The 56267-nt window shown below is 66.7% G+C and carries 51 protein-coding genes, 1 pseudogene and 1 other annotated feature (1 of these 53 running past the window's edge); of the genes and pseudogenes, 31 read left to right on the forward strand and 21 right to left on the reverse strand.

The window, feature by feature from the left end; translation table 11 throughout:
* The first annotated feature begins 247 nt into the window (after positions 1–247).
* Both HMJ39_RS02945 and HMJ39_RS02950 read left to right on the forward strand, forming a co-directional pair.
* Positions 248–1000, forward strand: coding sequence for a Slam-dependent surface lipoprotein (locus HMJ39_RS02945; protein WP_161383332.1), 753 nt, complete (start codon positions 248–250; stop codon positions 998–1000).
* A 199-nt stretch (positions 1001–1199) separates the two neighbouring features.
* Positions 1200–2585: a surface lipoprotein assembly modifier gene (locus HMJ39_RS02950; protein ID WP_194296223.1), complete on the forward strand. Its 1386-nt coding sequence runs from the start codon at positions 1200–1202 to the stop codon at positions 2583–2585.
* Positions 2586–2600: 15 nt separating this feature from the next.
* Here HMJ39_RS02950 and HMJ39_RS02955 read toward each other — a convergent pair whose 3' ends face one another.
* From HMJ39_RS02955 to gatC, 6 genes are all read right to left on the reverse strand, one after another.
* Positions 2601–4109: an acetyl-CoA hydrolase/transferase family protein gene (locus HMJ39_RS02955; RefSeq protein WP_194296224.1), complete on the reverse strand. Its 1509-nt coding sequence runs from the start codon at positions 4107–4109 to the stop codon at positions 2601–2603.
* A 78-nt stretch (positions 4110–4187) separates the two neighbouring features.
* Positions 4188–5561, reverse strand: coding sequence for a Fic family protein (locus HMJ39_RS02960; protein WP_194296225.1), 1374 nt, complete (start codon positions 5559–5561; stop codon positions 4188–4190).
* Between the two features lie 178 nt (positions 5562–5739).
* A complete protein-coding gene (locus HMJ39_RS02965; protein ID WP_194296226.1) occupies positions 5740–6546 on the reverse strand; it encodes a crotonase/enoyl-CoA hydratase family protein in 807 nt (268 codons plus the stop codon).
* Positions 6543–8018, reverse strand: a complete 1476-nt coding sequence (gene gatB, locus HMJ39_RS02970; RefSeq protein ID WP_194296227.1) for an Asp-tRNA(Asn)/Glu-tRNA(Gln) amidotransferase subunit GatB — start codon at positions 8016–8018, stop codon at positions 6543–6545. The genes HMJ39_RS02965 and gatB overlap by 4 nt, the downstream gene beginning before the upstream one ends.
* Positions 8015–9469, reverse strand: coding sequence for an Asp-tRNA(Asn)/Glu-tRNA(Gln) amidotransferase subunit GatA (gatA, locus tag HMJ39_RS02975; RefSeq protein WP_194296228.1), 1455 nt, complete (start codon positions 9467–9469; stop codon positions 8015–8017). Before gatA ends, gatB begins: the two co-directional genes overlap by 4 nt.
* A 4-nt stretch (positions 9470–9473) precedes the next feature.
* On the reverse strand, positions 9474–9761 hold the full coding sequence (gene gatC / locus HMJ39_RS02980; protein ID WP_161383339.1) for an Asp-tRNA(Asn)/Glu-tRNA(Gln) amidotransferase subunit GatC: 288 nt from the start codon (positions 9759–9761) through the stop codon (positions 9474–9476).
* Positions 9762–9982: 221 nt separating this feature from the next.
* Between gatC and HMJ39_RS02985 the strand changes: the two genes are divergently transcribed.
* From HMJ39_RS02985 to HMJ39_RS03030, 10 genes are all read left to right on the forward strand, one after another.
* Positions 9983–11020, forward strand: a complete 1038-nt coding sequence (locus tag HMJ39_RS02985; RefSeq protein ID WP_138774288.1) for a rod shape-determining protein — start codon at positions 9983–9985, stop codon at positions 11018–11020.
* Between the two features lie 6 nt (positions 11021–11026).
* Positions 11027–11911: a rod shape-determining protein MreC gene (gene mreC / locus HMJ39_RS02990; RefSeq protein ID WP_194296229.1), complete on the forward strand. Its 885-nt coding sequence runs from the start codon at positions 11027–11029 to the stop codon at positions 11909–11911.
* Complete coding sequence (gene mreD / locus HMJ39_RS02995; RefSeq protein ID WP_161383342.1) at positions 11898–12395, forward strand: rod shape-determining protein MreD; 498 nt, start codon at positions 11898–11900, stop codon at positions 12393–12395. Before mreC ends, mreD begins: the two co-directional genes overlap by 14 nt.
* Positions 12395–12994 (forward strand): Maf family protein, encoded by a 600-nt coding sequence (locus HMJ39_RS03000; protein ID WP_194296230.1) that lies wholly within the window; start codon positions 12395–12397, stop codon positions 12992–12994. The genes mreD and HMJ39_RS03000 overlap by 1 nt, the downstream gene beginning before the upstream one ends.
* The gene (locus HMJ39_RS03005) at positions 12991–16842 is read left to right on the forward strand and encodes a YhdP family protein (RefSeq protein WP_256245311.1); all 3852 of its coding nucleotides are present in this window, start codon (positions 12991–12993) and stop codon (positions 16840–16842) included. The genes HMJ39_RS03000 and HMJ39_RS03005 overlap by 4 nt, the downstream gene beginning before the upstream one ends.
* Complete coding sequence (locus HMJ39_RS03010; RefSeq protein WP_194296232.1) at positions 16835–17680, forward strand: carbon-nitrogen hydrolase family protein; 846 nt, start codon at positions 16835–16837, stop codon at positions 17678–17680. Before HMJ39_RS03005 ends, HMJ39_RS03010 begins: the two co-directional genes overlap by 8 nt.
* Positions 17670–19136 carry a metalloprotease TldD gene (gene tldD / locus HMJ39_RS03015; protein WP_194296233.1) on the forward strand — a complete coding sequence of 489 codons (1467 nt, stop codon included), beginning with the start codon at positions 17670–17672 and terminating at the stop codon, positions 19134–19136. Before HMJ39_RS03010 ends, tldD begins: the two co-directional genes overlap by 11 nt.
* Complete coding sequence (locus HMJ39_RS03020) at positions 19136–19603, forward strand: cyclic nucleotide-binding domain-containing protein (protein WP_161383349.1); 468 nt, start codon at positions 19136–19138, stop codon at positions 19601–19603. The genes tldD and HMJ39_RS03020 overlap by 1 nt, the downstream gene beginning before the upstream one ends.
* A gap of 26 nt (positions 19604–19629) precedes the next feature.
* Positions 19630–21114, forward strand: coding sequence for a C13 family peptidase (locus HMJ39_RS03025; protein WP_194296234.1), 1485 nt, complete (start codon positions 19630–19632; stop codon positions 21112–21114).
* A gap of 79 nt (positions 21115–21193) precedes the next feature.
* Positions 21194–22408: an MFS transporter gene (locus HMJ39_RS03030; protein ID WP_194296235.1), complete on the forward strand. Its 1215-nt coding sequence runs from the start codon at positions 21194–21196 to the stop codon at positions 22406–22408.
* Here the strand turns inward: HMJ39_RS03030 and yjgA are convergent.
* Complete coding sequence (yjgA, locus tag HMJ39_RS03035) at positions 22405–22944, reverse strand: ribosome biogenesis factor YjgA (protein ID WP_194296236.1); 540 nt, start codon at positions 22942–22944, stop codon at positions 22405–22407. The genes HMJ39_RS03030 and yjgA overlap by 4 nt on opposite strands.
* Before the next feature lie 31 nt (positions 22945–22975).
* Here yjgA and pmbA point away from each other — a divergent pair, with 31 nt between their 5' ends.
* From pmbA to HMJ39_RS03050, 3 genes are read left to right on the forward strand one after another with little or no spacing between them, the layout of a single operon-like run.
* On the forward strand, positions 22976–24331 hold the full coding sequence (pmbA, locus tag HMJ39_RS03040) for a metalloprotease PmbA (protein WP_194296237.1): 1356 nt from the start codon (positions 22976–22978) through the stop codon (positions 24329–24331).
* 42 nt (positions 24332–24373) lie between these two features.
* On the forward strand, positions 24374–25174 hold the full coding sequence (locus HMJ39_RS03045; protein WP_161383358.1) for a BPSS1780 family membrane protein: 801 nt from the start codon (positions 24374–24376) through the stop codon (positions 25172–25174).
* 13 nt (positions 25175–25187) lie between these two features.
* Positions 25188–26135 carry a BPSS1780 family membrane protein gene (locus HMJ39_RS03050; RefSeq protein WP_194296238.1) on the forward strand — a complete coding sequence of 316 codons (948 nt, stop codon included), beginning with the start codon at positions 25188–25190 and terminating at the stop codon, positions 26133–26135.
* A gap of 6 nt (positions 26136–26141) precedes the next feature.
* Here HMJ39_RS03050 and mgtE read toward each other — a convergent pair whose 3' ends face one another.
* From mgtE to HMJ39_RS03105, 11 genes are all read right to left on the reverse strand, one after another.
* Entirely contained in the window at positions 26142–27503 is a 1362-nt protein-coding gene (gene mgtE / locus HMJ39_RS03055) for a magnesium transporter (protein ID WP_161383360.1), read from the reverse strand.
* A gap of 88 nt (positions 27504–27591) precedes the next feature.
* Positions 27592–27861, reverse strand: coding sequence for an HPr family phosphocarrier protein (locus tag HMJ39_RS03060; protein WP_194296239.1), 270 nt, complete (start codon positions 27859–27861; stop codon positions 27592–27594).
* The gene (gene rapZ, locus HMJ39_RS03065) at positions 27858–28712 is read right to left on the reverse strand and encodes an RNase adapter RapZ (RefSeq protein ID WP_161383362.1); all 855 of its coding nucleotides are present in this window, start codon (positions 28710–28712) and stop codon (positions 27858–27860) included. The genes HMJ39_RS03060 and rapZ overlap by 4 nt, the downstream gene beginning before the upstream one ends.
* 18 nt (positions 28713–28730) lie before the next feature.
* Positions 28731–29204 carry a PTS IIA-like nitrogen regulatory protein PtsN gene (gene ptsN / locus HMJ39_RS03070; RefSeq protein WP_161383363.1) on the reverse strand — a complete coding sequence of 158 codons (474 nt, stop codon included), beginning with the start codon at positions 29202–29204 and terminating at the stop codon, positions 28731–28733.
* A gap of 22 nt (positions 29205–29226) precedes the next feature.
* Positions 29227–29526: a ribosome hibernation-promoting factor, HPF/YfiA family gene (gene hpf / locus HMJ39_RS03075; RefSeq protein WP_161383364.1), complete on the reverse strand. Its 300-nt coding sequence runs from the start codon at positions 29524–29526 to the stop codon at positions 29227–29229.
* A gap of 45 nt (positions 29527–29571) precedes the next feature.
* A complete protein-coding gene (locus HMJ39_RS03080; protein ID WP_194296240.1) occupies positions 29572–31026 on the reverse strand; it encodes an RNA polymerase factor sigma-54 in 1455 nt (484 codons plus the stop codon).
* 123 nt (positions 31027–31149) lie between these two features.
* Positions 31150–31875 (reverse strand): LPS export ABC transporter ATP-binding protein, encoded by a 726-nt coding sequence (gene lptB / locus HMJ39_RS03085; protein WP_161383367.1) that lies wholly within the window; start codon positions 31873–31875, stop codon positions 31150–31152.
* The gene (gene lptA / locus HMJ39_RS03090; protein ID WP_323370819.1) at positions 31876–32466 is read right to left on the reverse strand and encodes a lipopolysaccharide transport periplasmic protein LptA; all 591 of its coding nucleotides are present in this window, start codon (positions 32464–32466) and stop codon (positions 31876–31878) included.
* Entirely contained in the window at positions 32447–32998 is a 552-nt protein-coding gene (gene lptC / locus HMJ39_RS03095; RefSeq protein ID WP_161383368.1) for an LPS export ABC transporter periplasmic protein LptC, read from the reverse strand. Before lptC ends, lptA begins: the two co-directional genes overlap by 20 nt.
* A complete protein-coding gene (locus tag HMJ39_RS03100; RefSeq protein ID WP_194296241.1) occupies positions 32995–33498 on the reverse strand; it encodes a KdsC family phosphatase in 504 nt (167 codons plus the stop codon). The genes lptC and HMJ39_RS03100 overlap by 4 nt, the downstream gene beginning before the upstream one ends.
* The gene (locus HMJ39_RS03105) at positions 33498–34466 is read right to left on the reverse strand and encodes a KpsF/GutQ family sugar-phosphate isomerase (RefSeq protein WP_194296242.1); all 969 of its coding nucleotides are present in this window, start codon (positions 34464–34466) and stop codon (positions 33498–33500) included. Before HMJ39_RS03105 ends, HMJ39_RS03100 begins: the two co-directional genes overlap by 1 nt.
* Before the next feature lie 209 nt (positions 34467–34675).
* Here HMJ39_RS03105 and HMJ39_RS03110 point away from each other — a divergent pair, with 209 nt between their 5' ends.
* From HMJ39_RS03110 to HMJ39_RS03140, 7 genes are all read left to right on the forward strand, one after another.
* On the forward strand, positions 34676–35332 hold the full coding sequence (locus HMJ39_RS03110; protein WP_161383372.1) for an MlaC/ttg2D family ABC transporter substrate-binding protein: 657 nt from the start codon (positions 34676–34678) through the stop codon (positions 35330–35332).
* 94 nt (positions 35333–35426) lie between these two features.
* Complete coding sequence (locus HMJ39_RS03115; protein ID WP_161383373.1) at positions 35427–35681, forward strand: BolA family protein; 255 nt, start codon at positions 35427–35429, stop codon at positions 35679–35681.
* Positions 35682–35706: 25 nt separating this feature from the next.
* The gene (murA, locus tag HMJ39_RS03120; RefSeq protein WP_161383374.1) at positions 35707–36972 is read left to right on the forward strand and encodes a UDP-N-acetylglucosamine 1-carboxyvinyltransferase; all 1266 of its coding nucleotides are present in this window, start codon (positions 35707–35709) and stop codon (positions 36970–36972) included.
* Positions 36973–36990: 18 nt separating this feature from the next.
* Positions 36991–37644: an ATP phosphoribosyltransferase gene (hisG, locus tag HMJ39_RS03125; protein ID WP_161383375.1), complete on the forward strand. Its 654-nt coding sequence runs from the start codon at positions 36991–36993 to the stop codon at positions 37642–37644.
* Positions 37641–38939 carry a histidinol dehydrogenase gene (gene hisD / locus HMJ39_RS03130; protein ID WP_194296243.1) on the forward strand — a complete coding sequence of 433 codons (1299 nt, stop codon included), beginning with the start codon at positions 37641–37643 and terminating at the stop codon, positions 38937–38939. The genes hisG and hisD overlap by 4 nt, the downstream gene beginning before the upstream one ends.
* 32 nt (positions 38940–38971) lie before the next feature.
* The gene (hisC, locus tag HMJ39_RS03135) at positions 38972–40030 is read left to right on the forward strand and encodes a histidinol-phosphate transaminase (protein ID WP_194296244.1); all 1059 of its coding nucleotides are present in this window, start codon (positions 38972–38974) and stop codon (positions 40028–40030) included.
* A gap of 103 nt (positions 40031–40133) precedes the next feature.
* Complete coding sequence (locus tag HMJ39_RS03140) at positions 40134–41738, forward strand: mucoidy inhibitor MuiA family protein (RefSeq protein ID WP_194296245.1); 1605 nt, start codon at positions 40134–40136, stop codon at positions 41736–41738.
* 7 nt (positions 41739–41745) lie between these two features.
* On the opposite strand, the gene HMJ39_RS03145 is transcribed toward HMJ39_RS03140, so the two are convergent.
* A complete protein-coding gene (locus HMJ39_RS03145; protein ID WP_194296246.1) occupies positions 41746–42861 on the reverse strand; it encodes a trypsin-like peptidase domain-containing protein in 1116 nt (371 codons plus the stop codon).
* A 66-nt stretch (positions 42862–42927) separates the two neighbouring features.
* Here HMJ39_RS03145 and HMJ39_RS03150 point away from each other — a divergent pair, with 66 nt between their 5' ends.
* The 3 genes from HMJ39_RS03150 (at position 42928) to sat (ending at position 45925) form a co-directional block, all read left to right on the forward strand.
* The gene (locus HMJ39_RS03150; RefSeq protein WP_161383379.1) at positions 42928–43686 is read left to right on the forward strand and encodes a Nif3-like dinuclear metal center hexameric protein; all 759 of its coding nucleotides are present in this window, start codon (positions 42928–42930) and stop codon (positions 43684–43686) included.
* Positions 43687–43735: 49 nt separating this feature from the next.
* Entirely contained in the window at positions 43736–44599 is an 864-nt protein-coding gene (locus tag HMJ39_RS03155) for a diacylglycerol/lipid kinase family protein (RefSeq protein ID WP_194296247.1), read from the forward strand.
* Between the two features lie 111 nt (positions 44600–44710).
* Positions 44711–45925, forward strand: coding sequence for a sulfate adenylyltransferase (gene sat / locus HMJ39_RS03160; protein ID WP_194296248.1), 1215 nt, complete (start codon positions 44711–44713; stop codon positions 45923–45925).
* A 61-nt stretch (positions 45926–45986) separates the two neighbouring features.
* Here the strand turns inward: sat and HMJ39_RS03165 are convergent, their stop codons facing one another.
* Entirely contained in the window at positions 45987–46502 is a 516-nt protein-coding gene (locus HMJ39_RS03165; RefSeq protein WP_161383382.1) for a YhcB family protein, read from the reverse strand.
* 85 nt (positions 46503–46587) lie between these two features.
* Between HMJ39_RS03165 and HMJ39_RS03170 the strand changes: the two genes are divergently transcribed.
* The 6 genes and pseudogenes from HMJ39_RS03170 (at position 46588) to HMJ39_RS03195 (ending at position 55035) form a co-directional block, all read left to right on the forward strand.
* Positions 46588–47217, forward strand: a complete 630-nt coding sequence (locus HMJ39_RS03170) for an alpha/beta hydrolase (protein ID WP_161383383.1) — start codon at positions 46588–46590, stop codon at positions 47215–47217.
* A 72-nt stretch (positions 47218–47289) separates the two neighbouring features.
* Entirely contained in the window at positions 47290–48378 is a 1089-nt protein-coding gene (zapE, locus tag HMJ39_RS03175; RefSeq protein WP_194296249.1) for a cell division protein ZapE, read from the forward strand.
* A 75-nt stretch (positions 48379–48453) separates the two neighbouring features.
* Positions 48454–49599: an acyl-CoA dehydrogenase family protein gene (locus HMJ39_RS03180; RefSeq protein WP_161383384.1), complete on the forward strand. Its 1146-nt coding sequence runs from the start codon at positions 48454–48456 to the stop codon at positions 49597–49599.
* Positions 49600–49807: 208 nt separating this feature from the next.
* Entirely contained in the window at positions 49808–51043 is a 1236-nt protein-coding gene (locus HMJ39_RS03185) for an OmpP1/FadL family transporter (protein ID WP_228462130.1), read from the forward strand.
* Between the two features lie 580 nt (positions 51044–51623).
* A pseudogene (locus HMJ39_RS03190) lies at positions 51624–52785 on the forward strand (IS3 family transposase).
* Positions 51901–52017: a sequence feature (AL1L pseudoknot), on the forward strand. It overlaps the preceding pseudogene by 117 nt.
* 369 nt (positions 52786–53154) lie before the next feature.
* Positions 53155–55035, forward strand: a complete 1881-nt coding sequence (locus HMJ39_RS03195; RefSeq protein ID WP_194296250.1) for a monovalent cation:proton antiporter-2 (CPA2) family protein — start codon at positions 53155–53157, stop codon at positions 55033–55035.
* 27 nt (positions 55036–55062) lie between these two features.
* Here the strand turns inward: HMJ39_RS03195 and HMJ39_RS03200 are convergent, their stop codons facing one another.
* On the reverse strand, positions 55063–56267 hold the 3' portion of the coding sequence (locus HMJ39_RS03200; protein WP_194296251.1) for a hypothetical protein. Its footprint extends 10 nt past the window's final position; only the last 1205 of its 1215 coding nucleotides appear in the window; its start codon lies off the right edge, out of view — the gene reads right to left on this strand; its stop codon occupies positions 55063–55065.

Below are 56267 nucleotides of genomic sequence, written 5' to 3' on the forward strand. Positions count from 1 at the left end.
GAACCCTGGCGGAGATCCTCAATCCGGACCCGGGGCGAAGTAAAAAGGGCGAACCTCAAATGAGGTTCGCCCTGTGAGGCCGCCAACTGTGGGACAGCAGTGCCCCTGGGGCCGGTTTTTTTGTGATGGTTTTCCAAAAATTACCGCGCGTAATGAAAAAAGTCGTCTTCGCTCTCGTTACTTTTATGAGAATGCGAATCCTTCGCATCTCTGATTTTTCATCAACAATGCATCAAGGAGTAGAGCAATGAAAGAGATGACCTTTAAAGCGGCACTGGCCGTGGCGGCGCTGTCCGCCGCTTCACTGACCCAGGCGGACGTGATTGGCGGGGAGAGCGATAACACCTATGTCGAGGCCGGTACGTCCTCGGTGGATGCCGGGCCGCACACTTCCGGTCTGGCGGGCATCGGTGTGGAAACCAACTCCATGGACATCGATGAGAAGGTGGACTTCCAGTTCCTCTCCGTTTTCGCATCGGCGGATCAGGATGGTGTCCATACGCTGAGTTCCCCTATTGACGTGGACGATCCCGATCACAGTGGCATGGGCGTTTTCAGCTTCGCCCAGGCGGGCAGCGAGGACGTCTGGTTCGGCGAGTGGTCCGAAGCCGGTGGTCCGAATTTCGAGCACCGCGCCGTCTACTACGTGGGTGAGAAGGGCAATGTGGACGCAACCATGCCGACGTCCGGTGAAGTTAACTATGCGGTAACGGGCATCAATCGTCATTCCGCCGGGAACGCCTTGAGCGGCACTCTGACCGCGGACTTTTCAGGCAATACGGTTTCAGGGTCCTTCGATGACGGGAATCTGACGATCGGCATCGATGCCAATATTTCCGGTTCTTCCTTCTCGGGAACGGCTTCCGCGGTTGACAGTGCCGGTTCCGCCAGCGGCGTAAGCGTGGGTGAATTTTACGGCACCAACGCCGCCGCCCTGGCCGGCATGGCCACCTTCAGCGGCAACAGCGACTACGACACCGCCTTTGGCGGTGCTCGTTAAGTTTTCGTTTTTCCGCTGATCAGGCCGGTTTCGGAAAGGACGCCGACCGGCCTTCCCACCGCAAGGACACCACTTCCCCATGCTTCTTTTTCGATACCCATCCGGATACGGAGAGCGTGGCGTTCCTGGTCTCGCTCTTTTGTTCGTTCTTCTCCTTGTTCCAGCCGCACGGGCTGCCGATCAGGATACCGAGCTTCGATTGAACCAGGGCCTGGAGCGCTCCGCCCAGGAGCGCGAGCAGGACCTGTTGGAGGAGGAACGCGCCAAGGACGAACCGTTGCCCGATCTGATCATCAACGGCCAGACCTATCAGGTTCGGAACAACCGGGACGACCTGGGCCGGGGGCTTTATGTGGCGCTGCGCAACCGGAACTGGGCGGCGGCGGCCCGCTTTCTGGAGGCGTATCGCGCTCTCGCTAACCCGGACCCCCTGTTGGTGCATTACGCCCAGGGTAAACTGGCTCGTTTGCGCGGTGAACTGGAAACCGCCGAGGCGGAGTTCCGCGCCTTGCTGACTTTGAAACCGGCCTTTTTGCCGGGGCGCCTGGAGCTGGCGCGGGTGCTGTTCGAGAATCACGAGAACCGGGAAGCGCGACGACGGTTCCGCGATATTCGGGACGGCCTGCCTGAGGGGGATCCTCGCGCGGACGGTGTGCGAGCCACGGTCACGGCGTTTCTGGAAGCCATTGATGAACGTGGTAGCTGGCAGGGCCGGCTGGCGGCGGGCCCCAGCTACAGCGACAACGTCAATCTCAGTTCCGAGAGCGCGGTCTGCCTGCTGATGTTCAGTAATGGCGCCTGTTTTATCAGCCGCTCCGTGCCGGAAGCGATCAAAACCGAGGGGCTGGATTTCGAAGCGGCGCTGGAAAAGACCTTCTTTCTACCGGGCCACCATGGCCTGTTCCTGCGCACGCTGGCCTATGGTGATCGCTATCGGGATCACAGCATCTATAACCAGGGTACCTACAGCGCCAGCGCCGGCTATCGATTCCGGGACATGAATGATTTGTACAGCCTGGCGCCGCTGTTCGAGCATGCCCGTTATGGCAACGACGGCCTCTATGACGCCTGGGGTGCCCGGGCGGAATGGATGCATTATTTTTCGCCACGTACCGCCTTCAAGCTCGAGGGCAACCACAAGCGCATGCGTTATCTTCGTGATCAATACAGTCGTTTCGATGGCGACCTGAGCTCCGTGTACACCACGGTCTGGCACCGCCTCGGCGCGGACTGGACGCTATTTGGCGGCCTGGATGGCTCGGACCGTGACACCGAGGAAGACATCAGCTCCTATCAGCAGTACGGGGTGAGGTTGGGGCTTTCCAAACCTTTGTTGGGCGGCGTGGAGATGACGCTGTTCGCTTCCCTGCGTGAAAAGCGTTACGACGCTTACAGTGCCTTGCTGGAGGCGAGGCGCGAGGATCGTGAGCAGCATTATATGGCGATCCTCCGAATCCCGCGTCTGTCGGTGGCCGGCCTGGTGCCGAGCCTGAATCTGGAGCACACCCGGGTGCGTAGCAACGTGGACTGGCTGTACAGCTACGAGGAAAACGCCGCTAGTCTGAAATTCGAGTGGCGTTTCTAGCGGGTACTCCAGCGCTTACATGCGGCCGGTCTGTTCGTAGCGTTCGTGCCAGCTCAGTGCTTCGCTCAGCAGGTGGGGGGTGTGCAGGCCACGGCCGCTGGCGCTGGCGCGTTCGAAGTAGTCGAGCAGGCGCGGGCGGAAGTCCGGGTGGGCGCAGTGCTCGATGATGCGGCGCGCCCGTTCCCGGGGCGGCAGGCCGCGCAGGTCGGCCAGGCCCTGTTCGGTGACCACGATCTGCACGTCGTGTTCGGTGTGGTCCACGTGGGAGACCATCGGCACGATGGTGGAGATGGCGCCGTCCTTGGCGGTGGACGGCGTCATGAACACGGACAGGTAGCCGTTGCGGGCGAAGTCCCCGGAGCCGCCGATGCCGTTCATGATGCGCGTGCCCATCACATGGGTGGAGTTGACGTTGCCGTAGAGGTCCGCTTCGATCATGCCGTTCATGGCGATCACGCCGAGGCGGCGAATCACTTCCGGATGATTACTGATTTCCTGGGGGCGCAGCACGATGCGCTCGCGGTAGAAGTCGATGTGCTCGGCGAGGTCGCGGTTGGCGTCCGGGCTCAGGGAGAAGGCGGTGGCGGAGGCCGATGTCAACTTGCCGGATTTGAGCAGCGACAGCATGCCGTCCTGGAGCACCTCGGTGTAGGCGGTGAGGTTCTCGAAGGGGCCGTCGGCCAGGCCGGCGAGCACCGCGTTGGCGATGTTGCCGACGCCGGATTGCAGTGGCAGAAGGTTCGCCGGCAGGCGGCCGGCGTCCACTTCGCGGCTGAAGAATTCCAGCAGGTGGCCGGCGATGCGGCGCGATGCTTCATCGGGTTCGCTGAAGCGGGAGTTGCGGTCCGGGGCGTTGGTTTCCACCACGGCGATGATCTTTTCCGGCGGGCAATGCAGGTAGCGTTCGCCGATGCGTTGCTGCGGGCCGGTGAGTGGAATCGGCTGGCGGTGCGGGGGCAGGGCGGTGCCATAGTAGACGTCGTGCATGCCGTCCAGGCCGGCGCTCTGGCCGTGGTTCACTTCCAGGATCACCCGGTCGGCCAGGTCGATCCAGGTCTTGTTGTTGCCGATGGACGAGGAGGGAATCAACGCCCCCTGTTCGGTGATGCCGGCCACCTCGATCACCGCCACGTCCAGCTTGCCGAAGAAGCCGGCCCAGGCGTAGGGGGCCACGTGGGACAGATGAATGTCGATGTATTCCATCCGCCCTTCGTTGATCTTTTGCCGGCATACCGGGTCGCTCTGGTAGGGCAGTCGCAGCTCAATGCCGTCCACCTCGGCCAGGGCGCCGTCCAGTTCCGGCGCGGTGGAGGCACCGGTCCAGATGCTGATGCGGTCGGCCTCGCCATGGTCGTGGTGCGCGCGCATCCGCGCCGCCAGGGCCTGGGGAACCGCCTTGGGATAGCCGGCGCCGGTAAAGCCGCTCATGCCCACGTTGGCCCCGGCGGGAATCAACGCCGCCGCCGCGTCGGCGTCCATGATGCGTTGGCGCAGTCGGGGGCAAAGAATACGTTGGGCGCTCATGGCGACGACTCCGGGCGGGAATAAGATACAAAAATCCGGGGGGGAGTCTACCACACGGGAAACGGATCCGGGGCCGGCTCAGGGGGAGGGCGGTTCCGTCTGTCGATCACGCCAGCGCTGATATTCCTCCCGGGTCACGCCCAGGCCGGCCAGACGCTGTGGAGACAGTTCGCGCACATCCTCTTCCAGATCCCGCAGATAGGCGGCCCTGTCGGCGGCGGGGATGGCCTCGGCCGCTTCCCGCAGTCGCGACATCAAGGCTTGCCCGGCCAGGCGTTCCTGAATCACGCCGCGCAGCACGTCGCGCCGTTGCGCGCGGTAGCGCACCCGCACCGCGTCCACGCCCAGGGCTTCGGCGGTGGCGTCGTATTCCTGGCAGCCACGCAGGTAGGAGACCCGGTATAGCTCCAGGAGCGGGCGTGGATCGTTGAGTTCGTACACCGCCAGCATGGCCGAGGCGTAGTCGTCCTTCTCGATGGCGTTGAACGACAGCGGTACCCGGTTGCGGGTCACCAGGGGAATGTTGGCGGCCAGCCGCGCGGTGCGTTTGTTGACGTCGGTGAACGCCTGCAGGTAGGCCACGTGCACCAGCAGGAACAGGCTTTGCTCGTAGGGCTCCTGAATGGCCATGGCCTTGTCGGCGATTTGCCGCAGCCGCCGTTCCAGTTCCGCCGGCCGGTCCAGGGGAATATAGCTGGAGGCGCCCACGCGCACGCCATGATCGCGCACCTTGCCGGAGCCGGCGGGTGGCACCAGGCCGTCGGAAAGCAGGTAGTGCAGGGTGCAGATTTCCTCGTAGCTGGGTTCCAGGTGGCTGGCCCGTTCCACCAGGTAGCGGATTGCTTCCTTGTGGTTGAGGATCATCACCGCTTCCTCGTCGAGCTTGCCGGTGGCGCCGGTGCCTTCCAGCAGCAGGCGTTGGGTTTCGATCAGGGAATAGGTGTTCCCCTCCAGCCGCGAGGAGTGGTAGGAGAGGTCGATCAGCAAGCGGTTGTAGATGCGCCGCGCATAGGTGCCGGCGGGCTCGGGGGCGTCGGTGCGGCGGCCCTTGGCGGTGAGCAGGTCGATGTCGGCCTGGCTGAAGTAATGGTCGCGGTTGGGGCGGTAGTCGTCCAGCCACTGGCCGTTGTAACTTACCGGCGCCCGGTTCAGCAGGGGTTGGCGAACCCGGTTCAGGGCATGCCGGGCCGGCTCGCTGAAATGAAACAGGGCGGGCTCCACCGGCTCGCGCACTGCCAGGGGCGTGCCGGCCTCGGCCAGCCGGTATCGGGTGCCGCGTTTACGGCCGCTTTTCCGGACCCGGCCCTGCTCGACCAGCTGGGCCAGCCAGCGGCGTACGGAACGCTCGGCGAACTTCTCGGGTAGGCGCTCGAGGATTTCCGGCAGGCTGGCGGGCCCTCCCAGATCCTGGAGGGCGCTCAGAATACGTTCCTTGTTGTCGTTCCTGGACATGGTGACTGGCCGTATAAAGGGATATACGGCCAATTTAGTCGGTATACGGCCATTTATCAACGAAATACGGCCAAATATGACCGTATTCGCCACATCTGGCTAGAATACGGCCAAACTCGCGACCGCGGTATCCGGGGCTCCCGTGCGTGGAGGAAGTCGTTGACGCGGGCCCGGGGTGTCAGTAATCCCGTTGCCGGTTGCGGAAGTCGGGGGCCCGTTTCTTGAAGTTGGCGGCCATGGCCTCGGCCTGGTTCTTGCCACGCAGCAGCTTGAACTGCAGCCGGGACTCTTCGTGGAAAGCCTGGTCCTCGGACTGGTTCCAGGTGCGCTGGAACAGGGCCTTGGTGGCGCTCACCGCGTCCGGGGAGCGCTCCAGCAGGGCGCGGGCCAGGGCAAGGCTTTCGGCGCGCGGGTCCTCGGCGACCCGGGTCACCAGGTTGAGCTGTTTACCTTCGGTGGCGTCGAAACGGCGGCCGGTCATGGCCAGTTCCTTGGCCACGTCCAGGGGCACCAGCTCACGCAGGGTGACGGTGCCGGTCATGTCCGGGATCAGGCCCCATTTGATTTCCATCACCGACAGTTCGCAGTCCGGCGTGGCGACGCGGAAGTCCGCCGCCAGCGCCAGTTGCAGGCCACCGCCATAGCAGTAGCCGTGCAGCTCGGCGATCACCGGCACCGGCAGTTCCCGCCAGGCCCAGCAGGCTTTCTGGAACAGGTTGGTTTTCCTGACCCCGAATTTGGTGAACGCCAGCAGCATTTTCATCGGCGTTTTGGTGACGGTGCCGAAGTCCAGGCCGGCGCAGAACGCCTTGCCCGCGCCGCGCAGGATCACCACCCGCACGTCCCGGTTCTTGCGGATGGCGCGGGCGGTGCTCACCAGCGCCTCCAGGGTTTCCAGGTCCAGGCCGTTGTACTTGTCCGGCCGGTTCAGGGTGACGGTGGCGATGCGGTCCTCGACCGTGAGCGTGACGCGGGCCGTGTTCATGGGGCGAGCTTCTGTTGTAGCAGCTGGTTGACCTGCTGCGGGTTGGCCTTGCCCTGGGTGGCTTTCATCACCTGGCCGACGAAGTAGCCGATTTTCTTTTTGCGCTTGGCGTCGTCGGCGTTGCGGTAGTCCTCCACCTGGGCGGGGCTGTCGGCGATCACCTGGTCGACGATCTTCTCCAGCTCGCCGGTGTCGCTCATCTGCTTGAGGCCCTTGGCCTCGATGATGGCGTCCGGGTCGCCTTCGCCGTTCCAGCAGGCTTCGAACACCTGCTTGGCGATCTTGGAGCTGATGGTGCCGTCCTTGAGGCGCAGGATCAGCTGGCCGAGTTGTTCGGCGCTCACCGGGCTGTCGGCGATATCCTTGTCCTCGCTGTTGAGCTTGGCGGCCAGTTCGCCCATCACCCAGTTGGCGGCCAGCTTGGCGTCGCCGCCGTGCTCCGCCGCCGCCTCGAAGTAACGCGCCGTGGCGATGGAGCCGGACAGCAGGCCGGCGTCGTAGCCGGACAGCTGGTACTGCTCCACGTAGCGGGCCTCGCGGGCGTCCGGCAGTTCCGGCAGCTCGGCGCGCAGGGTGCCGATCTCTTCCTCGCTGACCAGCACCGGCAGCAGGTCCGGGCAGGGGAAGTAGCGGTAGTCGTTGGCGTCTTCCTTGGTGCGCATGGAGCGCGCCGTGTTGGTGTCGCCGTTGTAGAGCCGGGTTTCCTGAACGATCTTGCCGCCGTCCTCGAGCACGTCGATCTGGCGCTCCACTTCCAGCTTGATGGCTTTCTCCATGAAGCGGAAGGAGTTCAGGTTCTTGGTCTCGGTGCGGGTGCCCAGCGGCTCGCCGGGGCGGCGCACGGAGATGTTCACGTCGAAGCGCATGTTGCCCTGGGACATGTCGCCGTCGCAGATGCCCAGGGAGGTGACGATGGCGTGCAGCTTGCGGGCGTAGGCCACCGCTTCCTCGGCGTTGCCCATGTCCGGCTCGGAAACGATCTCGATGAGCGGCGTGCCGGCCCGGTTCAGGTCGATGCCGGTCTGGCCGTGACCCATTCCGTCAGAGAAAGCTTCATGCAGCGACTTGCCGGCGTCTTCTTCCAGGTGGGCGTGGTGGATGCGCACGGTTTTTTCGGTGCCGTCCTCAAGGCGGATCACCACTTCGCCGGCGCCGACGATGGGCTCCGCCAGTTGCGTGGTCTGGTAGCCCTTGGGCAGATCCGGATAGAAATAATTTTTCCGTTCGAACACCGAGCGGCGGCCGATGTCCGCGTTGATCGCCAGGCCGAAGCGTACCGCGTTGCGGATCGCTTCCTTGTTGACCACCGGCAGGGTGCCGGGCATGCCCAGGTCAATCAGGCTGGCGTGGCTGTTGGGCTCATCGCCGGTGGCGGTGCTGGCGCCGGAAAAAATCTTCGAGCGGGTGGCCAGCTGTACGTGCACTTCCAGCCCGATCACCACTTCCCAACCATTGTGCAAAGAGGAACTCATTGAAACGCTCCCGGGATCCGTTGGTGCCAGTCGGTGGCCATCTGGTAGCGGTGCGCCACGTTCAGGATGCGGCCTTCCTGGAAGTAGTTGCCGATCACCTGGGTACCGGCGGGCAGGCCGTCGACGAAACCGCTGGGCATGGACAGGGCCGGCAGGCCGGCCAGGTTCACGGCGATGGTGAACACGTCCGCCATGTACATCTTGACCGGGTCATCGGCCTTGGCGCCCAGTTTGAAGGCGGTTTCCGGGCTGGTGGGGCCCATCAGCACGTCCACTTCCTTGAAGGCGCGGGCGAAATCGTCGCGGATCAGCCGGCGCACCCGCTGGGCGCGTTTGTAGTAGGCGTCGTAGTAGCCGGCGGACAGCGCGTAGGTGCCCACCAGGATGCGGCGCTTCACTTCCGCGCCGAAGCCTTCGGAGCGGGAGCGCTTGTACAGGTCCTCCAGATCCTTCGGGTCCTCGCAGCGATAGCCGAAGCGCACGCCGTCGAAGCGCGAAAGGTTGGAGCTGGCTTCCGCCGGAGCGATCACGTAATAGGCCGGTACCGACAGCTTGATGCTGGGCAGCGACACCTTGACCAGTTTGGCGCCCTGTTTTTCCAGTTCGCGCATGGCCTCGCGGGCGTTGTCGGCGATGGCGCCGTCCAGGTCGTCCGGGAAGAATTCCTCGGGCACGCCGATGCGCAGGCCGTCCAGGCCCTGGTCCAGGGCGCCCAGATAATCGCCCACCGGCTCGTCGAGGCAGGTGGAGTCCTTGTCGTCATGGCCGGCCATGGCCTGCAGCATCAGCGCGCAGTCCGCGGCGCTCAGGCCCAGGGGGCCGGCCTGATCCAAGCTGGAGGCGAAGGCGATCATGCCCCAGCGGGACACCCGCCCGTAGGTGGGCTTGAGGCCGGTGACGCCGTTCAGGGCCGCCGGCTGGCGGATCGAGCCGCCGGTGTCGGTGCCGGTGGCGCCGGGGGCCAGGCGCGCCGCCAGGCAGGCGGCGGCGCCGCCGGAGGAGCCGCCGGGCACCCGCTCGGTGTCCCAGGGGTTGCGCACCGGGCCGTAGAAGCTGGTTTCGTTGGAGGAGCCCATGGCGAACTCGTCCATGTTGGTCTTGCCCAGCATCACCGCGCCCTGGGCCGCCATGCGCTCGACGGCGGTGGCGGTGTAGGGGGCCACGAAATTGTCCAGCATCCGCGAGCCGCAGCTGGTGCGCACGCCCTCGGTGCAGAAGATGTCCTTGTGGGCGATGGGCAGGCCGGTCAGCAGGCGGTGGTCGCCGGCGGCGATGGCCTGGTCGGCGGCATCCGCCTGGGCCAGGGCCTGTTCCCCGGTGACGGTGACGAAGCTGTTCAGCTCGCCATCGCGGGCCTGGACGCGGTCCAGGAAGTGCTCGGTCAGCTCGCGGGCGGAAAAGTCCTTCGCCTGCAGGCCGGCCTTCAATTCGGTCAGTGTCTTGTCATGCATGGGATTACTCAATCACCCGGGGTACCAGGAAACAGCCTTCCTCGCTGGCGGGGGCGATGGGCAGGACCTTGTCGCGCACGTCGGGCTCGGTGACCCGGTCGTCGCGCAGGGGCTGGCTCACCTCCAGCGGGTGGGCCAGGGGCTCGACATCGCTCACGTCCGCCTGCTGGAGCTGGTCGACCATGCCGAGGATCTCGTTGAGGCGCTCGGACAGCGCCCCGGTCTCGTCGTCGTCCACCCGCAAACGGGCCAGATGGGCAACGCGCGCCACCACCTGGGAGTCAATGGCCATGGGGTTCTCCGCAAATCTCGGGGGAAAGGCGGAAAAATACCACATCAAGGGGTATCTTGTGGATACGAAGTCGCGACTCCGCCCGCGAAGGGGGCCGGCTCTCCTTGCCGATTCCCCGCGCCGTTGCTAGAGTTGCGCCATCTTGTTGCCGGCGCGTGACGATCCCCGCCGGCAGCCCCGCTACTTCTTTTCGAACTCTCAGGAAACAGGCCAGGATGTCCGTGATCAAGCGCATTCGGGGGATGTTCTCCACCGATCTTTCCATCGACCTTGGCACCGCCAACACCCTTATCTACGTGCGTGGCCGCGGCATCGTCCTCGATGAGCCCTCCGTGGTGGCGATTCGCCATCATGGCGCCCAGAAGAGCGTGGCGGCGGTGGGCGCCGACGCCAAGCGGATGCTGGGGCGCACCCCGGGCAACATCACCGCCATCCGGCCCATGAAGGACGGCGTGATCGCCGACTTCGACGTCACCGAGAAGATGCTGCAGTACTTCATCAAAAAAGTGCATGACACCGGCTTCTTCCCGCCGGCGCCCCGGGTGCTGGTGTGCGTGCCGTGCAAATCCACCCAGGTGGAACGCCGCGCCATCCAGGATTCCGCCTTCGGCGCCGGTGCCCGGGACGTCTACCTCATAGAGGAACCGGTGGCGGCGGCCATCGGCGCCGGCCTGCCGGTGGAAGAGGCACGCGGCTCCATGGTGGTGGACATCGGTGGTGGCACCACCGAGATTGCCCTGATCTCCCTGAACGGCGTGGTCTATTCCGAATCCGTGCGCACCGGCGGTGACCGCTTCGACGAGGCCATCGTCGCTTTCGTGCGCAAGGAATACGGCTCCCTGATCGGCGAATCCACCGCCGAGCGCATCAAGCACGAAATCGGCACCGCCTACCCGGGCGGCGAGATCCTGGAGATCGACGTGCGCGGCCGCAACCTGGCCGAGGGCGTGCCGCGCCAGTTCACCCTCAACTCCGAGGAAATCCTGGAGGCGCTCAAGGATCCGCTGTCGGTGATCGTCAACGCGGTCAAGAACGCCCTGGAGGCCTCGCCGCCGGAGCTGGCCAGCGACATCGCCGAGCGTGGCCTGGTGCTCACCGGTGGCGGCGCGCTGCTGCGCGACATCGACCGGCTGCTCTCCGAGGAAACCGGCCTGCCGGTGATCATCGCCGACGACCCGCTGACCTGCGTGGCCCGTGGCGGTGGCAAGGCCTTGGAACTGATGGATACGCAAGGCCTGGACATGCTGGCCATGGGCTAACGGCCCATGGCCTCCGCGAACCCCACCTACCGCCTGCTCATCGCCCTGGTCCTGGCGGTCGTGCTGATCGCCCTGGATCAGCGTAGCCGCTGGGTCGAGCCGGTGCGCTACGGCTTCGGCTATCTGACCGCGCCGGTGCATTACCTGGCCCACCTGCCGGTGGACGCCGTGAACGGTTTCATGCGCCTCACCGAGACCCGCACCAAGCTGATGGAATCCCGCGAGCGCCTGGAGCGCCAGGTGCTGATCCTGGAGCAGAAGGTGCAGCGCCTGGCGGTACTGCAGGCGGAAAACACCCGCCTGCGCGAACTGCTTAACTCCTCCGCCAACCTGGACGCCTCGGTGCTGGTGGCGGAAATCATCGGCGTGGACCCGGACCCCAACCGCCAGGAACTGGTGATCAACAAGGGCGTGCGCGACGATGTGGCCCAGGGCCAGGCGGTGCTCGATTCCGAGGGGCTGATCGGCCAGGTGGTGGAAACCGGGCCGCTGTCCGCCCGGGTGCTGCTGATCACCGACGCCAGCCACGCCATGAGCGTGCAGGTGAACCGCAACGGCGTGCGCGCCATCCTCGCCGGCACCGGCCAGGGCAGCCGCCTGCGCCTGCTGTACGTGCCGGACACCGCCGACATCCGCGAGGGCGATCTGCTGGTCAGCACCGGCCTGGGCCAGCTCTACCCGCGCGGCTATCCGGTGGCCCGGGTGGTGAGCGTGCGCCACCACTCCGGCGCCGCCTTCTCCGAGATCGAGGCCCGGCCCACCGCCCACCTGGACCGCGTCAGCCATGTGTTGCTGGTGCAGTCCATGGAACCGGTGAGCGGCCCGGACATGGAACGCGAGCCCGGCGATGCCGCCGCCGGGGGCGAGGAGGCCGCCGATGCAGCTCAATAGCGAACGCCCGGCGGGCACCGGCGTCATTCTGGTGACCCTGGTGCTGGCGGCGCTGCTGGAAGTGGTGCCGCTCAGCGACAATCTGGACTGGGTGCGCCCGGAATGGCTGCTGCTGGTGTTGCTCTACTGGGTGCTGTCCCTGCCGCATCGCATCGGCGTGCTGTGGGGCTTCATGGTGGGGCTCTATCAGGACGTGCTGGTGGGGACCACCCTGGGCCAGTGGGGCCTGGCTTACGCCCTGGGCGCCTATTTCATGCTCGCCGCCTACAAGCGCATGCGGGTGTTCCCGCCGCTGCAGCAAAGCGCGGTGGTGTTCCTGCTGGTGGGCTCCGCCCAGCTGCTTGCCTATCTGGTCCAGGAATCCGTGGGGCGCACCTTCTACCCGCCCTACACCATTCTCTATTCCGCCGCCGCCAGCGCCGTGATCTGGCGGCCCCTGTGCGCGCTGCTGCGCTGGGTGCAACTGCGCTTCCTGGTGCGCTGATGGCCGCCGACGAGCCCCGTGTACCGCATTTGTACCTGGCGTCCGGGTCGCCCCGCCGGGCGGAGCTGCTGGCGCAGATCGGCGTGCCCTTCAGCGTGCTGCGCGCGCCGGGCATCGACGAAACCCCCGCCGCCGATGAGGCGCCCCGCGCCTATGTGGAACGCATGGCCCGGGAAAAAGCCGAAGCCGGCCAGGCCGGCGCCCCGGAACGGGCGCCGGTGCTGGGCGCCGACACCGCCGTGGTGCTGGATGACCGCATTCTCGGCAAGCCCGCCGACGACCGCCAGGCCCTGGCCATGCTGGAAGCGCTCAACGGCCGGGAACACCGGGTGATCTCGGCGGTCTGCCTGAGGGTCGGCGACGCGCACCGGCTGGCCACCTCGGAAACCCGGGTGCAATGGCGGCGGTTGTCCGCCGAGCGGCTGCGCGCCTATCTGGCCACCGGCGAGGGCCGTGACAAGGCCGGCGCCTACGGCATTCAGGGCCTGGGCGCGGCACTGGTGGCCTCCATGACGGGCAGTTACAGTGGAGTGGTGGGTCTGCCCCTGGCGGAGACCGTTTCGCTCCTGGAATGGGCCGGAGTTCCCTATTGGCAGTGACGAATCGCGGCGTGCGGTGGCGTAACAGGCTGCGCCGCCAGCTATGGTGGCTGGTGGCCGCGCCGGTATTGCTGATCGCCGCCTACGCGGTGGTGGCGCGGCAGATGATGATGCTGGTGCCGGATTACCGCCAGGATCTGGAAGCCCTGATCGAGCAGCGGCTCGGGTTCCCCATCGTCATCGATCAGCTCAGCGGCGAAATGGACGGCCTCACGCCGCGCTTCGAGGTACGCGGCCTGACCCTGCCGGACGCCGAGGGCGAACCCTCCCTGCGCCTGGATCAGGTGTCGGTGAACGTCAATATCCTGGCCACCCTCTGGCACCGCCAGCCCCACCTGCGCGAGCTGCGCGTGCGCGGCGTGGACCTGCATCTGGTGCGCGACCCGGACGGTGGCATTCGCCTGCGCGGCCTGGAGGCCCTGCGCCGCCAGGGCGACGGCGATCTGGCCGGCACCCTGCGCGCCCTGTACCGCCAGGACCACATCCTGGTGGAAGACGCCCGTTTCTCCCTGGACTGGCCCGGCCTGCCGCCGCTGGCCGCCTCCTCGTTGACCCTGGCGCTCACCAACGACGACGGCGAGCACGCCCTGTCGGCGCGGGTGGAAGCCCGGGACCGCCCGTTTTCCGTGGACGCCCGCCTGCGGGTGGACGGCGACCCCCTGTCCCTTGACGAACTGAACGCCCGCGGCTATCTGGACGTGCATGGCGAACGCTTGCAGGAATGGCTGCCCGAGGCCCGCGACTGGCCCCTGGACCTGGCCTCGCTCAACGGCCAGGTGCGCGCCTGGGGGCGCATCGAGAATGGCCGGCCCAGTGCCGGCCAGGTACGCCTGTCCGCGCCGGCGGCCACGCTCACCGATGGAGAAGGGGAGTGGCCGCTCACCGATCTGGAGCTGGCGGCCCGGTGGCGGCGCAACGGCGACGACGACAATCAGTTGTCGGTGACCTCGCTGACCGGCCAGACCCCCGCCGGCGCCGTCTCCCCCGGCCCGATGGCGCTGCGCTGGCAGCGCCGGGATGACCAGTACCACTGGCGTTTCAAGGGTGAGGACCTGGCCATTCACGCGCTTACCCGGCAACTGGCGGAGTGGCCGTTCGCCCTGCCGGAGGGGCTGGACACGGTGCGCGACCGGCTGCGCGAACACGAGCCCCGGGGCGTGCTGGAGGCGGTCTACCTGGACGGCGTGGAAGGCCGGCTCGCGCACCTGCAGGCCCGCTTCGCCGGACTCGCCAGCGACGCCCTGGACCGCGTGCCCGGGGTCAGCGGCCTGACCGGCTGGCTGGCCGGCACCCCGGACGGCGGTGTGGCCCGGCTCAACGGCGAGCCCCTGCAACTGACCGTGCCGCGCCTTTACGGCCACCCGCTCAGCGCCGCCTTCAACGGCCCGCTGCGCTGGCACAGCGAGGACGACCACTGGTGGGTGGAGAGCGGCGTGCTGCGCGCCGCCAACGCGGACGCCCGTGGCCTGGCCATGCTGCGCGTGGACGGCGGCGCGGCGCGGCCTGTGCCGGAACTGCGTCTGCTGGCGGACGTATTCGATGGCAACGGTGCCCGCGCCGCCCATTACATTCCCATGGAAAAGCTCAAGGACCCGCTTGGCGACTGGCTGGCCCAGGCGTTCCAGGGCGGCCACCTGGACCACGGCCGTTTTCTGTACCAGGGCCCGGTGAAGATCGACCGGGAGCGGCAGCGGGATCGCACCTTCCAGATGCGCTTCCAGGCCCGCGACCTGGTGCTTTCGTTTCTCCCGGACTGGCCGGCGGCCACCGGCGTGCGCGCCGATGTGCTGATCGACGGCCGCCGGCTCTCCGGCACCGCCCGCGAGGGCCGTCTGCTCAACACCGACCTGAGCGGGGTGAGCGTGGACCTGCCAGAGGTGGACGATCCCGGCCAGCGGCACATCCTGATTCAAGGCCGCGTGGACGGCCCGGCCACGGACCTGGATCGGGTGTTCCACGATACCCCGCTGGCCGGGCAACTGCCCGACGGGCTGCTGGACTGGCGCTTCCGGGACGGCACCGTGGGTGGCCACCTGCTGCTCGACCTGCCCCTGGGCGGCAAGGGCCGCGAACCCATGGTGATCGTGGACGGCCGTGGCGAGCGGATCAGCCTGCGCAACGAGCCCCTGAATCTGAGTCTCACCGACGTCAGCGCGCCGGTGTATTTCCACCTCAAGCAGGGCATGAACATGCGCACCCTGGAAGGCCGCGCCCTGGGTGCCCGCTTCCAGGGCAGCTGGCTGACCCGGGGCCCGGACAGCCAGATGCAGCTTACCGGCAAGGTGGCGGTGAAACGGCTGCGGGACTGGCTGGACGCGGACTGGCTGGCGCCGGCTTCCGGCACCCTGCCGCTGGAGCTGGATCTGGCCATGCCCTGGCGCGGCAACGCCTTCCGGCTGGAGGGCCGGTCCACCCTGGAAGGGGTGAAGGTGGACGCTCCGGCGCCGCTGGGCAAGGCGGCCAATCAGGCGCGCACCAGCCGGCTTGTGTGGCGCCAGCAGCGCGGCGGCAATCAGATTTCCGCGTCCTACGGCGGAGTGGGCGAGGCCCGCTTCTGGCTGGGCGACGGGCTGGCGGGGGCGGTGCGCCTGGGCGGCGGTGAGCTGCCGACGATGCCGCCCCGGGGCCTGACCATCGAAGGCCGGGTGGCGAGCGCCAACGCCGGCCAGTGGCTGGATTTCATCGGTGGTCTGACGCCGGCGGACGGCGCCGCCCAGGGCGGTGACGGCGGCGGGGGGGATGCCCGGGGGCTGATTAACCGGGTGTCCCTGTCCATCGACCGGCTCGACCTGTTCGGCACCGAGCTGGCCTCGGCCCGCTTCAGCGCCGCCCCACGCGGGCGGGGCTGGGAGCTGGGCCTGGCCAGCCCGGCGGTGGCCGGCACCGTGCGTCTGCCGGAAGGCTACCAGGCCCGGGGCGACACGCCCCTGGCGCTCACCGTGAACCGCCTGCGTCTGCCCGCCAGCCCTCTGGGCGGTGGTGACGGCGACCAGGAGGGGCAGGAGCAAAGCAAACCGCCGCTGTCACCCACCCGGGTGCCGAACATGGACGTGGAACTGCACGACCTGCGCCTGGGCGGGCAGGGTCTGGGCGACTGGTCCGGGCGCCTGCGGCCGGTGGACGGCGGCGTGCGGGTGGACGCCCTGCGCGGTGAGTGGAACCACATCAAGGTGGACGGCCAGCTTACCTGGACCGAGGACGGGCAGGGCGGCCAGCGCAGCCGTTACCAGGGAACGCTGGCCTCCGATGACCTGAAGGCCGCCTTCGGCGCTCTGGACCTGCCGCCGCTGGTGGAAACCGAGGATGCCCGGGCCACCCTGGACCTGGCCTGGAACGACTGGCCCCTGAAGCCGGATTACCTGGCCCTGAACGGCTCCGCCACCCTGGACATCGGCGAATGCCGGCTGCCCGACCCGGAGGGGCGTACCTCCCTGCTGCGCCTGCTTGGCGTGGTCAACCTGGCCAACATCCAGCGCCGCCTGCGCCTGGATTTCTCCGACGTCTACCAGCAAGGCCTGGCCTGCGACGGCATCGACGGCGAATTCCGCTTCGACGGTCCGGTGCTCACCGCCCGGGAGCTGGCCATTGAATCCCCCTCGGCGGCGTTCGAGGTGAACGGCGAGGCGCAGTTGGCCCGGCGCACCCTGGACCTGGAAGTGGGCATGACCCTGCCCCTGTCCAGTAACCTGTACGCCGGTTGCCTGGCCGGCCCGGCGGTGTGCGCCGGCATCTTTGTGGTGGAGCGCCTCTGGGGTGATAAGCTGGACAAAACCACCACTATGAAATACCAGGTCTCCGGGCCCTGGGGCGAGCCCAAGGTCAAGGAGACGGAGGGCTTCCTTGAGTAACATCACCACCGTGGCCGCGGTGCAGATGACCAGCGGCACCGACACCGACGCCAACCTGGCGGCCGCCGCCGACGGCCTGGAACGGGCCGCCGAGGGCGGCGCCAGCCTGGCGGTCCTGCCGGAGAATTTCGCCGGCTACGGCGTCGACTACCGGGTGCTGGCGGAGCGCCACGAGGCGCTTTGCCAGTGGCTCGGCGAGCGCGCCCGCGCCTTGGGCCTGTGGGTTCTGGGCGGCAGCCTGCCGGCCCTGACCCGCCCGGACGGCGCCGCCGTGCCGGCGCCCCGGGTACGCACCCGGGCGGTCCTGGCGGGCCCGGACGGCACCGTGGCGGCCCGCTACGACAAGCTGCACCTGTTCGACGCCGACGTGGCCGATGCCCAGGGCCGCTACCGGGAATCCGACGTGTTCGAGGCCGGCGACCAGGTGGTGGTGGCGGACGCCGGCGGCCTGAAGGTGGGCCTGGCGATCTGCTACGACCTGCGCTTTCCGTTGCACGCCCGCGCCCTGGCGGACGCCGGCGCCGACCTGATCGTCTACCCGAGCGCCTTCACCGCCACCACCGGCGCCGCCCACTGGCAGGTGCTACTGCGCGCCACCGCGATCCAGAACGGCTGCTACGTGCTGGGCGCCAACCAGTGCGGCCGGCACAGCGAGCAGCGCGCCAGCCACGGCCATTCCATGCTGGTGGACCCCTGGGGCCGGGTGGTGGCCGAGGGCGGGGAAAACCCCGGCGTCGTGCTCGGTCCGGTGGACCCGGCGGTGCTCAAAACAGTACGCTCCGGCCTTCCGGTGCACACCCATCAACGATTCCAAGTGAGCGGTCCCGATGACTTTTGACAGAGAACGGCTCTCTGACAGCGAACGCCTTTCCGTGGCGTCCGACATTCTGCTGGCGCCGGCGGATCTGGGCACCGACCAGTTGCAGACCCTGCTGGGTGGCAAGCTGGCGGGCAGCGCCGATTACGCCGATGTCTACTTCCAGCACAGCCGCCATGAGGCCTGGGTGCTGGAGGACGGCCTGGTACGCGACGCCAGCTTCAACCTGGAGCGCGGCGCCGGGGTACGCATCGTCAGTGGCGACAAGACCGGCTTCGCCTACAGCGACGATATTTCCCTGGACGCCCTCACCCAGGCCGGCGGCGCGGCCGCGGCCATCGGCCGCCAGGGCGGCGACAAGCCGGTGCGCATCGACGCCGCCAAATCGGTGCCGGCGCGCTACGAGGCCCTGGACCCGCTGCCCGGCTGGAGCAGCGAGATGAAAGTGGCGCTGCTGCGCGACATGGACCGCCTGGCCCGCTCCGTGGATCCGGCGGTGAAGGAGGTCACCGTGAGCCTCAGCGGCGAGCAGGACGTGGTGCTGGTGGCGGCCACCGACGGCACCCTGGCCGCCGACGTGCGGCCGTTGATCCGCTTCAGCATTTCCGTGATCGCCGAGCGCGATGGCCGCCGCGAGCGCGGCAGCGCCGGCGGCGGCGGTCGGGTGGCCTACGACTGGCTGCGGCGGGACGGCAAGCTGGAAGCCTGGACCCGGGACGCGGTGCGCCAGGCGCTGCTCAACCTGGAGGCGGAACCGGCGCCGGCGGGCACCATGCCGGTGGTGCTCGGCCCGGGCTGGCCCGGCGTGCTGCTCCACGAGGCGGTGGGCCACGGCCTGGAAGGCGACTTCAACCGCAAGGGCACCTCCATGTTCAGCAAGAAGATGGGCGAGCCGGTGGCCTCCAGCCTGTGCACCGTGGTCGACGACGGCACCCTGCCGGACCGGCGCGGTTCCCTGAACGTGGACGACGAGGGCACCCCCAGCGGTTACAACGTGCTGATCGAGAAGGGCCGCCTGGCCGGCTACATGCAGGACAAGACCAACGCCCGGCTGATGGGCGTGAAGCCCACCGGCAACGGGCGGCGCGAATCCTACGCGCACCTGCCCATGCCGCGCATGACCAACACCTACATGCTGCCCGGTGAATCCGAACCGGACGAGATTCTGGCCAGCCTGGACCGGGGCATCTACGCGGTGAATTTCGGCGGCGGCCAGGTGGACATCACCTCCGGGCGCTTCGTGTTCTCCACCAGCGAGGCCTACCTGGTGGAGAAGGGCAAGATCGTCTGTCCGGTGAAGGGGGCCACCCTGATCGGCAGCGGTGCCGAGGTGATGAACAACATTTCCATGGTCGGCAACGACCTGGCCCTGGACACCGGCATCGGCGTATGCGGCAAGGACGGCCAGTCGGTGCCGGTGGGCGTGGGGCAGCCGACCCTGCGGGTGGATGCCCTGACGGTGGGCGGGACCGCCTGATGAGCGTGCCGGTGGCCGAGGTGCTGGCGCGCATGGGCCTGTTTCAGGGCCTGGACGCCGACGACCTGGCGGTCGCCGAGAAGCTGGTGTTCGTCAATCGCGTGGCCGCCGGCGACACCGTGTGCCGCGAGGGGGACCGCAGCGATTTCGTCTGCTTCGTGGTGCGCGGCCGGCTGGACATTCTCAAGGCCCAGGCCGACCAGGATGGCACCGCGGTGATCGCCCACCTCAACCCCGGCGACTCCCTGGGGGAGATGGCCCTGGTGGATCGCCAGCCTCGCTCCGCCACGGTGCGTGCCGCCGAGGACACCACCCTGGTGGTGCTCACCCGCAAGGGCTTCGAACAACTGCGCCGGCGGCGGCCCCATGCCGCCGCGCTGATGATGGAAAACATCGCCCTGCTGCTGTGCGAGAACCTGCGCCAGACCTCTTCCCGGCTGGCCCGGTTCATGTTGCCGCTGGGCTGAGCACCGATGGCTGAAGCGGGGACGCCATGAAACGCTTTTTGCTTGCCGGCTTGCTGTCGACCGCCGCCCTGCTGGGCGCCTGCGGGCCGGAGCAACTGCCGGGGGATTACCGCCTGCCGGATGGCGCGGTCTACGACGGCGCGCTGCGCGACGACCTGTTCCACGGTGAAGGCACCCTGACCTGGCCGGACGGCCGCGTCTACCAGGGGCAATTCGTGGACGGCGTGATGCAGGGCCAGGGCCGCTACCAGTACGCCGACGGCTGCGTTTACGAGGGCGCGTTCGAGAACGGCCTGCCCAACGGCGAGGGACGCTATGAATGCGAGGACGGCACCGTCTACGCGGGCACCTTCGCTGGCGGCGACCCGGTACGCGGCGAGGTGGCGTTCGCCGACGCCGGGCGCTACCAGGGGGAACTGCGCGACTGGCAGCCCCACGGCGAGGGCACCTGGACCGGCGCCGGCGGCCAGGTCTACCGCGGCACCTTCGAGCGCGGCGAGATCGTCGAGGGCCGCTACGAGAACGACGACGGCCTGATCTACGAGGGCGGTTTCCAGAACTGGCTGTTCCACGGCCAGGGCACGTTGACCCGCCCGGACGGCGAGGTCCGCAAGGGCCGCTTCCGCTTCGGCAACGCCAGTGGCCCGGGTCAACGCATCACCCTGGACCAGGACGGCGAACGGGTCAGCGAGCGCGGCTTCTTCACTCACGGCGATTTCTTCGAGCAGGAAAACGGTTACCAGGAGCGGCGCCGGCGCCGCGCCGAGCGGGTCGAGCAACGGCTGTATTCCGAGGAGCGCCGTCTACAGCGGGCGTTCGCCGCGCTGGTGCCGCAGAAAGCCGGGCAGCGCGATGTCTACGTACTGGTGGTGGGCGGTGACGGGCGTGAGGGGGTGTTCGCCCGGGAAAGTCAGTGGGTGGCGGAGCGCCTCGGGGAGCGCTGGTCGAGCCTGGGGCACCGGCTGGTGCTGGCCAACGGTGACGGCAGCGGCGCGCCCTTGGCCACCCTCACCAGCCTGCGGGAGAGCCTGATCACCCTGGGCAATACCCTGGACCCGGAGGAAGACCTGCTGTTCGTGCACCTGGTCAGCCACGGCGGCAGCGAGGGCGACCTGGTGCTGGCGCAGCCGGGGCTGTCCCTCAACGATCTGACCCCGGACCGCTTCGGCCAATGGCTCGACGAGGCGGGCATCGGTTATCTGTGGCTGGTGGTGTCCGCCTGTTACTCCGGTCAATGGGTGGATCCCCTGGCGGAGCGGCGCCGCATGATCTTCACCGCCGCCGCCGCGGACCGCACCTCCTTCGGCTGCAGCGACGACTCCGAGCGCACCTGGTTCAGCGAAGCGCTCTATGGCGACGCCCTGGACAATCCGGGGCCGGATCAGCCCAAGGCCCTGTTCAAAGCCGCCCGCGCCCGGGTCGATAGCATGGAAACGGAGCAGGGCATCGAGGAAGGTCAGCGTTCGCTGCCCCGGGCCTGGTTCGGCCCGGCCTTCCTGGATTGGTGGTAGCGGAGGGCCAAAGGTCAAGCGTTTTGCGTTATCCTTGCGGATTGCGTTTTATCGCTCTCATTGGCATTCGAGGCTGTTCATGTCCCCTTCTTCCCAGGCTCCCGGCGCGTTGCGCCGGGCCGGGCCCCTTCTGGTCTTTCTGGCCGCTCTGATTCTGCTGGCCGCCAATCTGCGCACTGGCATCGTGGTGATCGGCCCCCTGGCCGACGGCATCGGCGACGACCTGCGCCTGGACGGCGTGGCCCTGGGGTTGCTCACCAGCCTGCCGCTGTTGTGCTTCGCGGCGTTGTCCCTGTTCGCTCCGCGCCTGGGCGAGCGGCTGGGGCTGGAGCGGGCCCTGTTGCTGGCGCTGTGGGTTCTGCTGGCGGGGCTGACGTTGCGGGTGCCGGGGAACTACGGGCTGATGCTGGCGGGCACGCTGATGATGGGCGCCGCCATCGCGGTGATGAACGTGCTGACGCCGGGCCTGGTACGCCAGCGTTTCCCGCACCGGGTGGCGGCGGTCACCGCCCTGTATTCGGTGGTGATGGCCTGCGGCGCCTCGGCGGCGGCGGCGTTCGCGGTGCCGGTGCGCGACCATTTCGGCGGCGACTGGCGTTACCCCCTGGCGGCCAGCGCTCTGGTGGCGCTGCTGGGGGCGCTGGCCTGGCTGCCCATGCTGCGCCGGCGGCCGGCGCAGCGGGTGCTGGCCACCACCCGGCCCACCTTGTGGCGCCAGCGCGACGCCTGGGTGCTGAGCCTGTTCTTCGGTTGCCAGAGCCTGCTGTTCTATACGCTGACCGCCTGGCTGGCCAAATTCTTCGTCGACGCCGGCACCGGCGAGGCGGAGGCCGGCCGATTGCTGACCCTGTTCACCCTCAGCGGCATGCCCGCCAACTTCGTGGCGCCGCTGTTGTTCGCCCTGTTCCGGCGCCGCCGCCGGATGGCCATGGCGCTGATGCAGGTGCTGCCCCTGGCCGGCATGGTGGGGTTGCTGGTGGCGCCGTTGAGCGCGCCGGTGCTGTGGGTGGTGCTGCTGGGCGTGGGCCAGGGCTGCATGATCGCCCTGGGGCTGACGCTGATCGCCGTGCGCGGGGCGGACGCCCGGGTGTCCGCCGGGCTCTCCGGCATGTGCCAGTCGCTGGGCTATCTGCTGTCCGCCAGCGGCCCGGTGACCCTGGGCGCGCTCTATGACGTGTCCGGCGCCTGGCTGATCCCCATGGGGCTGTTGATGGCCATCACGGTGGTGCAGGCGGTATCCGGGGTGTACGCCGCCGAAGGCGCCCCGGTCCGGGCCGACCGGGACGCGTCCTAATACAGGGCGGCGTTCTTTTCCAGCTCGTTCAACAGACCCTGGAACCGTTTGCGCTCCCGCTTCAGGCGCGCGCGCTGGTCGGCGCCGGCCTCGGCGAGATCGCCTTCCGGGCGCGCCTTGATCAGATTGCGCGCCTGGTTGCGCAGGGTCTGACGGTCCGCTTCCGGATAGAACTCCAGAATCCGCTGCAGCAGCGGTTCCGCGTCCCGGGGGCCGGGGCAGGCCAGGATCTGTTCGGTCCATTGCTGGAGGCGCTGTTGGCGCACCGGGTCGGTGAGGGTGTCCAGGGCGGTGAGCAGGCTGTCGGTGTCGCCGTCGCTGATCAGACGGCCCACGTACAGCGCGTGCCGGCGGCGCGCGTCCGGATGGTTGATGCGGCGCGCTTCCTCCAGGGCCGCGCGCAGGGCGTCGCTGAGCGGCAGGCGGGCCTGCTGGCCGGCCTTGAGGTCCATGATTTTCAGGCCGACGTCCTGCAAGTCCTGCATTTCCAGCTTGCGGCGTGTCTTGCTCGGCAGGGGATCGTTATACTCGGTCATATCGTCAACGCGGAAGAGAAAACCCTATTTTATGTCCGAAAACGCCAGCGCGACAGCCGATCTCGGCCCCAACAACCTGGGCGCCGCCCGGGACATCGTGGCCCGGGTCCTCGAGGAAGCCAAACGCCAGGGCGCCAGCGCCGCCGAGGCGCGGCTGAGTTTGTCCCAGGGCCTGTCCGTGGACGCCCGCCTGGGCGAGGTGGAAACGGTGGAGTTTCACCGCGACCGGGGCCTGGGGGTGACGGTGTTCTTCGGCCAGCGCAAGGGCCAGGCGAGCACCTCCGACGACAGCCCGGAGAGCCTGCGCGACGCCGTGGCCGCCGCCTGCGCCATCGCCCGTCACACCGAGGAGGACCCGTTCGCCGGTCTGGCGGCGCCGGACCAGCTGGCCGTCGACAGCCCGGACCTGGATCTCTATCACCCTTGGGCGCTGACCACCGAGCAGGCCATCGAGGAGGCCCTGCGCTGTGAAAACGTGGCCCGGGACGATCCGCGCATCGTCAATTCCGAGGGCGCCTCGGTGAGCACCGGCACCAGCCTCCAGGTGCTGGGTAACAGCGCCGGTTTCCTGCAGGGCTACGTGGGCACTTTCCATTCCCGGGGCTGCGCCGTGGTGGCCGAGGACGACAACGGCATGCAGCGGGACTTCTGGTTCGACGGCGGCCGCCGCGCCGACCGGCTGGCCGGCCCGGAAGCGGTGGGCGAAGCCGCCCGCCGCCGCACCCTGGCCCGGCTCGGCGCCGAGGTGCCGGCCACCGGTCAGGTGCCGGTGCTGCTGTCGCCGGAGATCGCCGCCTCCCTGCTCGGCCATTTCGTATCGGCGATCAGCGGCGGCCTGCTGTACCGGCGCGCGTCCTTCCTGGGCGAGCGCCTGGGCGAGCGCCTGTTCCCCGCCGGCATCGACATTCGCGAGCGGCCCCGGCTGCCCGGCGGCAACGGTTCATCGGCGTTCGACGCCGACGGTCTGCCGACCCGCGATCAGGCCTTCGTGGAGGACGGCGTGCTGCGCCGCTACGCACTCGGGCTGTACGCGTCGCGCCGTCTGGACATGGCGCCCACCGGCAACGGCGGCGGCGTGCGCAATCTGACCATCAGCGACACCGGCGAGGACCAGGCGGCGCTGATGCGGCGCATGGGCACCGGCGTGCTGGTCACGGAGGTAATGGGGCAGGGCGTCAATCTGGTCACCGGCGATTATTCCCGGGGCGCCGCGGGTTTCTGGATTGAGAACGGTGTCATACAGAAGCCACTGCAAGAGTTTACCATTGCCGGAAATCTGGGGGAGATGTTCGCCGGCATCCAAGGCAGTGGCACGGATGTGGACCGGCGTGGGAATATTGCCTCCGGATCCTTGTTGCTGGCGCCCATGAAGGTCGCCGGCGTTTGATCGTTTTAATTCAGACCTTTTGTGAAATAAGGGAAGCTATCCATGAGCGACGACGTAAACCCGTATCAACAGCCTGAAGCCGACGTGGTGAAGGAAACACCGGCGGCCGGCGCCTTGACCCTGGGCGGCCCCAACAAGGTCTCCGTGGGCGAGGCGGTGGGCTGGATCGGCGACGGCATGAAGATGCTCAGCGGCCACTGGGGCGTGGTGATCGGGGCGCTGCTGGTGACCTTCGTGATCACCATGGTGCTGCAGTTCATTCCCTTCATCGGGCCGCTGGCGCAGCCGTTCCTGATGGTGCTGTTGTACGGCGGCATGGTGAAGATGTTCCACCGCATCGACACCAGCAACCAGTCCGAGTTCGCCGACCTGTTCGCCGGCTTTTCCGAGCGCACCGGCCCGCTGGTCCTGCTGGCGCTGGCGCAACTGGGTGTGTACGTGGTGTTCGGCCTGCTGATCGCCGGCATGGCGCTGATGTTCGCCGGCGCCGGTGCCTTCTCCGCGTCCCAGGGCATGGACCCGGCGATGATGAACGGCGGTCTGAGCGCCGGCCTGTTGCTCCTGGTGCCGGTGTTCCTGGTGCTCACCGTGCTGGTGGCTTTCCTGTTCTACTTCACCGTGCCTCTGGTGATGCTGACCGACCTGGGTCCGGGCAAGGCCATGGCGCTGAGCTTCAAGGCCTGCCTGCGTAACCTGCTGCCGATGATCGTGTACGGCATCGTGGCGGTGGTGATCGTCTTCGTGTCGGCCCTGCCGTTCCTGCTGGGCTGGCTGTTCGTGATGCCGATCATGGCCGGCGCCTATTACCTGTCCTTCAAGCAAGTGCTCACCGAGCAGGCCTGAAGGCACGGCCATCATGGACCCGACCAATCCCTATCAGGGCCCGGCCAGTGATCCGCTGCCCCCGGGCCCGGGACCGGAAATCGTCGGCGTGGCCCGCCGGCGCCCGGCCGGCCACGGCTGGCTGTGGTGGAAGCGTGCCTGGCGGCTGACCGCCGCCAACCGGGTGCTGTGGACCCTGGCGTTGCTGGTGTTCATGGCGGTGCTGATGGGCGTCAGTCTGGTGGGCGTGTTCGTGCCGGTGCTCGGCAACTTCGCGCCCACGCTGCTGGGCCCGGTGCTGAGCGCCGGGCTGATGCAACTGGCCTGGCGCCGCTGGCACGACGAGGAGTTCGATTTCGGCGACCTGTTCGTGGGCTTTTCCCGGCGCACCGGGCCGCTGTTCCTGGCGGGCCTGGTGCAGGTGGGGCTGCAGATCGTGTTCACCCTGCTCATGGTGGTTTTGACGCTGGCCCTGTATGGCGGTGAAATCGCGGCGCTGTTTTCCGCCAGCCTGGGTGGTGATCCGCTGGACCCCGGGGCCATGGCCGGCATCGGCGGCATGAGCATGATCAAGGCGCTGCTGCTGGGTTTGGTGATCGTCAGCCTGTCGCTGCCCTACATGGCGCTGATCTGGTTCCAGGCGCCGCTGGTGCTGTTCGGCGAGCGCAACGGCCTGGTGGCGATCAAGGAAAGCCTGGTGGCGGTGCTGCGCAACTGGCGGCCGATGCTCTGGTACGGCCTGATCCCGCTGCTGGTGCTGGGCGTGCTGGCGGCGCTGGTGGCCGTGTTACTGGCTCTGGCGGGCATGCTGTTCGGGCCCGACAGCCTGGCCATGATGCTGGTGGGCCTGCTGATGGTCCTGGCCACTCTGGTGGTGATACTGTTCCTGATGGCGGTGTCCACGGTGTCCGTGTACGCCTCGTTCCGCGACATCTTCGGGGTCGCCGACGACGAACCGGACACCACGCCGGATCTGGTCTGACCGGCTTCAGCTCAGCAACTGGGCGTAGAGCAGCGTCGCCAGCCCGAGAAAGGCCATGAAACCGACGATGTCGGTGACCGTGGTCAGCACCACCGACCCGGCCAGCGCCGGGTCGATCCCCATCTTCTTCATCACCATCGGAATCAGCGCCCCGGCGCCGGCCGCCACCACCAGGTTGAGCACCATGGCCGAGGCGATGATGCCGCCCAGGCTGGGGTTGTCGAACCACAGCGCCGCGGTGGTGCCGATCACCGCCGCCCACAGCAGGCCGTTGAGCGCCCCCACCGACAGTTCCTTGAACAGCAGATAACGGGTGTTGCCCGCCTGCACCTGGCCCAGGGCCATGGCGCGGATCACCAGGGTCAGCGTCTGGCTGCCGGCGATGCCGCCCATGCTGGCGACGATCGGCATCAGCACCGCCAGGGCCACCACTTTTTCCAGGGTGTCCTCGAACAGGCTGATCACCGCCGAGGCGGCCAGGGCGGTGAGCAGGTTGATGCCCAGCCACAGGGCGCGGCGCCGGGCGGTCTGCCACACCGAGCCGAAGGTGTCCTCGTCCTCGTCCAGACCGGCCATGCCCATCAGGGAGTGGGCCGCTTCCTCGCGGATCACGTCCACCACGTCGTCAATGGTGATCCGGCCCACCAGCACGCCGTTGTCGTCCACCACCGGGGCGGTCACCAGGTCGAGCCGTTCGAACAGCTTGGCCACGTCGTGCTCGGAGCGGTCGGCGGGGATCGCCTCCACGTCGGTGCGCATGGCCTCGCGCACCGTGGTGCCGGGGTCGGAGATCAGCACCTTGGTGAGCGGCAGCACGCCGACGAACTGATTCTTGCGGTTGACCACCAGCAGGTTGTCGGTGGTGTCGGGGATTTCGCCGCGGCGGCGCAGGTAGCGCTGCACCACCTCGAAGGTGATCTCCGGGCGCACCGTGATCACGTCCGTGTTCATCAGGCCGCCGGCGGTGTCCTCCGGGTAACTCATCACCTGTTCCAGGCGTTCCCGGTTCTGGGCGTCCAGGCCGGCCAGCACCTGGCTGGTGACCTGTTCGGGCAGCTCCTGGAGCAGGTCGGCCAGGTCGTCGGTGTCCAGGTCCTCGACCAGGGTCACCAGTTCTTCCGGCGGCAGGTCGCGCAGCAGCTCCACGCGCACTTCCTCGCCCAGGTACTGGAGCACCTCGGTTTCCTGCTCCTGGTTGAGCAGTTGCCAGAGGATTTCCCGCTCCCGGGGCGGGGACGATTCGATCAGGTGGGCGGCTTCCGCGCCGGGCAGGTTGTTGAGCAGCTGGCGCACCTGGGAAAAGGTGCCGCTGGCCAGGGCCCGGTTGACCGCTTTGAGATTGCGTTGATGCTGCGTTTTTTCCGACATGACCCCTCCTCGCCAACGGACAGTTTAACCCAGGCGTGATGACGGAAGGATCAAAGGATGCAAAAGCGGCCGCGGGATCGCGGCCGGGTTATTCGCCTTCGTCGAACTTGCGCTCGAACAGGTCGGTGAGCTCGTCCATGGCCGGCGCTTCGTCGTCGCCGTCCACGCGCACGCGCAGTTCGGTGCCCTTGGCGGCGCCCAGGGTGAGCAGGCCCATGATGCTCTTGGCGTCGATGCGGCGCTCGCCGTGCATCACCTCGATGGCGCAGCTGTAGCGCGAGGCCACGCTCACCATCTTGGCGGCGGCGCGGGCGTGCAGGCCGAGCTTGTTGCTGATGGTCAGGTCCCGCTCGATCATCCGTCCAGCTCCCGGTGGCGCACGTGCAGGGGCACGCCCTCGTCGCGCAGGCGGTGGGCGAGCTGTTCGGTGATGTAGACCGAGCGGTGGCGGCCGCCGGTGCAGCCCACCGCCACGGTGACGTAGCTGCGGTCGTTGGCGCCGTAGGCCGGCAGCCAGCGGTCCAGGAAGTGAAAGATGTCGTCGAGCATGGTGTCGCTTTCCGGGTGGCCGCGCAGGAATTCCGCCACTTTCTCGTCGCGGCCGGTGAGCGGGCGCAGGTCGCCCTGCCAGTGCGGGTTGGGCAGGGCGCGCACGTCGAACACCAGGTCGGCGTCGTAGGGCAGGCCGTTCTTGTAGCCGAACGACTGGATCAGCAGCGACAGGCGCACGTCGCGGCGCGCCACCCGCTGGCGGATCAGGTTGCGCAGGGTGTGCACGTCCAGGTTACTGGTGTCGATGACCAGATCGGCGAGCATGCGGATGTCGGCCAGCAGGCCGGCTTCCAGCTCGATGGCGTCGGCCAGGGTGCGCTCGTCACCGCTCAGCGGGTGACGCCGGCGGGTGGCGCTGAAGCGCTTTAGCAGGGTGGCCGGTTCCGCTTCCAGGAAGATGATCTCGGTGTCCAGCCGCTGCTGGCGCAGCTCCTCGATGATGCGGTTGAAGGCCAGCAGCTGGCGCGGCAGGTTGCGGGCGTCCACGCCCACGGCCACCCGTTCCAGGGCGTGTTCCTCGTTTTGCAGCTGGGCGGCGAGGGTGGGCAGCAGGCCCAGGGGCAGGTTGTCCACGCAGTAGTAGCCGTGGTCTTCCAGCGCCTGCAGGGCGGTGGTCTTGCCCGAGCCGGATCGGCCGCTGAGGATGGTCAGTTTCATAAGGATCCGGTGGTGAGGTCAGGATGCCAGACGGATTTCCGCCTCCGACTCCACCGCCGTCTGATACAGATGGTGGCTGCCCCTGGCGTGGCGCAGATCGTCGCGGTAATCGTCGTCGTTGAACAGGTTGGCCAGGTGGCTGAGGGTCTTGAGATGCTGTTCCGGGTTTTGTTCGGGCACCAGGAGCACGAACACCAGGTCCACCGGCCGGCCGTCCACGGCGTCGAAATCCACCGGTTCCGCCAGTTTCAGCAGCAGCCCCACGGCGGCGTCGCAATGACCCAGCCGGCAATGGGGGATGGCGATGCCTTCGCCGATGCCGGTGGAGCCCAGTTTCTCCCGGGCCACCAGAGCGTCGAAGACTTCCTGCTCGTTGAGACCGCCACAGCTGGCCGCGGCCAGCTGGGCGATCTGATCGAGCAACCGTTTTTTGCTGGTGACCGTCACTTCGTCGTAGGTGCGGTCCTCGGTGAGCAGTTCACGTACTCGCATAGTCAGGGTCTGTCGGTCGGACCTAGTGGCCGTGCTTACGGTCCACGGTCTTTTCCTTGTGTTTGAGGATTTGCCGGTCCAGCTTGCTGGTCAGGGCGTCAATGGCCGCGTACATATCGTCCGCGTGGGCGGTGGCGAACAGGTCGGCACCGGAAATATGGATGGTGGATTCCGCCTTGTGGGACTTGGGCTCCGGAGACAGGATCACCTGGATGCTGGTGATCTGGTCGGAGTGGCGTTCCAGTTTGGAGAATTTCTCATCCACGTAATCACGCAGGGCGTCGGTGATGTCCAGGTGGTGGCCACTGAGATTGATTTGCATAGCTGGCTCCTTCTCTCTATTGAAAGAGATGTCCTTTTTTACCGTTCAAACCAGCCGCTTGCGCGAACTGGAGGACGGGATTCGCATCGCCTCGCGGTACTTGGCGACGGTGCGGCGCGCCACCTTGATGCCCTGGTCGTTGAGCAGGTTCGCCAGCTTGTTGTCGCTGAGCGGCTTGCGAGGGTTCTCGGCGGCGACCAGCTTCTTAATGATGGCACGAATGGCGGTGGAGGAACACTCACCGCCGCCGTCGGTATCCACATGGCTGGAGAAGAAGTACTTGAGCTCGAACACCCCCCGTGGCGTGAGCATGAACTTCTGGTTGGTGACCCGGCTGATGGTGGATTCGTGCATCTCCACCGCCTCGGCGATGTCGGCCAGCACCAGGGGCTTCATGGCCTCCTCGCCGTAGTTGAAGAAGTCCTGCTGCACCTCGACGATGCGGCTGGCCACCTTGAGCAGGGTGTCGTTGCGGCTCTGCAGGCTCTTCAGGAACCATTTGGCCTCCTGCATGCAGTTACGCAGGTACTGGCCGTCCTCGCCGCCCACCTGGCGGGCCATGTGGGCGTATTGGGCGTGCAGGTTGACCTTGGGCAGCACTTCCTCGTTGAGCTCCACCCGCCAGCCGCCACGGTGGGCGCGCACCACCACGTCGGGCACCGCGTAGTCCACGTCCTCGCCGCCGATCTGCTGGCCCGGGGCCGGGTCCAGGGTGCGCAGCAGCGCCAGGGCCTCCACCAGGTCCGCCTCGCCCACGCCCAGGGCCCGGCGCAGGCCGGCGTAGTCGTGTTTCTCCAGAAACTCCTGGTGCTCGAGAATGGCGCCGGCGGTGTCCAGGTGGGCGGTGTCGGCGGGCAGCTGGGCGAGCTGCACGCCCAGGCACTCGGCCAGGTCGCGGCTGGCCACGCCCACCGGATCGAACTGCTGCAGCCGGTGCAGCACCGCCAGGATCTCGTCTTCTTCCACCGGGTCGTCCGGGTCGGCGATCTGTGCCTCGGCGGTGGCCAGCAGGTCGTCCAGGGGCACGGTGACGTAGCCGCGCTCGTCCAGGGCTTCCAGAATGATCTGGGCGATCACCCGGTCGCGGCCGCTCATGGGGGTCAGGTTGAGCTGCCATTCCAGGTGTTCCAGCAGGGTCACCGGGTTGGCGTGGCGCTGCTGCCAGGCATCGGCGTCGTCGCCTTCACCGGCGCCGCCGGCGCTGCTCTGGCCCACGTAGAGGTCGTCCCAGTCGCTGTCGGTTTCCACCGGACCCTCGACCAGATCGTCCAGGGCGTCGTCGCGCTCCAGCTCCATGTCGCCGTCGGCGTCGCCTTCCGGCTCGTCGGCGGAAAAGTCCTCGGCGCCGTCCTCCAGCTCCAGCAGGGGGTTGTTTTCCACCGCCTGCTGGATCTCCATGCGCAGGTCCAGCGTCGACAGCTGCAGCAGGCGGATCGCCTGTTGCAGCTGGGGCGTCATGGTGAGCTGCTGCCCGATTTGGAGTTGTAGGGTGGGTTTCATGCTGCCTGTGAGGTCGTTGTTCTCCCGAAGTCCGGCAGCATAGCAGCATCAAATTGAATTAAGCAATAATCATGCCAGGTATTGCGTTTTGCGGGGGGAAGGTGTAGGGCGGGCCGCCGGGTCTCAGAGGCGGAAATCCGCCCCCAGATAGACGTCCCGCACCTGCTGGTTGCCCAGGATGGTGGACGAATCGCCGTCGGCGATGATGTGGCCGGTACTGACAATATAGGCCGTGTCGCAGATGTCCAGGGTTTCCCGCACATTGTGGTCGGTGATCAGCACGCCGATGCCGCGATCCTTGAGGTGGCGGATGATGCCCTTGATGTCGTTCACGGAGATCGGGTCCACGCCGGCGAAGGGTTCGTCCAGCAGGATGAAGTCCGGGTCCGTGGCCAGGCCCCGGGCGATTTCCGCGCGCCGCCGCTCGCCGCCGGACAGGCTCATGCCCATGGAATCGCGGATGTGGTCGATGTGGAATTCGTGGAGCAGATTCTCCAGGCGTTCCTGGCGTTCCTGCTTGGACAGGTTCTTGCGGGTTTCCAGGATCGCCATGATGTTCTGCTCCACGGTCAGGCGGCGGAAGATGCTCGCCTCCTGGGGCAGGTAGCCGATGCCGCGCTGGGCGCGGCCGTGCATGGGCAGGTGGGTGATGTCGTTGCCGTTGATCTCGATGCGGCCGGCGTCGGCGGCCACCAGGCCCACGATCATGTAGAAGCAGGTGGTCTTGCCGGCGCCGTTGGGGCCCAGCAGGCCGACGATCTGGCCGGCTTCCACTTCCAGGGATACGTCCTCGATGACGCGGGTGTTCTTGTAGCTCTTGGCCAGGTTATGGGCGCTCAGGTGTGCCATTCAGGGGGTCTCCGCCTGGTCCTCGTTGCCGCCGCCGTCGTCGGCGCCGTTGTTGGCCGGTGCGCCGTCGTCGCCGGCTTTCTCGGTGTTCTTGGCCGGGATCACCAGGCGCACGCGCTTGTCGCCTTCGCTGCTGGCGTCCACCCGGCGGGAATCCAGGTTGTATTCCACCCGGGCCCCTTCGAAGGTGTTGCCCTGGTGGTCCACATGGGCGTCGCCGGTGAGCACCAGGCGCCGGGTGCTCAGGTCGTAGACCAGATTGCTGGCCCGGGCGCTCAGTTCCTTGCCTTCCTCCATGCGCACCGGGTTGCCGGTGGCCTCGACGCGCACCAGTTCGTTGTTCTCGGTGAACAGGCGGATCACGTCCGCGTACAGGTGGCGGTTGCCCTGGATCATTTCCGCGTTGCCCCGGTACACTCCGGTGCCGGCGCTTTGCTCGAAGGTGGCGCTGTCGGCGCTCACTTCCACCGGCTGGCCGCCGGGCGGCTGGGCGGCGCCGGCCAGGCCGGTGAGCAGCAGGCCAAGTGCCAGGCCAAGTACCGGATTAAGTACCAGGCCCGGCCGGCGCGGATCAATTACCTGTGAATTCACTTACCACTCCTTGCTCGAGGGTCATTTCGCCACTGGTCAGGTCGGCGTCCATGCGCCCGGCCCGGGTGCTGCCGTCCCGGTGGCGCAGGGTCAGGTCGCCGGGGGCGCTCACCCTGTTGGCTTTGTTCAGATAGCGCAGTTCACCGGTGGTGAGGTCGACGCCGTTGGTTTCGCTGTGCGCCTCCACCTGGTCCAGAAAGACGATGACGTCGCCATTGTCGCGCACTTCACCACGCCGGGAGCGGATGGTCCAGACGCCGTTCTCGTTTTCCATGCGCAGGTCCGGCGCGGTGAGTTCGGTGAGCGCCTGGCGCTGATACTGCTCCAGATGATCGGCCTTGAGGTCATACTGCACCTGGCCGGTTTCCGGGTCGTAGGCCTTGGCGGTGATGTCGTCGGCGATGATCAGCGGCGCGTTGAGGAAGGCCTCGCGGTCCTCCTCCAGGGGGTTTTCCCACTCGTGCAGGGTCATCAGCACGATCATGCCGAGCAGGATGATGCCGGAGGCGCTGAGCAGGCCCTGACGTTTCATCGCGCCTCCCGCAGGGCGATCAGGGCGTCGCAGATCTCGCGCACCGCGCCCTCGCCGCCCCGGGCGGCGGTGACATGGTCGGCGGCGTCCCGGGCGCAGGCGTGGGCATTGGCCGGCGCGAAGGCGATTTGAGCCCACTGCAGGGCGCCCACGTCGGGCTCGTCGTCACCGGCGTAGCCTGTTTCCCGGGCCGTGAAACCCAGGGTGGCGGCCAGGTCGGCGAGCGCGTCCGCTTTGTCCTCGCGGCCCTGGATCACGTGTTCAATGCCCAGATCCCGGGCGCGGCGCGCCACCATGGGGGTATCGCGGCCGGTGATGATGGCCAGGGTGACGCCGGTGGCGGCCAGTTTCTTGAGGCCATGGCCGTCCAGGGTGTTGAACACCTTGAGCGTCTCGCCCTCCGGGCCGAAATAAAGGCGGCCGTCGGTCATCACGCCGTCCACGTCGAAGGCCATCAGGCGCAGGGCGCGGGCGTCGCCGGCGGAAATCGGCAAGCTCATCACATCACCCCGGCGCGCAGCAGATCCTGGGTGTTGAGCGCGCCCAGCGGGCGGCGCTCGGCGTCACAGACGATCAGGCCGTTGATCTTGCGGGTTTCCATGATCTTCAGCGCCTCGGCGGCCAGCTGGCCCGGGGCCATGGTCACCGGATGGGTGGACATCACCTCGGCGATGCCGGCCTGGCGGATGTCCAGGCCTTTTTCCAGGGTGCGGCGCAGGTCGCCGTCGGTGAACAGCCCCACCAGCAGACCGGCGTCGTCCACCACCGTGGTCATGCCCTGGCCCTTGCGGGTCATCTCCAGCAGGGCCTCGGAGAGGCTGGCGTCCCGGCGCACCCGGGGCAGCCGCTCGTCGGTGTGCATGATGTCGTCCACCTTGAGCAGCAGGCGCCGGCCCAGGCTGCCGCCGGGGTGGCTGAGAGCGAAGTCCTCGGCGGTGAAGCCGCGCGCCTCCAGCAGGGCGATGGCCAGGGCGTCGCCCATGGCCAGGGTGGCGGTGGTGGACGAGGTGGGCGCCAGATTGTGCGGGCAGGCCTCTTCTTCCACGGCCACGTCCAGGTGCACGTCGGACAGCCGCGCCAGGGACGAATCCGGTCGGCCGGTCATGCTGATCAGGCCGGTGCCCTTGCGTTTGATCACCGGGATGATGGTGAGGATCTCGCCGGTTTCACCGGAGTTGGACAGGGCCAGCACCTCGTCGTCACTGGTGATCATGCCCAGGTCGCCGTGGGAGGCCTCGCCGGGGTGCACGAAGAAGGCCGGGGTGCCGGTGCTGGCCAGGGTGGCGGCCACCTTGCTGCCAATATGACCGCTTTTGCCCATGCCGGTGACAATCACCCGGCCACGGCAGTGGAGAATGCGGTCGCAGGCCCGCTCGAAATCGTCGCTGACGCGCTCACTCAACGCCGCCACGGCGCGGGCTTCCTCGTCCAGCACGCGGCGGGCGGTGGCGATATGCTTGTTGCTCATGGTGTCTCGTGTCTCCTCGCTGGCGGCGATTATACACTGGCGGGCGGGCCGATGACTGCCCTCGGCTGAGATCGGACCACCTTCCGGGTGGCTGCGTTCCACGTGAACAAGGAACCCGTCGCGGCTACCGCACTCCAACGGTAAACGCCTGGACACTCCGGTGCGAAAGCCGTACAACCGGAGCCCACGACAACGACAGGGAGTGACGTATGACCTTGCGACAACGCTTCACGGCCGTTCTGGCGCTGTGCCTGCTGGGCATGGCGGGCCTGGCCCAGGCCGCCCAGGACCCGCGCCAGCTGGTGCAGGACACGGTGGAACGCATGACCACCTTGATCGACGAAAACCGCGATCGCTTGAATCAGGATCCGGCTTACGCCCGTGAACTGGTACGTGAAGAACTGGTGCCGCTGGTGGATTTCAAGCGCATCACCCGCATGGTGATGGGCGATTACTTCGGCGACGCCAGCCGTGAGCAGAAGTACCGCTTCCTGGACGTGTTCAAGAACAGCCTGATCAACACCTACGCCTCCGGGGTGACCATGTACCAGGGGCAGAAAATCGAGGTGCTGCCGATGCGCGAGGAGGACCGCAAGGGCAACTACGCCCGGGTGCGCGTGCAGGGCACCACCGAGGACGGCAAGGTGATCCCGGTGTACTTCACGCTGTTCCAGGACGGTGATCAGTGGAAGGTGATCAATGTGTTCGTCAACGGCCTGGACCTGCGCGCCGTCTACCAGGCCCAGTTCGCCCAGTCCATGCAGCAGTACGGCGATATGGACCAGGCCATCGACAACTGGTCCGCCGAGAACGCCGACGTGGAGGAAAAAGTGAACGTGGAGGGCGCGCCCCAGGGCGGCCAGTAACCGTTCCGCCGCGGGGCCGGTCGCCGCCGGCCCCGCATGACAAGCCCGCCGGCCCTCGCGTATCATTCGCCGTTCAGTGTTGTAAGGAGCGACCATGAATCCGGAAGACGTGAAGGCGCTGGTGGAAGCCGGCTTCGACGGCGCCGACGTGGCCGTGGAAGGGGAGGGCGACCGCTTCCTGATCCGCGTGATATCCGATGCCTTCGAAGGCCTGCTGCCGGTCAAGCGCCAGCAGCTGATCTACGCCTGCATCGACGATCACCTCAAGGACAACAGCATCCACGCCGTGTCCCTCAAGACCTTCACCCGCGCCGAGTGGGACAAGGCCCAGAAGATGGGCATCGCCTGATCGCCAGGCTCAGAGAGACCTTTCCATGGACAAACTGATCATCACCGGCGGCAAGCGCCTGGACGGCGAAATCCGCATTTCCGGTTCCAAGAACTCGTCGCTGCCGATTCTGGCCGCCACCCTGCTGGCGGGCGAGCCGGTGACGGTGGGCAACCTGCCGCACCTGCAGGACGTGACCACCCTGATCGAGCTGCTCGGCCGCATGGGCGTGCACGTGGTGATCGACGACCGCCTCAACGTGGAGGTGGACCCCACCTGCATCGAGGACCTCACCGCGCCCTACGAGCTGGTGAAGACCATGCGCGCCTCGATTCTGGTGCTGGGCCCGCTGCTGGCCCACTTCGGGCGTGCCTCGGTGTCGCTGCCCGGCGGCTGCGCCATCGGCTCGCGGCCGGTGGACATCCACCTGCGCGGCCTGGAAGCCATGGGCGCCGACATCGAGGTGGCCAACGGCTACGTGCACGCCAGCGTTGAGGGCCGCCTCAAGGGCGCGCGCATCGTCATGGACACGGTCACCGTGACCGGCACCGAGAACCTGCTGATGGCGGCGGCCCTGGCCGAGGGCACCACCATCCTGGAGAACGCCGCCCGGGAACCGGAAGTGGTGGACCTGGCCAACTTCATCAACGCCATGGGTGGCAAGGTCCGCGACGCCGGCAAGGACACCATCATCGTGGAAGGCGTGCCCAAGCTGGGCGGCTGCCACCATGACGTGATCGCCGACCGCATCGAGACCGGCACCTATCTGATCGCCGCCGCCATCACCGGCGGGCGCATCAAGTGCAAGGACACCGACCCGTCCCTGCTGGACGCGGTGCTGCAGAAGCTGGAAGAGGCCGGCGCCCGCATCGAGACCGGTGACAACTGGATCAGCCTGGACATGGAAGGCCGCCGGCCCAAGGCGGTGAGCCTGCGCACCGCGCCGTACCCGGCCATGCCCACCGACATGCAGGCCCAGTTCATGGCGCTCAACATCATCGCCGAGGGCACCGGCACCATCGTCGAGACGGTGTTCGAGAACCGCTTCATGCACGTGCAGGAAATGAACCGCATGGGCGCCGACATCGAAGTGCAGGGCAACACCGCCATCTGCCGTGGCGTGGAAAGCCTCACCGGCGCGCCGGTGATGGCCACCGACCTGCGCGCCTCGGCGTCCCTGGTGATCGCCGGCCTGGCCGCCGAGGGCGACACCACCGTGGACCGCATCTACCACATTGACCGTGGTTACGAGTGCATCGAGGAAAAACTGCAATCCCTGGGCGCGACCATTCGTCGCGTGCCGGGCCGATAAGAGCGTGAACACCTGAACATGGCTACCACACCGCTGACCATCGCCCTGTCCAAGGGGCGCATCCTCAAGGACACGCTGCCTCTGCTCAAGGAGGCGGGCATCGAACTGCTGGAGGACCCGTCCGCCTCCCGCAAACTGATCTTCGACACCACCCGGGACGACGTGCGCATCATCGTGATCCGCGCCACCGACGTGCCGCCCTATGTGCAGCACGGCGGCGCCGACCTGGGGGTGGCCGGCAAGGACGTGCTCATGGAGCACGGCGCCGAGGGGCTGTTCGAGCCCCTGGATCTGGAAATCGCCCGCTGCAAGCTGATGGTGGCCGCGCTCAAGGACGCGCCGCCGGTAAGCGGCCGGGTGCGGGTGGCCACCAAGTTCGTCAACGTGGCGCGTTCCTACTTCGCCCGCCAGGGCAAGCAGGCCGAGATCATCAAGCTGTACGGGGCCATGGAACTGGCGCCCCTGGTGGGTCTGGCGGACCGCATCGTGGACATCGTCGACACCGGCAACACCCTGCGCGCCAACGGCCTGGAGCCCACCGAGACCATCGCCGACGACATTTCCTCCCGGGTGGTGGTCAACCGGGCCAGCATGAAGACCCGTCACGCGGACATTCAGGGTATTCTGGATAAACTGGAACAAGCGGTAGCGAAACGACGGACACCGGTATGAAAACGACCCGCCTCGACACCCGTGACAGCGATTTCATCGAACGCCTGAGCGCGCTCACCGCCTGGAGCGAGGAGCGTGACGAGGAGGTGGGCGAGCGGGTGCGCGCCATTCTCCGTGACGTGGCCGGGCGCGGCGACGCCGCCGTGGTGGAGTACACCAACCGCTTTGACCGCCGCGAGGCCGAATCCCTGGCCGATCTCACCGTGGAGCGCGACCAACTGGAAGCGGCCCTGGCGCGCCTGCCCGCCGAGCAGCGGGACGCCCTGCAGGCCGCCGCCGAGCGGGTGCGCGATTACCACGAACGCCAGAAGCAGGAGTCCTGGAGCTACCGGGATGCCCACGGCACCCTGTTGGGCCAGCAGGTCACCGCCCTGGATCGGGCCGGCATCTACGTGCCCGGCGGCAAGGCCGCCTACCCCAGCTCGGTGCTGATGAACGCCTTGCCCGCCCACGTGGCCGGGGTTGGCGAAATCGTCATGGTCAGCCCGGCGCCGGATGGCGAGCTGGACGACATGGTGCTGGCCGCCGCCGCCGTGGCCGGGGTGGAGCGTTTCTTCACCGTGGGCGGCGCCCAGGCGGTGGCGGCCCTCGCCTTTGGCACCGAATCGATTCCGGCGGTGGACAAGATCGTCGGCCCGGGCAACATCTATGTGGCCGAGGCCAAGCGTCAGGTGTTCGGCAAGGTGGGCATCGACATGATCGCCGGGCCCTCCGAGATTCTGGTGGTTTGCGATGGCCACACCGATCCCGACTGGATCGCCATGGACCTGTTTTCCCAGGCGGAGCACGACGAGGAGGCCCAGGCCATCCTGGTCAGCCCGGACGCCGACTTCCTGGAGCGGGTGGCCGAGGCCATGGAGCGCCTGGCGCCGACCCTGGAACGGGAGGCCATCATCCGCACGTCCATGGCCAACCGGGGCGCGCTGATCCTGGCCCGGGACCTGGACGACGCCTTCGAGGTGGTCAACCGCATCAGCCCGGAGCACCTGGAGCTGTCCATGGACGACGCCGGCCGCTGGGCGAAAAAAGTGCGCCACGCCGGCGCCATCTTCCTGGGTCGGCACACCCCGGAAGCCCTGGGCGATTACTGCGCCGGGCCCAACCATGTGCTGCCCACCAGCGCCACGGCGCGCTTTTCCTCGCCGCTGGGCGTCTATGATTTCCAGAAGCGCAGTTCGCTGATCGGCTGTTCGCCGGAGGGCGCCAGCGCTCTGGCCGGGGTGGCGTCGGTGCTGGCCCGGGGCGAGCGGCTTACCGCCCACGCCCGCAGCGCGGAACTGCGCATCAAGAAATAAACCCGTAGGAGCGGCTCCGGCCGCGAAAGATTATGAGCAGATTCTGGAGCCCCTTCGTCCGCGACCTGGAACCCTACGTGCCCGGCGAGCAGCCGAAAATGGCACGGCTGGTGAAGCTCAACACCAACGAGCACCCTCTGGGCCCCTCGGCCAGGGTGATCGAGGCGATCCGCGCCGCCGCCGACGACCGGCTGCGTCTGTACCCGGACCCGGATGCCACCGAACTGAAGGACGCCATCGCCACCTATTACGGCGTGGACACCGGCCAGGTGTTCGTCGGCAACGGCTCCGACGAGGTGCTGGCGCACATTTTCTTCGGCCTGTTCAAACAGGACCGGCCGCTGCTGTTCCCGGACATCACCTACAGCTTCTATAAGGTCTACTGCGGGCTCTACGACATCGACTACCGGCCGGTGCCCCTGAACGACGATCTGGCCATCGACCCGGCGGACTATTCGGCGCCCAACGGTGGCATCATTTTCCCCAACCCCAACGCGCCCACCGGTCGTCCGCTGGCGCTGGACGCCATCGAGACGATTCTGCAAGGCAACCCGGATTCCGTGGTGGTGGTGGACGAAGCCTACGTGGACTTCGGTGGCGACACCGCCATCGCCCTGGTGAACCGCTACCCCAATCTGCTGGTCACCCAGACGCTCTCCAAATCCCGCGCCCTGGCCGGCGTGCGCATCGGCTTCGCGGTGGGGGACGCCGCCCTGATCGAGGGCCTGGAGCGGATCAAGAACAGCTTCAATTCCTACCCCCTGGACCGCCTGGCCATCGCCGCCGGCAAGGCCGCCTTCGAGGACGACGACTGGTTCCAGCGTGGCCGCGAACTGGTGATCGAGGAACGGGAAACCCTGCGCCGTGCCCTGGAAGACCTGGGTTTCGAAGTGCTGCCCTCGGCGGCCAACTTCCTGTTCTGCCGCCACCCCGGACACGCCGGCGCCGACCTGGCCGCCGGCCTGCGCGAGCAGGGCATCATCGTGCGCCATTTCGGCAAACCGGAACGCATCCGCGACCATCTGCGCATCACCGTTGGCCGGCCGGATCAGAACCGGACGTTGCTGGAAGCCCTGCAACAGTTTCTTTAGGCGGCGGCGACCCGCTGCCTCCCCGAGTGCTGTCTGGTCGGTGGTGGCGGTGGCCGGCATATTCTAGTCTCGGGTATCGATAACGTGACTCGGGATAACAATCATGACCCTGCCCCGCGCCCTGATCCTGGCCCTGCTCGGCTCCTCCGCCCCGCTATGGGCCGCCACCTATCCGGTTTCCCTGCCCGTCACCGACGTGGTGCTGTTCCCGTCCCAGGCGGAAGTCTCCCGTTCGGTGACCCGCGAGCTGCCCGCCGGTGACCATCAATTCGTGATCGGCGATCTGCCGGAGCTGGACCTGGACAATCTTCGTATCGAGGTGGAAGGCGCCACCCTGGAGGGCGTGCGCGAGCGCCGCGCCAGTGAAGCGGAGGATGTGTCCCGGCGTCGGCAAGCACTGGACGACGAGATCGCCGCCTTGCAACGGCGTCTCTCCGAGGCGGACGCCGCCGACGCGCTGGACCGGCAGCAGATCGAGCGGTTGCAGTCGCTGTTCGGGCAGGCGCCCCAGGGCCAGGCGCTGTTCGCCGAGGTGCCGGTGGATCAGTGGTCGCGGGCCTGGAAGCAGCTGGCTGACGCGGTGACGGCGCGGCGGACGGCGATCAATGAACGCGCCGCCCGGCGCCCGGACATGGAACGGGAACTGCGGGCCTTGCAGGATCAGCGTGCCCAGCTCGGGCAGGCCCAGCAGGCGCGCCGCGGGCTGGTGCTGGACCTGAATGCGCCGGCGGCCAGCACCGCCCGCGTTACCCTGCACTATTTCACCGGCTCGGCCGGCTGGGGCAATCGCTTGCGGGTGGATCTGCGCAGTGACGAACGGCAGGTGGCCCTGGCGGCGGTGGCCGAAATCGAAAACCGCACCGGCGAGGACTGGCGCGACGTGCGCGCCACCTTGGGTCTGCTGCCCGCCGGCTACCGGGCGGTGCCCGAGCCTTCGCCGTGGATGGTCGGTCTGGCCAAGGCCGGGCAGGGCGGCCTGGCCAGCCGGAACTTCAGCGCCGAGCCGGCCATGGAACTGCTGGACGCGGCGCCGCGCAAAGCGGTATCGGCGCCGGCGCCCACGCCGGTGGCGCATGGGGTGGACATGCGGGTGCCGCTGGATACGCCGTTGACCCTGGCCAGCGACGGGTCCAGCGCCCGGGTGACCTACCGGCGGGCGACACTGCCGGTGACCCTGACCCGCGAGAGCTACCTATGGCAACAACCGGCGGTGCTGCTGGTGGGTGAATGGCGCAATGACGGTGGCGTGCCCTGGCTCGGTGGCCAGGTGTCACTGTCCCGGGACGGCCAGCGGCTGACCCGCTACCGGCGCACGGCGGCGATCCAGATCGGCGAGCGAGTGCGGATGAGCTTCGGCGACGATCCGCGGCTGCGGGTCAAGGTGGTGGAGCAGCCGGCCAGCCATGGCGAAACCGGCCTGATCAACAAGGAAAAGACGCTGGCGGTGAGCCGCACGGTGACGCTGTCCAGCGGCTATGCGCACCCGGTGGAGGTGCAACTGTATGACCGCCGGCCGGTGGCCAGTGACGAACGTATCGAGGTGGAGACCACCGGGGCGGCCCCGGACCGCTCCGGGGTGCGTGATATCCAGGGGCTGGTGGCCTGGGACCGCCAGGTGGAAGGGGGCGGCGAGCTGAACATCGAGCACGGCTTCCAGCTGCGCTACCCCACCGACATGACCCTTACCGGCGTCCCCGGCATGCGCTGAAGCGCGGCTAGCGGGACGCCGGCGGGCGGGTGCCGATGGTGACGTCCAGGTCCAGCGGTTGCTGATTGCGGATTACGTTGAGCGTCAGGGTGGTGCCCGGCTCGGTGCCGGCGATGCGGTTCATCGCCTCGTAGGCGTCGCCCATGGTCTCGCCGTCGATGCCCACCAGCACGTCTTCCGCCTGCAGGCCGGCCTTCTGCGCCGGGCTGCCGGACACCACCTCGTTGACCAGGCCGCCGCTGACGCTTTTAAGCCCGAAGGTCTCCGCCAGGGCGGGCGTCACGTCCTGTACGGACACCCCCAGGAAGCCCCGAATCACGCGGCCGTGTTCGATCAGGTCGCTCATCACCTCGCGGGCGATGGAGGCGGGCGTGGCGAAGCCGATGCCCTGCCAGCTGCCGTCCTGGGACAGGATGGCGGTGTTGATGCCGATCAGGTGCCCACGGGTGTCTACCAGGGCGCCGCCGGAGTTGCCCCGGTTGATGGCGGCGTCGGTCTGGATGAAGTTCTCGAAGGTGGCGATGCCCAGATGGGTGCGGCCGGTGGCGCTGACGATGCCCATGGACACGGTCTGGCCCACCCCCAGCGGGTTGCCGATGGCCAGCACCACGTCGCCCACCTTCACCGGCTGCGGGCCGTTCAGGTCGATCACCGGCGGGTTTTCCACGGTGATCTGCAGCAGCGCCAGATCGGTTTCCGGGTCGGTGCCCACCACCCGGGCCGGGGCGTCGCGACCGTCGCGCAGGGCCACCAGGATTTCGTCGGAGTCACGGATCACATGGTAGCTGGTGAGCACATAGCCCTCCGGCGACACGATCACGCCGGAGCCCAGGCTGGCCAGGGCCCGCTCCCGGCGCGGGCGCTCCATGAAGCGGTTGAGCAACGGATCGTCGCTGACGCTGTCGCCTCGGGTGACGATCTGGGTGGTGTAGACGTTGACCACCGCCGGCGCCGCCCGCTGCACGGCGTTGGCGTAGCTGTCGGCGGTGGGCGCGGCGCGCGCCGTCCCGGTGCCCTCGGCGGCGCGTGCCCCGGGCCCCTGCTCGTACCACCACAGCACGGCCAGGCCCACGGCCAAGCCGGCCACCACCGGCAATGCCAGAAAGCGGATCAGTTTCACCACTGAGTTTGCCCCCGCGAATCATGTAAACTGCGCGCAATGGTAGCAGATCAACGGGGAAACACGCCCATGCTGAAACGCGATCACCTGCTCGGCCTGCTCGACGACGAGCTGCAGACGCACCGGTTCCGCGATTACTGCCCCAACGGCTTGCAGGTGGAAGGCCGCGAGCAGGTGCGGCGGCTGGTCACCGGCGTGACCGCCTGCCAGGCGCTGATCGACGCGGCCATCGTCGAGGAGGCGGACGCCATCTTCGTACACCACGGTTACTTCTGGAAAAACGAGGACCAGCGCGTGCGCGGCATGAAGAAGCAACGCCTGCAGACCCTGCTGCGCCACGACATCAGCCTGTTCGCCTACCACCTGCCGCTGGATGCGCATCCGCAATTGGGCAACAATGCCCAGCTGGCGCGGCGGTTGGGCCTGCACATGGAGGGCGGTCTGGAGCCGGACAACCCCTTGTCGGTGGGCAACGTGGGGCGCCTGGACGAGCCCATGAGCGCTGAGGACTTCGCCGCCCACGTGGAAGCGGTGCTCGGTCGCGAGGCCCTGCACATCGGCGACAGCCAGGATGAGATCGAAACCCTGGCCTGGTGCACCGGCGCCGCCCAGGGCTTCATCGAGCAGGCCCAGGCGCTGGGCGTGGATGCCTATCTCAGCGGCGAGATCTCCGAGCCCACCACCCATTTCGCCCGCGAGACCGGCATTCATTACTTCGCCTGCGGTCACCACGCCACCGAGCGCTACGGGGTTCAGGCGGTGGGTGAATGGCTGGCCAACGAGCACGGGCTGGAACACATCTTCATCGACATCGACAACCCGGTTTAGCCGAGGGGAGCGGCGCCCGCTTCCGGGCGCGCCAGCGGTCAGGAATTCCATGGACATCACGGTGATTTTCAACCCTACCGCCGGCGGCGGCAGGGCCAAACGTCTGCGCCAGTTCGTGCGGGCGCTGGAACAGGGCGGCGCCCGGGTGCGCCTGTATCACACCCGGGCCCCGGGGGACGCCACGCGCTTCCTGCGCGAGCTCGGCAACCCCGGTGATTGCGTGGTGGCCGCCGGCGGCGACGGCACCGTCAACGACGTGATCAACGGCCTGCGCCCGGGCGTGGCCCTGGCCGTGTTTCCGATCGGCACCGCCAATGTGCTGGCCCGGGAGCTGGCCCTTCCGCGCCGTCCCGAGGCCGCCGCCCGGGTGGCCCTGGAAGGGCGCGCGCAGACCATCACCCCGGCCCGCCTCAACGGTCGCCGTTTCCTGGTCATGGCCGGCGTCGGTTACGACGCCTGGGTGGTGGACCAGGTGGACCTGATTTCCAAGCGCCGCATCGGCAAGCTGGCCTACCTGGTGAGCATGATCCGGCAGCTGTTTCGCTATGGCGAGGTGACCTTCCGGGTCACCGTGGATGGCCGGCCCCTGGACTGTTTCTCGGCGGTGATCAGCAATGGCCGCTACTACGGCGGTGGCTTCGTGCTCAGCCGCCAGGCCAGCCTGGCCCGGCGCAGTGTTCAGGTGCTGCTGTTCCAGCGCCCGGGCCCGCTGTTCCTGCTGCGGTGCCTGGCGGCGCTGGCGCTGGGGCGCCTGGAGAAGGTGGACGGCGTGGCGTCCCTGAGCGCGGAACGGCTCACCATCAGCGCCCCGGGCCTGGAACCGGTGCAGACCGACGGCGACCCGGCCGGCTGGTTGCCCGCCGAGATCGACCTGGAGCCGGAGCCGGTGACGGTCCTGGTGCCCCGGGCCTGATCCCGGGGCATAAGACCCAAACGGAAAGTTCTTAGCATCGGTGGAGGGGGTCACGGCTTGGCCGTTATAATCCGCCGCCATAACAGCCAATCCGACCTTAAGGGAGTGAACATGTCGCAACTGGTGCAACCTCACGGCAGCGATACGCTGAACATTCTGCTGCTGGACGGCGCCGAGCGGGAGCAGGCCCTGGCCGCCGCCCGGGACCTGCCCCGCATCACCCTCAGTTCCCGGGAACGCGGGGACCTGATCATGCTCGGCATCGGCGGCTTCACCCCCCTGGACGGTTTCATGGGCAAGGCCGACTGGCAGAGCGTGTGCGACAACATGACCCTGGCCAACGGCGTGTTCTGGCCGATCCCGATCACCCTGTCCACCGACGCCGCCACCGCCGACGGCCTGGCCGAGGGCGCCGAAGTGGCCCTGGTGGATGAGGACGGCGACATCATGGGCTCCATGACGGTCACCGAGAAGTACGCCATCGACAAGGCCCACGAGTGCCAGCAGGTGTTCAAGACCACCGACGAGGAGCACCCGGGCGTGAAAATGGTCATGGCCCAGGGCGACGTGAACCTGGCCGGGCCGGTGAAGGTGTTCAGCCAGGGCGATTTCCCCGAGAAGTACGCCGGCATCTACATGACCCCCACCGAAACCCGGGCCATGTTCGAGGCGCGCGGCTGGAAAACCGTGGCCGCCTTCCAGACCCGCAACCCCATGCACCGCTCCCACGAGCACTTGGCGAAAATCGCCATCGAGATCTGCGACGGCGTCATGGTGCATTCACTGCTGGGTAACCTGAAGCCCGGTGATATCCCCGCCGAAGTGCGTCAGAACGCCATCAAGACCCTGATCGACAACTACTTCGTGGAGAACACCGTGGTGCAGTCCGGCTACCCGCTGGACATGCGCTACGCCGGTCCCCGCGAGGCGCTGCTGCACGCTCTGTTCCGCCAGAACTACGGCTGCTCCCACCTGATCGTGGGCCGCGACCACGCTGGCGTGGGCGATTACTACGGGCCCTTCGACGCCCATCACATCTTCGATGAGATCGCCGACGACGCCCTGATCACCCAGCCGCTGAAGATCGACTGGACCTTCTGGTGCGACAAGTGCGGCACCATGGCGAGCATGCGCACCTGCCCGCACACCGCCGAGGACCGGGTCCTGGTGAGCGGTACCAAGCTGCGCAAACTGCTCAGTGAAGGCGGCGACGTGCCGGACAACTTCAGCCGCCCGGAGGTGCTGGCGGTGCTGCGTGAGTACTACGAAGGTCTGCAGGACCACGAGAAGGTGAAGGTGGAGCTCAAGGGCCACTCGGCGCGCTGATCCGCGCCACCGCGCACAAAAAACCCGGGCCAGGCCCGGGTTTTTTTATGCGTCGGCGCGCTCAGCGCGGGCGGTCGCTCTCGTCGTTGTCGTCTCGCACGTCGGCGTAATCGCGGGGCGGCTCCACCACCGCCGCCGGCGTTTCCTCGTCGGTGTTCACCGGGCTGAAGGGCCCTTCAGCCTGCTTCTGCAGACCGAAATCCTCGGACAGGGTGCCCTGGGCCTTGGGCGCGTAGTCCAGGGGCTGGGAGAGCGGCGTTTCCGGCTCGTGGGCGGCGTCCAGGCTCTTGGCGGCGGCCTTCTTGCGGCCGGCTTCGCTGCACAGACTCCGCGCGCCCCGTGACAAATGCTGGTGGACCGACCGGTAGGTCTGGGTCAGCTCGTTGACCAGGTCGGCGGTTTCCAGGAAATGATGGTCCACCCGGTCGCGGTACTGGTTCAGGGCGTTGCGGGCCTCGTCGCGCTCGCGGATCAGCCGGCTGCCCTGGCGGCGGGCGGGCATCAGCCAGTAGAGCAGGCCGGCGCCCAGGATCAGGCCGGCGAGAAAGGTGAGCAGGTGGGTTGTCAGCGTATCCATGTCATACTCCTCAAGCAGCCACATTGCAGCACAGACCCGTGGCCGCGCCAAGCCAACCGCAGAGTAAATTGTATCGGGAGGAAACATGAGCCGTGACCGCCTGGCCTTGGAGGGTCCGGAAGGCACCCTGGAAGCCGCGCTGGAGGGGGATACCGAGGCCCCGCGCTTTATCGCCATCGTCTGCCACCCGCATCCGCTGTTCGGCGGCACCATGGACAACAAGGTGGTCACCACCCTGAGCCGTGCCGCCCGGGACGCCGGCGCCGCCGTGCTGAGGTTCAACTTTCGCGGCGTGGGCAACAGCCAGGGCGCGTTCAGCGACGGCATCGGCGAGACCGAGGACCTGATCGCCGTGCACAACTGGCTGACCCGTGAATTTCCGGACAAGCCGTTGTGGCTGGCCGGCTTCTCGTTCGGCAGCTTCGTGGCCGCCCGTGGCGCCGAGGTGCTCACCGCCAACGGGCAGGCGCCCAAGGCCCTGATGCTGGTGGCGCCGCCGGTGCATCATTTCGACTTCGCGTCCCTGGAAAACGCCGGCTGTCCGGTCACCGTGGTGCAGGGCGAGGACGACGAGGTGGTGCCCGCCGAGCAGGTGTTCCGCTGGGCCGGCGAGACGGTGCTGGCGCCGGACCTGATCCGCTTCCCGGACAGCGGGCATTTCTTCCACGGCAAGCTGGTGGATCTCAAGGAGGTGGCCGCCTCGCGGATGCCCTGAGGATCCCGGGGGTTGTTGTCAGCCCGCTTACGGAACGCTACATTGACTCGCCGTTCACCACTGCCGGACACCATGACGCCCCTCGAGAAATACCAGGCCGATCTGACGCGCCCCGAGTTCGTCCGCGACCCCACCCAGGAGCAGGCGGTGCGCGCGCTGGACCATCTTTACCAGAAGTTGTGCCAGGCCCGGGCGCCGGCCGGCCTGCTGGCGAAACTGCGCAAGCAGAAACGCCAGCCGGAGAAGGGGCTGTACATGTGGGGCGGGGTGGGGCGCGGCAAGACCTACCTGATGGATATCTTCTTCGAATGTCTGCCGTTCGAGGAAAAACGGCGCATGCACTTTCACCGCTTCATGCAGAAAGTGCACCGCCAGATGCGCGAGCGCCAGGGCGAGAAAAACCCGCTCACCAACATCGCCCGGGAATTCGCCGCCCGCTACCGGGTGCTGTGCTTCGACGAGTTCTTCGTCACCGACATCACCGACGCCATGATCCTGGCCACCCTGATGCAAACCCTGTTCGACGAGGGCGTCACCCTGGTGGCCACCTCCAATATCGAACCGGACGGCCTCTACCGCGACGGCTTGCAGCGGGCCCGTTTCCTGCCCGCCATCGAACTGATCAAGCAGCACACCAAGGTGATGAACGTGGACGGTGGCAAGGACCACAGGCTGCGTCTGCTGGAGCAGGCGGAGCTGTTCCATTGTCCATTGGGCGAGGAAGCGGACCGCTTCATGGCGGAGCGCTTCGCCGCGCTGGCCTCCGAACACGGCCGCCACCGCGAGCAGGGCAACATCCTGGTGGAAGGCCGCAAGATCGCCACGGTGAAATCCGCCGATGACGTGGTCTGGTTCGATTTCCCCGACGTGTGCGACGGCCCGCGCAGCCAGAATGACTACATCGAGATCGCCCGCGAATTCCAGACCGTGCTGGTCTCCAACGTGGAACGCATGGGGGCCGGCACCGACGACCGGGCACGCCGCTTCATCAACCTGGTGGATGAATTCTACGATCGCGGCGTCAAGCTGGTGATCACCGCGGAAACCCCCATCGAGGACCTGTACGCCGGCGGGCGGCTGGACTTCGAATTCGAGCGCACCCGCTCGCGCCTGATGGAGATGCAGTCCCAGGAATACCTGGCCCGCGAACACCTGGCCTGAGCGGTTTGGTCATTGCCCCCGAATCCCCCGGGTTAGACACTCTGTTTCCCGTTTCGAGACAACCCGGAGACTGCAATGATCCCGCGTACGCTGTTCAATTCCGACCACGAGGCGCTTCGCGATACCGTCCGCCGCTTCCTGGAAAACGAAGCCGTGCCCCATCACGAAGAATGGGAGCAGAGCGGCCAGGTGCCCAAGGAACTGTGGCGCAAGGCCGGCGAACAGGGCTTCCTGTGCCCCATGGTGAGCGAGGAATACGGCGGCCTGGGCGCCGACTTCCTGTACAGCGTGGTGGTCAGCGAGGAGATCTCCCGGGCCGGCCTCACCGGCATCGGCTGGGGCCTGCACACCGAGATCGTGGCCCCCTACATCGAGCACTACGGCTCCGAGGCCCTCAAGCACAAATACCTGCCGAAAATGGTCACCGGCGAGATGATCGGCGCCATCGCCATGAGCGAGCCCGGCGCCGGCTCCGACCTGCAGGGCGTCAAGACCACCGCCGTCAAGGACGGTGACCACTACATCCTCAACGGCTCCAAGACCTTCATCACCAACGGTCAGAACGCCGACCTGGTGATCGTGGTGGCCAAGACCGACCCGTCCAAGGGCGCCAAGGGCACCAGCCTGATCATCGTCGAGGAGGGCATGGAAGGCTTCGAGAAAGGCAAGAACCTGAAGAAAGTGGGCATGAAGGCCCAGGACACCTCCGAACTGTTCTTCCAGGATGTGAAAGTGCCCGCCGAGAACCTGATCGGCCAGGAAGGCATGGGCTTCATCTACCTGATGCAGGAGCTGCCCCAGGAGCGCCTGGGCATCGCCATCAACGGCCTGGCCATGGCGGAAAGTGCCTTCCAGCACACCCTGGACTACGTCAAGGAACGCAAGGCGTTCGGCCAGCCCGTCGCCGGCTTCCAGAACACCCAGTTCAAGCTCGCCGAGATGCGCACCCAGCTGGACGTGGCCCGCGCCTACGTGGACCGCTGCCTGGAGCTGCACCTCAAGAAGGAACTGGACATCCCCACCGCCGCCGGCGCCAAATACTGGGTCACCGACCTGCAGTGCGACCTCATCGACGAGTGCGTGCAGCTGCACGGTGGCTACGGTTACATGTGGGAATATCCGATCGCGCGCATGTTCGCCGACGCCCGCGTGCAGCGCATCTATGGCGGCACCAATGAGATCATGAAGACCATCATCGCCCGGGCCGTGCTCGGCGCCTGATGCCCCCTGGCGTGAACGGCCCGTAAAGGCGACCGGCCGGTCGCCTTTTTGTGGCCGAAAATCGTCCAGTTTTACATTCCTCGCCTTCTCCACCCCGGCTTGCGAGTTTATTCTTAGGCCGTCGGTGTATACCCCGACATTTTGCCGTGCCCGGGCCCGCGTGGACGAAGCGGTCCGGCCACTTCCGGCTCGATACGATGGAGAAAACATGATGAAAATAAGAGGCGCATTGCTCGCGACTTCCGTGCTGTCCCTTGCCTCCGGTTCGGCGTTCGCCTCCGGCTTTGGCGTGTCCTACCAGTCCGTGTCCGCCATGGGCACCGCCTACGCCGGCTCCGGCGTGCTCAGCGAGGACGCCACCAACCAGTGGTACAACCCGGCCACCCTGGCGGGCCTGCACGACGCTCAGTTCTCCCTGGCCACCCACCAGGTATGGATCGACACCTCCTTCAAGGCCGACGGCGCCAGCGGCCCCGGCGATTTCGAGGACGTGGAGCCCTTCGTGGGCAGCGTTTTCCTGGCCGTGCCGTTCAACGACCGGATCACCTTCGGCCTGGGCATCAACGCGCCCTTCGGCACCAAGATCGAGTACGAGGACAACTGGGGCAACCAGGTGGCTCCGGGCGTTACTTCCGGTGATTTTTACGCTCAGGAGTCCGACGTCAAGACGCTCAACGTCAATCCGGCGGTGGGCATCCAGATCACCGACAACCTGCGCCTTGGTGCCGGCCTCAACTACCAGCAGATTGACGCCGACATCGAAAACGCCGCTACCCGTCTGGAGGGCGATGACGATGCCTTTGGTTGGAACGTGGGCCTGACCTACAGCGCCGACGAGAACAACCACTTCGGCATCGCCTACCGCTCCGAAGTGGAGTACGACATCGACGGGGACATCACGTTCAAACCGGCCGCCACCGGCTTGCCGGCGGCGCTTACCTTCGCTGGTGAAACCAGCCTGGACCTGCCCGCCGCCCTGCAGCTGTCCTACGTGGGTGACCTGAGTGACCGCACCCAGCTGCTGCTGGGCGTTGAGCACATGTACTGGCACAGCCTGGACCGCCTGGTGATTGATCACGCCGGGCCGGCGCCGCTGCCGAACCCGGCCGTGGAGAACTTCAACTGGGATGACACCACCCGCTACTCCGTGGGCCTGCGTCACACCTTGCCCAGCGACACCGTGCTGCGCGTCGGCTTGGCCAAGGAACAATCCTCCCAGGACAACGACAACCGCTCCGCCATCTCCCCGGACTCCGATCGCGTCTGGGCGACCCTGGGCGCCGGTTTCAAGCCCACCGAAAACCTCAGCATCGATGTCGCCTATGCCCACATCTTCGTGGACGACGCCGACATCAACCGTCAGGACGGCACCAAGCCGCCCCTGGCCGGCACCTACGAACTGGACGCCAACGTGATCGGCGCGCAGCTGAACTACACCTTCTAAGCGCCGCGCGTCACGCGCCCCAACAAAAAAGGCGAACCTCCGGGTTCGCCTTTTTTGTGCCTCTCCCTTTATGGCAATGACTGACTTGAATATCCCCAGGCCGCGAGGTTAGCGTTGACGGTCGGTATTATGCGGTAGGAGCGGCTTTAGCCGCGATAAAGCCGGCACCACCGTTGGTCGTGGCTAAAGCGACATCGAGACCCAGCCGCTCCCAAAGCATCCATAAACCGCCCACCACAAAACCGTATCCACGAAGTCTCGCTTGAGCTCGCCTCGTAGCGCCTTGATGTGGTTTCAGACACAGAAGGCGGGCAGCCAATCCCCTGAGGCGCGATGAACCCTTTTGGGAAGCGCTTGGAAATATCCATATATATCAATTGGTTAGGTTTTGCCGGAAAATAAAGGGTATTGGGCCGCTGGTTGCACTTATGTTAGTTAAATCAGGGGGTTATGATTGAGTTGCCCTGTTCGCTGCCGCGTAGGCAGCTTAGAAATATACCACCGGCCCAGCTTTTCCAGCGGCAACGGTTTGAACCGCCCCGGGTATCGCGGAGGCTCCAGTATCTGAGAGAATGGAGCCATGACCAAATCCAATAAGTTTTCCCCTGAAGTTCGAGCGCGTGCAGTACGCTTGGTGCAGGAGCACCGTGGTGAGTACCCATCCCTATGGGCCGCCGTGGAGTCCATCGCGCCCAAGATGGCTGCGTGCCGCAGACGCTGCTGGAATGGGTCAAGCGTGCCGAGATTGATGTCGGAGAGCGGCCCGGTACGACCACGGCCGAGGCCCAACGTCTGAAGGAGCTGGAGCGCGAGAACAAAGAGCTACGGCGCGCCAACGACATCCTGCGTACGGCCAGCGCTTTTTTCGCCCAGGCGGAGCTCGACCGCAAACTGAAGTCCTGAACGCCTACATCGATCAGCACCGGGATACCTACGGGGTCGAGCCGATCTGCCGAGTATTGCAGATCGCCCCGTCGGCCTACCGGCGCCATGCGGCCCGGCAGCGCCATCCAGAACGGTGTCGCGACCGGGCCAAGCGCGATGAACGGTTGATTCCAGAGATCGAACGAGTCTGGAATGCCAACCTGCGGGTCTATGGCGCCGATAAGGTCTGGAAGCAGATAAACCGGGAAGCTATTCCCGTGGCGCGCTGCACGGTGGAGCGGCTCATGCGCCGCCTGGGCTTACGAGGCGCCCGCCGTGGCAAGACGGTGCGCTCCACCGTTTCTGATCGGTCGCTGCCGTGTCCGCTGGATCGGGTCAACCGCCAGTTCATCGCGGATCGCCCCAATCAGCTCTGGGTCTCGGACTTCACCTATGTCTCAACCTGGCAAGGCTGGCTGTATGTGGCCTTCGTGCTCGACGCCCTGGAGCAAGCCCTTTACGCCCGCCAGCCCGGCGAGTCGGAGAACTTGATTCACCACTCCGACAGAGGCTCGCAGTACGTTTCTGTGCGCTACACCGAACGCCTGGGCGAAGCGGGCATTGACCCGTCGGTGGGCAGCAAGGGCGACAGCTACGATAACGCCCTGGCCGAGACCATTAACGGTTTGTACAAAGCGGAAGTGATCCATCGGTGCGGCCCCTGGAAGTCCATGGAATCCGTGGAACTGGCCACGCTGGAGTGGGTGTCCTGGTTCAACCATCAGCGACTGATGGGGCCGCTGGGATATATTCCGCCAGCGGAAGCTGAGGCAAACTACTACAGGCAACTCAACAGTCAGGCCGCTATCGCAGCCTGACTTAAACCAAACAGCCTCCGTGAAAACCGGGGCGGTTCAGTGACCTGCAGAGCCGCAGGGCGTTGCTGGCAGATATCGCATGTTACTTGCTATGATTGTTCGGCGCTCTTGCCCATGCTCCCTCCGCTGTACGTTGTGTCGCTTACAACAGTCGCATGGGAACGGCTAAGCCTTGGAGAAGGGCGGAGCCCAGTAAACCTGGGAGGGGGCAGCGCCCGGGAGAAGCTAGAATTTAAGTATAGTTCGGGGTGGGTCGAATGCAAGGCGGCACAAAGAACTCAGGGCCACACCGCGCCCTGAGGCGAATTACAGCCGCTGGTCTATGGTTAGAGGAATGAATCTCCGATTTTCGGCCCAAGGACACAACTGATGACTGACTACTTTATTCAGGCGTTTATTTACCTGGTGGCGGCGGTCATCGCGGTGCCGTTGGCCAAGCGGTTCGGGCTGGGTTCGGTACTCGGTTACCTGGTGGCCGGTGTGGTCATCGGGCCGGTGACCGGGCTGGTGGGCCAAGAGACCGTCACCCTTCAGCACTTTGCCGAGTTCGGCGTGGTGATGATGCTGTTCCTGGTGGGGATGGAGCTGGACCCCAAATCCCTCTGGGCCATGCGGGTGCGGCTGCTCGGCCTGGGTGGTCTGCAAGTGGCACTCACCGCAGCGGTCGCTACCGGTTTTGCCTGGTCGCTGGGGCTGGCCTGGCAAACCGCAGTGGCGGTGGGGTTTCTGTTCTCCCTGTCTTCAACGGCAATTGTGCTGCAGACGCTGACCGAAAAGGGTCTGGTCAAAACCGAAGGTGGCCAGAGCGCCTTTTCCGTCCTGCTCTTCCAGGACATTGCTGTGATTCCGATGCTGGCCGTCATCCCGCTGCTGGCCGTGTCAGGAATCTCCGCCACCGATGCAGAGCACGGACACAGCAGCCTCAGCCTGGTTGAGAACCTGCCGGGCTGGGCCCATGGGCTGGCCGTTGTCGGTGCGATCGTGCTGGTGATTGTCTGCGGCCATTACCTGAGCCGGCCGCTGTTCCGCTACGTGGTGCAGTCCGGCATGCGGGAAGTGTTCACCGCCACGTCGCTGATGCTGATTATCGGCATCGCGGCGCTCATGAGTCTGGTGGACCTATCGCCGGCGCTCGGCGCTTTCCTGGCGGGTGTAGTGCTCGCCAACAGCGAATTCCGGCACGAACTGGAAGCCAATATCGAGCCGTTTAAGGGACTGCTGCTGGGGCTGTTCTTTATTACCGTGGGCGCGGGAATCAATTTCGGCGTTCTGGCGGAGTCCTGGGATATCGTCCTGCTTCTCGCCCTGGCGGTGATCATCGGCAAGGCCCTGATTCTGGTTGGTCTGGCCCTCGCCTTCCGCATCCGCAGCAGTGATGGCTGGCTGTTCACCCTCGGACTCGCCCAGGCCGGTGAATTCGGGTTTGTGCTGCTGACCTACAGCACCCAGAACCGTGTGATCCCGGCGGACACCGCGCAAATGCTGTCACTGGTCGTGGCCCTGTCCATGTTCCTGACGCCGCTGTTGTTCATTGTCTATGAGCGGGTGGTGCTGCCGCGCTATCAGAAAGCCTCCAATGAAGAAGCGGAGCCGGATGAGATAGAAGAGCAGGCGCCGGTGATCGTGGCCGGGGTCGGCCGCTTCGGGCAGATCGTCTGCCGGTTGCTTCGCGCCAACAACATTCCGAGCGTTGCCCTGGACCACGCCCTGGAGCAGATCGAAAACCTGCGCCGGATCCAACTGACAAGCTACTTTGGCGACGCCACCCGCATCCAGCTACTGGAAACCGCCGGCATTGCCGAGGCACGCCTGCTCGTTGTGGCCATTGATGACCGGGACCGGGCCGTTAATCTGGTGCGGCATGTCAAACAGCTTTACCCGGAGGTCTGGGTACTGGCCCGCGCCTTCGACCGCGGCCACGGCTACGAACTGCGCGAAGCCGGCGCCGACGACGTGGTGAGCGAAACCTACTACTCCGCCCTGGCACTCGGCGGCGATGCCCTTGCCGCCATGGGCGTCCACCCAGAGCGCGCCCGCCGGATGACCCAATCCTTTGTCGCCAGCGAAAAAGCCAACGAAGACCAACTGTTCAACGCCTGGCGCAACATCGAAGAAGGCATCCACTTCAGCCCACGCTACGGGGAGTTGTTCATGAAACTGGACGAGTCACTGGGTCACGCCATGCGGGAGGACGCACGGAGAACCGAGGACGAAACACCGTCCTGGACTCCACCGAGGGACAATCGCTGATCACAAAAACAGAATTGTCAAGGCGTATCAGCGCTTACTCGCTTCCTGGTTTCGGCGTCGCTGCCGGTAGCCGTAAGTGGCGTTTCTGACGGTTTCCTCATCTTCCAGTCCGGCCCCCAGGGCACCAGCGATAGTGGCAACCGAAGTCGCGAGCCAGGCAAGAGTGGTGTAATCGAAAAGGCTGACCGCGTGATCAAGTTGCGCTTCCAGCATGTTGGCCGGAATGAAAACGAGGACCGTGAAACAGAAAAGGGCCAGCAGGATCACGTAATAGAATACGACCCCGGAACTTAGCGTCAGTACAGTGACCGTGTTATAGAGGCGAACCAGACGTGGTGATCGGGCGTTTTTCGTCGATTCCCAAAGCGTGTGAGCAATGATAATCCAGGCAATCATTGCCGCCATGGCCACTCCCATAAGCAGAATAAGGCGTGGCCGGCCATAATTGGCGCTGAGCTGCCAAAGGGTGGGAAACACCAGACCATAGGCGCCGGTCGCGAACGCGACCGCGATGACGCGCTTGAAAGCGGGAAAGATGGTCCAGGGGCGGTTGGCTCGCACCATGCCTGCCAGGATGCGAAGGTTCCCGTTGATCTTTGAATCGGCAATGAAGCGTACATCAAAGGACTCTCCCTCGCCCGGTAGCGTTATCCGTCGTATCGGGAACAGCTTCTCGTAGAGGTGCCTGCCCACTAGTTGCCGGGCACCTTTGCCACGCAGGCTCTTATGGACTTTGTCGGATTGCCGGGTACGCTGCTCTTGGCGAGCACGGTCCTCTTCCGAACTACCATGGTGCAATTCGTTGACCAGTTGCAGAATTGCTTCGCTCTGGCGACGCCGTATTGCGCTAATGCCGAAGGCAGGCAATGAGATCAACGCAAGGCCATGCCCCGTGCTGGTTTCAGCGATTATGAAACGCCCGTCCTTGAAGATCGGCAAATCGGTAATACAGATCGCGTAGTCCCACTGCTGGTCTCGCTTGTACTCGAGAATACCCCCGATGATATCGGTGGAAGCCTCGGCAGCGCCGATCAGCGGATCGACGATCAGTTGGACCTCCCAACGCAACCGGTCATCGACGTAGTTGGCCAGAAGTTCGGGCAACTGGTCGATTACCTGTTCGGCCATCTCAGCGGACATCTCCGGGGCGGGTACCAAGCCAACCACCTTTCGGCATGCGTTGACCGCCTGGCTCCCTTTCGCTTCGGGTTCGGTGTAGACCTCGTTCCGAG

The organism is Alloalcanivorax profundimaris (assembly GCF_015265435.1).
GTDB lineage: Bacteria > Pseudomonadota > Gammaproteobacteria > Pseudomonadales > Alcanivoracaceae > Alloalcanivorax > Alloalcanivorax profundimaris.

Excerpts from the sequence above, each read along its gene's own strand:
- murA (WP_161383374.1), top strand. The coding sequence starts at position 35,707 with ATGGACAAACTGATCATCACCGGCGGCAAGCGCCTGGACGGCGAAATC.
- tldD (WP_194296233.1), top strand. The coding sequence starts at position 17,670 with ATGACTTTTGACAGAGAACGGCTCTCTGACAGCGAACGCCTTTCCGTG.
- HMJ39_RS03060 (WP_194296239.1), bottom strand. The coding sequence starts at position 27,861 with ATGATCGAGCGGGACCTGACCATCAGCAACAAGCTCGGCCTGCACGCC.
- gatC (WP_161383339.1), bottom strand. The coding sequence starts at position 9,761 with ATGGCCATTGACTCCCAGGTGGTGGCGCGCGTTGCCCATCTGGCCCGT.
- HMJ39_RS03110 (WP_161383372.1), top strand. The coding sequence starts at position 34,676 with ATGACCTTGCGACAACGCTTCACGGCCGTTCTGGCGCTGTGCCTGCTG.
- HMJ39_RS03100 (WP_194296241.1), bottom strand. The coding sequence starts at position 33,498 with ATGAGCTTGCCGATTTCCGCCGGCGACGCCCGCGCCCTGCGCCTGATG.
- rapZ (WP_161383362.1), bottom strand. The coding sequence starts at position 28,712 with ATGAAACTGACCATCCTCAGCGGCCGATCCGGCTCGGGCAAGACCACC.
- gatA (WP_194296228.1), bottom strand. The coding sequence starts at position 9,469 with ATGCATGACAAGACACTGACCGAATTGAAGGCCGGCCTGCAGGCGAAG.
- mreD (WP_161383342.1), top strand. The coding sequence starts at position 11,898 with ATGCAGCTCAATAGCGAACGCCCGGCGGGCACCGGCGTCATTCTGGTG.
- HMJ39_RS02955 (WP_194296224.1), bottom strand. The coding sequence starts at position 4,109 with ATGAGCGCCCAACGTATTCTTTGCCCCCGACTGCGCCAACGCATCATG.
- HMJ39_RS02965 (WP_194296226.1), bottom strand. The coding sequence starts at position 6,546 with ATGAACACGGCCCGCGTCACGCTCACGGTCGAGGACCGCATCGCCACC.
- HMJ39_RS03025 (WP_194296234.1), top strand. The coding sequence starts at position 19,630 with ATGAAACGCTTTTTGCTTGCCGGCTTGCTGTCGACCGCCGCCCTGCTG.
- ptsN (WP_161383363.1), bottom strand. The coding sequence starts at position 29,204 with ATGCGAGTACGTGAACTGCTCACCGAGGACCGCACCTACGACGAAGTG.
- yjgA (WP_194296236.1), bottom strand. The coding sequence starts at position 22,944 with ATGACCGAGTATAACGATCCCCTGCCGAGCAAGACACGCCGCAAGCTG.
- gatB (WP_194296227.1), bottom strand. The coding sequence starts at position 8,018 with ATGAGTTCCTCTTTGCACAATGGTTGGGAAGTGGTGATCGGGCTGGAA.
- HMJ39_RS03050 (WP_194296238.1), top strand. The coding sequence starts at position 25,188 with ATGGACCCGACCAATCCCTATCAGGGCCCGGCCAGTGATCCGCTGCCC.
- sat (WP_194296248.1), top strand. The coding sequence starts at position 44,711 with ATGTCGCAACTGGTGCAACCTCACGGCAGCGATACGCTGAACATTCTG.
- pmbA (WP_194296237.1), top strand. The coding sequence starts at position 22,976 with ATGTCCGAAAACGCCAGCGCGACAGCCGATCTCGGCCCCAACAACCTG.
- HMJ39_RS03150 (WP_161383379.1), top strand. The coding sequence starts at position 42,928 with ATGCTGAAACGCGATCACCTGCTCGGCCTGCTCGACGACGAGCTGCAG.
- HMJ39_RS02945 (WP_161383332.1), top strand. The coding sequence starts at position 248 with ATGAAAGAGATGACCTTTAAAGCGGCACTGGCCGTGGCGGCGCTGTCC.
- HMJ39_RS03020 (WP_161383349.1), top strand. The coding sequence starts at position 19,136 with ATGAGCGTGCCGGTGGCCGAGGTGCTGGCGCGCATGGGCCTGTTTCAG.
- HMJ39_RS03000 (WP_194296230.1), top strand. The coding sequence starts at position 12,395 with ATGGCCGCCGACGAGCCCCGTGTACCGCATTTGTACCTGGCGTCCGGG.
- HMJ39_RS03185 (WP_228462130.1), top strand. The coding sequence starts at position 49,808 with ATGATGAAAATAAGAGGCGCATTGCTCGCGACTTCCGTGCTGTCCCTT.
- lptC (WP_161383368.1), bottom strand. The coding sequence starts at position 32,998 with ATGAAACGTCAGGGCCTGCTCAGCGCCTCCGGCATCATCCTGCTCGGC.
- hisG (WP_161383375.1), top strand. The coding sequence starts at position 36,991 with ATGGCTACCACACCGCTGACCATCGCCCTGTCCAAGGGGCGCATCCTC.
- HMJ39_RS03165 (WP_161383382.1), bottom strand. The coding sequence starts at position 46,502 with ATGGATACGCTGACAACCCACCTGCTCACCTTTCTCGCCGGCCTGATC.
- HMJ39_RS02960 (WP_194296225.1), bottom strand. The coding sequence starts at position 5,561 with ATGTCCAGGAACGACAACAAGGAACGTATTCTGAGCGCCCTCCAGGAT.
- HMJ39_RS03080 (WP_194296240.1), bottom strand. The coding sequence starts at position 31,026 with ATGAAACCCACCCTACAACTCCAAATCGGGCAGCAGCTCACCATGACG.
- HMJ39_RS03115 (WP_161383373.1), top strand. The coding sequence starts at position 35,427 with ATGAATCCGGAAGACGTGAAGGCGCTGGTGGAAGCCGGCTTCGACGGC.
- HMJ39_RS03140 (WP_194296245.1), top strand. The coding sequence starts at position 40,134 with ATGACCCTGCCCCGCGCCCTGATCCTGGCCCTGCTCGGCTCCTCCGCC.
- lptB (WP_161383367.1), bottom strand. The coding sequence starts at position 31,875 with ATGGCACACCTGAGCGCCCATAACCTGGCCAAGAGCTACAAGAACACC.
- hpf (WP_161383364.1), bottom strand. The coding sequence starts at position 29,526 with ATGCAAATCAATCTCAGTGGCCACCACCTGGACATCACCGACGCCCTG.
- zapE (WP_194296249.1), top strand. The coding sequence starts at position 47,290 with ATGACGCCCCTCGAGAAATACCAGGCCGATCTGACGCGCCCCGAGTTC.
- mreC (WP_194296229.1), top strand. The coding sequence starts at position 11,027 with ATGGCCTCCGCGAACCCCACCTACCGCCTGCTCATCGCCCTGGTCCTG.
- HMJ39_RS03155 (WP_194296247.1), top strand. The coding sequence starts at position 43,736 with ATGGACATCACGGTGATTTTCAACCCTACCGCCGGCGGCGGCAGGGCC.
- HMJ39_RS03170 (WP_161383383.1), top strand. The coding sequence starts at position 46,588 with ATGAGCCGTGACCGCCTGGCCTTGGAGGGTCCGGAAGGCACCCTGGAA.
- hisD (WP_194296243.1), top strand. The coding sequence starts at position 37,641 with ATGAAAACGACCCGCCTCGACACCCGTGACAGCGATTTCATCGAACGC.
- hisC (WP_194296244.1), top strand. The coding sequence starts at position 38,972 with ATGAGCAGATTCTGGAGCCCCTTCGTCCGCGACCTGGAACCCTACGTG.
- HMJ39_RS03180 (WP_161383384.1), top strand. The coding sequence starts at position 48,454 with ATGATCCCGCGTACGCTGTTCAATTCCGACCACGAGGCGCTTCGCGAT.
- HMJ39_RS03045 (WP_161383358.1), top strand. The coding sequence starts at position 24,374 with ATGAGCGACGACGTAAACCCGTATCAACAGCCTGAAGCCGACGTGGTG.
- HMJ39_RS03105 (WP_194296242.1), bottom strand. The coding sequence starts at position 34,466 with ATGAGCAACAAGCATATCGCCACCGCCCGCCGCGTGCTGGACGAGGAA.
- mgtE (WP_161383360.1), bottom strand. The coding sequence starts at position 27,503 with ATGTCGGAAAAAACGCAGCATCAACGCAATCTCAAAGCGGTCAACCGG.
- HMJ39_RS03195 (WP_194296250.1), top strand. The coding sequence starts at position 53,155 with ATGACTGACTACTTTATTCAGGCGTTTATTTACCTGGTGGCGGCGGTC.
- HMJ39_RS03030 (WP_194296235.1), top strand. The coding sequence starts at position 21,194 with ATGTCCCCTTCTTCCCAGGCTCCCGGCGCGTTGCGCCGGGCCGGGCCC.